Below are 57,671 nucleotides of genomic sequence, written 5' to 3' on the forward strand. Positions count from 1 at the left end.
GCTGCACACGCTGAACCGCTGCGGCCGGCTCGAGGTGATCGACGGATCGCGTATTCAGCCCAAGACCCGGGCCTTCGCGAGCAAATTTCCATCGGTCGTCTTGTCGCCGCGAACCAGTCCTCACACCGCCTGCTAGCGCGTGGCACAACGGACGGCGTGGATCACAACGCCGCCCGTCATCTCGTGCTTCGGCCGCTCCCGCAGCAGGCGGCGTTCTATTGAGAACGATCCGAGGTCCAGCCCTTGTACTCGGCGACGTTGTCCCGGGTCACGAGCTTCGAGGGCAGGAGCTCGACGGTCGAGGCCGGCTTCTGGCCATTGAGAATGCCGACGCCCACCTGCACCGCGCGCCGCGCCATGAAGAACGGGTCCTGCGACGCGGACGCCTGGATCTGCGGCGCCGCCGGATCCTTCAGCGCGGCCTCGATGTCGGGCGCGCCATCGACCGCGGTGATGACAATGCCGCTGCGGCTTTGCTGGCGCGCCGCGAGATCGGTGCCGATCGCCTGCGGATCGTTGATGGCGAAGATGGCGTCGATCTTGGAAAAGCGCGTCAGATAGCCCTGCGCGACGGTGAGACCGCCTTCACGCGAGCCTTTGCCGTCCTGGTCGCTGGACAACACCTTGATCCCGGGATTCTTCGAGAGAACGTTCTTGCAGCCGACGACGCGGTCGATCACGGCCGAGACCTGCGGCCCGTTCTCGATGATGACGTCGCCCTTGCCCCCCAGCTTGTCGACGATGTACTGGCATGAGATCTCGCCGGCCTGCACGTTGTTCGTGGTTATGGTGGCGTCGGCGCCTTCGGCCGCGGTGTCGACCGCGACGACCACGATGCCCGCCGCCTGCGCCTTCTTGATCGCCGGCCCGATCGCCTTGGGATCGCCGGGGTTCAACAGGATCAGGTCGACGCCGGCGGCAATGAAATTGTCGATCTGGGTGACCTGCTTGCCGAGGTCGTATTCGAAACCGACCGTCGTGATCTTCACATTGGGATTGGTCTTCCTGGCCTCGAACTCGGCGCCCTTCGACAGCGCGACGAAGAACGGATTGCCCATCGAACCCAGCGAGACGCCGATCGACTTGAGTTCCTTGGCGAAGGATGGCGCGGTGCTTAGGGCAAGCGCCATCGCGGCGCCGGCGAGCGTGATCGTCTTCAACATTGGCTTCCTCCCTGGTCTGTATTCTTATCCGGCACGGCAGACCAGTTGCCGCAGCGGAACCTCGCATCACGCCTGCGCACTCAGGTGCGCGCCGAACCCTTTCAGGTTCTGGCGGAGCCTTTCACGTTCTGGCGGAGCCCTGCAGCCGGTAGCGGTCCAGCGCCACGGCGCCGATGATCACCAGGCCCTTGATCACATATTGCCAGATGTCCGAGACGCCGACGAGGATCAGACCGTTCGACAGGACGGCGATGATCAGCGCGCCGACCAGCGTGCCCCAGATCGAGCCGATGCCGCCGACGAACGACGTGCCGCCGAGGATCACGGCGGTGATCGCATCGAGCTCGTAGGACTGACCGAGCTGGAGACCGTTGGCCGCATATAGCCGCGCCGCCTGCATGGCGCCGCCGAGCCCGGCGAAGAGTCCCGAGATGCCGTAGACGAAGATCAGCACAGCCCAGACCTTGATGCCGGCAAGCCGCGCCGCGCTTTCATTGCCGCCCACCGCATAGATGTGCACGCCGAGGACGGTCCGGCGCAGCACCAGCCACGAGACGAGGATGACGAGCAAGGCGATCACCGAGAGCCACGGGATCGACGCGACGCCGGGAACGAGCGTCAGCGAGCCGTTGCCGATGAAGGCATAGGGAATGGAAGGATTGAAGACGGTGGTGTCGGCCCCGAGCAGTCGCGCCAGGCCGCGTACGGCGGTGAGAGAGCCGAGCGTGACGATGAAAGGCGGCAGGCGAAGGAGTGCAATCAGTGCGCCGTTGATGACGCCGAAGCCGAGGCCCGTGAGCAGCGCGGCCGGCAGCCACAGCATCCCGAGCTCCGGCAGCTTGGAGAGCGTCAACCCGGCCATCGCGGACGCCGCCAGGATCGAACCGACCGAGAGGTCGATGCCGCCGGTGAGAATGACGAAGGTCATGCCTGCGGCGAGCACGGTGTTCACTGCGGCCTGCTGCAACACGATGCCGAGATTTTGTCCGGTGAAGAAGCGGCCCTCCGACAGAAAATGGAAGCCGCCGCACAAGATCAACAACACCGGCAGCATGCCGGCGGCGCGGATCAGAAGCCGTATGCGCTGACGCTTCGTCTCTTGCGCGGCCGCGAGGCCCGCGGCGGCGGCGATGTCCGTCTTTGGAGAGCCGTCATGCATCGAGTTGCTCCATCCCCGTGGCGAGCGCCATGATGTCTTCCTGGTTCAGGGGCGACGTCGCGCCACGCTCGATTTCACCGGCGATATGCCCTGCCCGCATGACGACGACGCGGTCGCAGATGCCGATGATCTCGGGCAGATCGGACGAGATGACGAGGATCGCAGTGCCGGATTTGGCAAGATTGTCGATGATCGAATAGATCTCGGACTTGGCGCCGACATCCACGCCGCGCGTCGGCTCATCGAGGATCAGGACCTTTGGCGTGGTCGCAAGCAGGCGCGACAGCAGCACCTTCTGCTGATTGCCGCCGGACAATGCGCCGACGGTGACGTTGATATCGGCGGCACGAATGCCGAGCGCCGCGAACGCCCTGTTGGCGCGGTCGCGGGCCTTGTCGCGATCGAGGATGTAACCGATCCGGGCATCCCGGCCGAGCACCGCGAGGTTGATGTTGTCCAGGCACGACATGTCCAGAAACAGGCCGAGCGCCTTGCGATCCTCGGTCAGATAGGCGACGCCGATGTCGAGCGCCTCACCCGGCGTGCGGATATCGACCGGGCGTCCTTCCAGCTCGACACGGCCGGAGGTCCTGGGCGCCGCGCCAATGATGAGATGCGCAAGCTCGGTGCGGCCCGCGCCGATCAGGCCGGCGAGGCCGACCACCTCGCCCGCATGCACGGTCAGGGAGCAGCCCTTGACGCGCCGGCCATCGGCCATGTCGATCGCTGCGAGCACGGGATGCCCCCGCCCCGCCTCCGGATCATGATCCTTCTTGTAGAACGAGGAGACGTCACGCCCGACCATCAGCCGAACGATGGTGTCGGCGCGGATCTCCTGCTTGTCGAGCGCCCCGACCAGCCGGCCGTCGCGCAGCACGGTGACGCGGTCGCCGAGCGCATAGACCTCGTCCATACGATGCGAGATGTAGATGATGGCAAGCCCCTCGGCGCGAAGCTGACGGATCAACGCGAACAGCCGCGCGCTCTCGCCGGCCGACAACGCCGTGGTCGGCTCATCCATGATCAGGATTTTTGATCTGACGTGCAGCGCACGCGCGATCTCGACCAGTTGCCGCTGGCCCATGGAGAGGTGCGCCACCAGCGTCGACGGCAGGAAGTCCGCGCCCAGCCGTTTCAGGATGGGGCCGACGCCCTCGCGCATGGCACCGCGTGCCAGCAAGCCTGCTCGCGATAGCTCCCGGCCGAGATAGATATTCTCGGCAACACTGAGATTGGGAGCCAACGACAGCTCCTGGTAGATGATGGAGATGCCCGCCGCGCGGCCGCCGAGCGGACCTTCGATCCGTACCGGGCTTCCTTCGATGCGGATCTCGCCGCCGGGATCGGGCCTGTAGGCGCCGGACAAGATCTTCATCAGCGTCGACTTTCCGGCGCCGTTCTCACCCATCAGGGCATGAATTTCGCCGGCATAGACGGTGAGATCGACGGAACGCAGCGCCTTGATGCCAAAGAAGGATTTTGAGACCCCACGCATCTCCAGGATCGGATCGTTCATCGTGCCTCCCGACGCACAATGCGTTTCCTACCCGCGTCTCAATGATTTCGTCAGCGCGGTTCACGCATTAAACAAAAGGCCGCGGCACAGAGCAATACCGAACACACGGGAATGCAACGTCGAGGCGATGCTAGTGGCGCGGCCGATACAGTGCACGCCACGCGGGAAGCCGCTCGGCATAGGCATCGACCAGTCTTGCGTCGGGTTCGAACGTCTCGATCCGCTGCGGCCGCGTGCATACGGCGGCGATCGCCTCACCGGTGACAGCAAGCCGCCCCAATCTCGCCGCACCGAACGCCGCGCCGGTCTCGCCTCCGGCAAAGCGATGAATCGGAACATTCAGCACGTTTGCCAGCACCGAGAGCCAGAACCCGGACCGTGAACCACCGCCAATGGCGTCGGCTTCCGTCATCGCAATGCCGGCATCCGCGAGCGCGTCGCGGCAATCGGCAAGCGCGAAGGCAACGCCCTCGAGCACCGCCTGCACGATCGACCCGAGATCGGTGCCATGGCTCAAACCATCCAGCATGCCGCGCACGGCGGGATCATCGTGCGGTGTCCGCTCACCCGCCAGATAAGGCAGGAAGCTCACAGGCGACGGCGCCTGCGGGCGCAATCCAAGCGGCGCCAGCAATTCGGCCTCGGCGGCTCCGAACAGGCGCGCGATCCAGGCCAGGCAGGAGGCGGCCGAGAGGATCGCGCCGGCCTGAATCCACATGTCGGGAATGGCATGGCAGAACGTGTGCACCGCGCGGTCCGGGTTGGCAGCGATTCTGCTGGTCGGTGCCAGCAAGGCACCCGAGGTTCCCAGAGACACGAACGCGGTTCCCGGCCGGATCGCGCCGATGCCGACGGCGCCTGCCGGATTGTCGCCGGCACCGCCCGCGATCACCGGCTGTCCGGTCATGCCCCAACGCCGCGCCAGCTCGCCGCGCAGCGTGGTCGCGGGCGCACATCCCTCGACCAGACGCGGCATGTGATCGCGCGACAGGCCGGTCGCTGCCAGCGCTGCGTCCGACCAGTCCCGGCGCGCGGCGTCGAGCCACAGCGATCCCGATGCATCCGAGACGTCCTCGATGGCCTCGCCGCTCAGCACCAGGCGCAGATAGGCCTTTGGCAGCAGCACGAGTTTCGTCGCCGCAAAGATTTCGGGCTCATGCGTCGCGATCCAGAGCAGCTTCGGCGCGGTGAATCCCGGCATCGCCTTGTTGCCCGACGTCGTACGCAAAGCGGGCCAGCGTCGTTCCAGGACGCGACACTCGGCGGCGGAGCGCCCGTCGTTCCAGAGGATGCAGGGCCGCAACGGTCTCGCGCTCGCATCGAGCAGCGTGGCGCCATGCATCTGCCCGGACAGTCCAATGCCTTCGACGGCCGCCAGCTCGCCGGCATGCGTCACCTTCAAGGCATCGAGCGTGGCGAAGGTTGCATCGATCCACTGCGCGGGATCCTGCTCGAAATAGCCTGATAGCGGCGACGTCGTCGTCAACGGCCGGCTCTCGCTCGCAATCACGCGCTGGGCGCCGTCGACGAGAACGGTCTTGACCGCCGAGGTGCCGAGATCGATGCCGAGATACATGGCTGCTACCCGCTCACTTCGTCGCGTCCATCCAGATGCCCGGCTCCGAATGCTCGCGGATATGGGTGACGAGGAAGTCAGAAAAGGCCCTGATCTTGGCGGGCAGCCCGGCACGGTTCTGGTAGGCGATGTTCATGGTGAGCAGCGGCAGCTCCCAATCCACCAGCACCGGGACGAGGCGACCCGCCGCGATGTCGCTTTGAACGATGTAGAGCGGCTGGATCAGGATGCCGAGCCCTGCCAGCGCCGCGCCACGAATGACCTGGCCGTCATTGCTGTCGAGCGTCGGCGTGATGCGGACGGTCTGCGCGCCATGGCTCTTGCGCAGGCGCAGCGAATAGGGATCGTTCGCGAGATTGTAGACCAGCATGTTGTGGCGCGCGAGATCGGCGGGCTGCTCCGGCTCGCCCGCGCTTGCGAGATAGGAGGGCGCGGCGGCAAGCACGCGCCGCATCTGGCCGATGCGGCGGACGATGATGTTCGAATCCGGCTCCTGCTCGCGCGTCCGGATCGCGACGTCGATGCCGGCCTCGATGAAATCGGGATAGCGGTTGGCGGTCGTGATCTGCATGTTGAGCTTCGGATAGCGCGCGCGGAAGGCCGGCAGCATCGGCGCCAGATAGATCACCGCAAAGGACAGCGAGCTCGTGACCCGCAGCGTGCCCTGCGGCGACAGCGCGCGATCACTGACGATGTCCTCGGCCTCCGCCAATTCGCTCAGGACCCGGCTGGAGCGCTCCAGCAGCTCCTGCCCCGCCTCCGTCAACCACAGCCTGCGTGTGTTGCGCTCGATCAGCCTGACCGCAAGGCGCTCCTCGAGCGCGCTGAGATGACGGCTCGCCGCCGCATTCGACATGCGCAAGGCCTCGGCGGCTTTTGACAGGCTGCCGAGCTCGGCCGTCTTGGAGAACACCTCCAATTGCAGCAGGCGATCCATTTTTCCACTTTTAGAAAAAGAGACTTACAAATATTGACCTTTATTTCCACATCCCGCAAGTCAAAATGGCCAGAACACAAGCAAGATAGCAGGCGAGGAAACTGGGAAATGTCGGGCCCGATCAGGCACATCGTGATGTGGCGGCTGCGCGGGGAGACCCCCGCGGAGCGCTCTGCGGCCCGTTCCAAGGTCAAGACCCTGTTTGAGGGACTGCGGGGCCGGATTGAGGGCCTCACCCACATCGAGGTCGGCGTCGACGTCAGCGATGTCGATTACGCCTGCGACGTGGTGCTGTTCTCCGAATTTGCCGACCAGGCCGCACTCGCCGCCTATGCCACCCACCCCGAACATTTGCGCGTCCGCGAGGCGCTGGGCGACTTGCGGATCGGGCGCTTCCAGGTCGATTATCCCATCAAAGAGACCGGCGCATGATCGGTTCGTTCACCTTTGAAAACCTGCCCTGCCGCGTCGTGTTCGGCAGCGGAACGCTGGCCTCCGCCAAAGCCGAGGTCGAGCGGCTCGGCGGCCAGCGCGCGCTGGTGCTGACGACGCCGCAGCAGGAGGCGCAAGGCAAGAGCCTGGGGGCCGCCCTCGGCCCGCTCTATGCCGGCATCTTTCCCGGCGCGACCATGCATACCCCGGTCGAGGTCACGGAGCGCGCGCTCGCGGCGATGAAGGCATGCGAGGCCGACTGCGTCGTCTCGCTCGGCGGCGGATCGACCACCGGCCTTGGCAAGGCGCTGGCCTTGCGCACCGGAATCAACCAGCTCTGCATTCCCACCACCTATGCTGGCTCGGAGATGACGCCGATCGTCGGCCAGACCGAGAACGGCCTGAAGACCACGGTGCGCGACGCAGCGATACTGCCGGAGACCGTGATCTACGATGTCGACCTCACCCTGACGCTGCCGGCAAGCCTCGCCGCAACATCCGGCGTCAACGCGATCGCGCATGCCGTTGAAGCGCTCTATGCGCGCGACACCAATCCCGTGACCTCGCTGATGGCGGAGGAAGGCATCCGCGCGCTGGCTCGCGCCCTGCCCGCGATTGCAGCCAAAAGCGATGACCGCGAGGCTCGCACCGAGGCACTCTATGGCGCCTGGCTGTGCGGCGTCTGCCTCGGCACCGTCGGCATGGCGCTGCATCACAAGCTCTGCCACACGCTCGGCGGTACCTTCGATCTGCCGCACGCCGAGACCCACACCATCGTGCTGCCGCATGCGCTCGCCTACAACGCACCGGCGGTGCCCGATGCCATGGCGCGCATCTCGCGCGCGATCGGCGCGGCCGATGCGTCCCAGGGGCTCTACGACCTCGCGAAGCGGCTGGGCGCGAAGCTGGCGTTGCGCGACATCGGCATGCCCGAAAGCGGCATCGACAAGGCCGCCGATCTCGCCGTCACCAACGCCTACTGGAACCCGCGCCCGCTCGAGCGCAATGCCATCCGCGAGCTGATCGCCCGCGCCTGGGCCGGCGAGCCGCCTGTTACCATCAAAGCGGCGGCCTGAAGCGATGCGGCGCACGCTGATCAAATCCGCTGTCGTCATCAGCATGGATGACGCGATTGGCGACCTCAACACCGGCGATGTGCTGGTCGAGGGCAGCCGCATCGTCGATGTGCGCCCATCGATCGACCTCGGCAGCGGCGCTTCCGAAACCGAGATCGTGGACGGCAACGGCCGCATCGTCATCCCCGGCCTGATCAACGCGCATATGCACACCTGGCAGACCGCGTTGCGCGGCTATGCCGCGAACTGGACGCTGCTGGAATATTTCCGTCGCATGCATGCCGGGCTCGCGACCGTGTTCCGGCCCGACGACATCTACATTGCGACCCTCGTCGGTGCGCTGAACCAGATCAATTGCGGCACCACAACGCTGGTCGACTGGTGCCACAACAATCCGACGCCTGACCATACTGATGCCGCCGTGCGCGGCCTGATCGAGAGCGGCATCCGTGCCGCCTTCTTCCACGGCTCGCCCAAGCCAGAGCCGAAGCCCGGCGAGCCGCATTTCTCCGAGATTCCGCATCCGCGCCGCGAGGTCGAGCGGCTGCTGGCTGGTCCCCTCGCCGACCGCGATGGCCTCGTTACGCTCGGGCTTGCCATTCTCGGCCCGCATTATTCGACGCTCGACGTCGCGATGCACGACTTCCGCCTGGCGCGCGAGCTGAAGCTGATCGCATCCATGCATCAAGGCGGCGGTCCGGCCAAGACGCCCGACGGCTGGGAGAAGCTGATCGAAGCGGGTCTCGTCGGCGCCGGCATCAACATCGTTCATGGCAATGATCTCCCGGACAGTCTTCTCGACAGGATGGTCGACCTCGGCGTCTCCTTCTCGGTGACGCCGGAGAACGAGATGATCCAGGGCCACGGTTTTCCGATCACCGGTAGGCTGCTCAAGCGCGGCGTGCGCCCGACCATCGGGATCGACCTGGAATCCGTGCTGGCCGGCGATCTCTTCTCCGTCGCCCGCATCGCGCTGTCGATGCAGCGGGCACTCGACAATGCGAAGTCGCGTCAGGTGAGCGGCACCATTCCGGCGACGACCACGGTCCCCGTGCGCGAGGCGCTGCGCTGGATCACGACCGAAGGCGCCCGCATGCTCGGCCGCGAGGGCCAGATCGGCTCGCTGACGCCGGGTAAGCTCGCTGACCTCGTCATCATCAACGCATCCGATCTCAATCTCTTCCCGGTGCACGATCCCGTCGCGACGGTCGTGATGCAGACGAGCCTCGCCAATATCGAGGCAGTCATGATCGGCGGCGCCTGGAAGAAGCGCGACGGCCGGCTGTTGGTTGACGGGCTGGACGCGAAGAAAGAGCTGCTGGCCCAATCCGGCCGGCGGCTGGTGCAGGACATCGAACGACAGGGACGCGCCGCCTGAAGGCGCCAATGGATGAGATCAATGACCGACACTTCAAGGAATGTCGCTTTCATCGGGATCGGCAAGATGGGCCTGCCGATGTCGGCGCTCGTCGCCAAGGCCGGCTATACCGTGACCGCATTCGATCAGAGCGCAGCCCGGATCAACGAGGCGCGTGCGCAAGGCATTTCGATTGCGGCTTCGCCGGCCGAGGCCGTGAGCGGCAAGGCCGCGATCATCACATCCCTGCCCGATGACGCAGCCTTGCGCGGCGCGTTGCTCGGCCCCGCTGGTCTGATCGCCGCGATGGCTGCTGGATCTGTTCTGATCGAGACCAGCACCGTGAGCGTCGAGGCCTCCACCGAAGTTGCGGCCGCTGCACAAGCGCGCGGCATTGCCTATCTGCGTTCGCCGGTATCCGGCAATGCCAGCATCGTTCATACCGGTGCCCTGACCTGCTTCGTATCAGGGCCGAAGGACGCCTTCGACAACGCAAAGCCGCTGTTCGCCGCCTTCACCCGCGTCCAGACCTATCTCGGGCCGGCCGAGGAAGCCCGCTACGCAAAGCTCTCGGTCAATCTGATGATCGCGGTCTCGGCGGCGATGATGGCCGAGAGCCTGGCGCTGGCGCGCAAGGGCGGCATCGCCTGGCAGGACATTTTGAAGGTGCTCGACGATAGCGCAGTCGCCTCGCCGATGGTGAAGTACAAGACCGCACCGCTGCGGACGCGCGATTTCGAGTCGACTTTCTCGTGCAAGCAGATGGCCAAGGATCTCGATCTCATCCTCGGCGCCGGCCACGCCGTGGGCGTGCCGCTGCAGCTCGCAGCCCAAGTGCGTGAAACCTATGGCTCGCTGGTCGCGCAGGGCGACGGCGACACCGACTTCATCGCGACCGTCAAGCACCTGGAACGTCTGTCCGGGCTTGGCGAGCCGAAACTCTGATCGCGGAGACACCGATGCGTAACTTCAACGAGACCACGATCACGGACGCGGTGCTGGAGCGGATCAAGGATGCGACCGATCCACGCATCAAAGAGGTCAGCGAAGCGCTGGTGCGCCACCTTCATGCCTTCGTCCGCGAGGTCCGGCCGACCCAGAAGGAATGGGAATACGGCATCGATTTCCTGACCCGCACCGGACACATGTGCGACGACAAGCGGCAGGAGTTCATCCTGCTGTCGGATACGCTCGGCGTCTCCATGCTGGTCGATGCGATCAACCATCCCGTGCCGGAAGGCGCGACCGAGACCACGGTGCTCGGCCCGTTCTTCGTCCAGGCCGCGCCGGAAAAGGACAGCGGCGCGGATATCTCGGGGCCGATGGAAGGCGATCCCATGCTGGTCACCGGCTCGGTCTCGACCGTCGACGGCAAGCCGCTTGTGGGAGCGACAGTAGACGTCTGGCATTCCGACGACGACGGTTATTACGACGTGCAGCAGCTCGACGACATCGGCGATCTCGCGATGCGCGCGCGCTTCCATACCGACGCCAACGGCCGTTTCCATTTCTGGTCGATCAAGCCGGCCGCCTATCCGATCCCGCATGACGGCCCGGTCGGCGAGATGCTGGAGGTGCAGGGCCGCCATCCCTGGCGCCCCGCGCACGTGCATTTCATGATCTCGGCGCCCGGTTTCGAGCAGCTGGTGACCCATGTGTTCGTCGCCGGTGACAAATATCTCGACTCTGACGTGGTGTTCGGCGTCAAGGACAGCCTGATCCGCGAATTCACTGGCCACCCTGCCGGCCGTGCGCCGGATGGTCGCATGGTGGAGCGCGACTATTTCCACCTCAATTACGATTTCGGCCTGAAGCAGGTCGCGAGTAACGCGAGAGCCGCCTAGGCTAAACCAAGGACCAACAAGAGTCCGGCAACAGGGAGCAGACGGGAGCTAAGGATGGGACCGCGGGTCAGCACGAGCATATTGGCCGATCGCCTCACCGGCATGATCGGCCCGCGCGCGAGCGTTGCGCGCGGCGTGCTCGATCAGCACGGACAGAGCGAATCGCACTATCGCAATTTGCCGCCCGACATCGTCGTCTTTCCGGAAACCACGCAGGAGGTCGCGGAGATCGTGAAGCTCTGCGCCAGCGCGGGCATGCCGATCGTTCCGTTCGGCGCGGGCACCTCGCTCGAAGGCAATGCGGCTTCGGTCGCGGGTGGCGTCTGCTTCGACTTCGCCCGGATGAACAAGGTGCTGACGGTGCACGACAGCGACATGGACGTCGTGGTGCAGCCCGGCATCACGCGCAAGCAGCTCAATGCCGAGCTGCGCGGCACCGGGCTTTTCTTCCCGATCGACCCCGGCGCCGACGCCTCGATCGGCGGCATGACCTCCACGCGCGCGTCCGGCACCATGGCGGTACGCTACGGCACCATGAAGGACAATGTCATGGCGCTGGAGGTCGTGCTGGCCGACGGACGCGTGATCCGCACCGCCAGGCGCGCGCGCAAATCGGCCGCCGGCTATGACCTGACGCGGATGTTCGTCGGTGCGGAAGGCACGCTTGGCGTCATCACCGAAGTCACTTTGAAGGTGCATCCCGTTCCGCAGGCGATCTCGGCCGCCGTCTGCAGCTTCGACACCCTGCACGATGCCGTGGACACCGCGATCTCCGTGATCCAGTCCGCGATCCCCGTGGCCCGCATCGAGCTGCTCGACGACGTCATGATGCGCGGCATCAACGCCTACGCAAAGCTCGGCTATCGCGAGGCCCCCACTTTGTTCTTCGAATTCCATGGCTCGGAGAGCTCCGTCGCCGAACAGGCCGAGGCCGCGCAGGCGATCGCGGCCGACCATGGCGGCCATGGTTTTGCCTGGGCGAAGGCGCAGGAAGACCGCAGCCGGCTCTGGCACGCCCGCGACAACACGCTCTATGCGGGCCTGGGCTTGCGGCCCGGCGCACGCGCCGTGATCACCGATGTCTGTGTGCCGATCTCGCGGCTGGCGGAATGCCTGACCGAGACCAGGCGCGACGCGGACGAGCACGGTTTTACCGCCCCGATCGTCGGCCATGTCGGCGACGGCAATTTCCACATGCTGATCCTGATCGACCCGGCGAAGCCGGATGAGGCCGAAGGCGCCAAGGCGCTTCAGGCCCGCATGGTCGCCCGCGCCATCGCGATGGACGGCACCTGCACCGGCGAGCACGGCATCGGGCTCGGCAAGATCGATTATCTCACCGATGAGCTCGGCGAGGCCGTCGACGTGATGAAGTCGATCAAGACCGCGCTCGATCCTGATGGACTGATGAATCCCGGAAAGATTTTTGCGAGCGGAGTGCACGCATGAGCAGCGCCGCATCGGCCATCGAGCCCGCCTCCCCCACGCCGCTGCTGGAGCTGCGCGGCATCAGCAAGGAATTTCCCGGCGTCAAGGCGCTGGATGATGTTTCCTTTGCCGTCTACCCCGGCGAGGTCCACATGCTGCTGGGGGAGAACGGCGCCGGCAAGTCAAGCCTGATGAAGGTGCTGTGCGGCGCCTACCGTGCCGATGCCGGCGAGTTCTATTACAAGGGCGACAAGGTCGCGATCTCTTCGACCGCGGATGCGCAGAAGCTCGGCATCGCCGTGATCTTCCAGGAATTCTCGCTGGTCCCCCATCTCGATATCGCCCAGAACATCTTCCTTGGCCGCGAGCCGAAGGGCCGCATTCCCGGCACCATCGACCGCCGCAAGATCCTGGCCGACGCCAGGCGCGTGCTCGGCACGATCGGGTTTGAGATCGATCCCTCCACCACCGTCGACAAGTTAGGGGTGGCGCAGCAGCAGATGGTCGAGATCGCGAAGGCGATCAGCCAGGACGCGCGCATCCTGGTCATGGACGAGCCGACGGCGGCGCTGTCCGACCGCGAGACCGAGCTGCTGTTCGCGTTGATCGCGCGGCTGAAGGCCGACGGCGTCTCCATCGTCTATATCTCGCACCGCATGGCCGAGGTGTTCGCGCTCGGCGACCGCATCACGGTGATGCGCGACGGCCGCCGCATCGACGGCGTTCGCCCCGCAGACGTCACGCCGGACCAGCTCGTCCGCATGATGGTTGGCCGCAACGTCGACATGACCTATCCGCGCAATTTTGCCGAGAAGCCCGGTGAGCTGCTGCTCGAGGTCAAGGGCTTGAGCTCCTCGACCGGCATCTCCGACATCAACATCGAGGTGCGCCGGGGCGAGATCGTCGGCCTGTGCGGCCTGGTCGGTTCCGGCCGCAGCGAGGTCGCCCGCGCCATCTTCGGCGCCGATGCCGTGACGTCGGGCGAGATCATTTTCGACGGCAAGGCCATCTCCGGCGAGCCTGACCTTGCCGCCCGCCGTGGCATCGCGCTGATCCCGGAGAGCCGCAAGAGCGAGGGCCTCGCCCTGCTGCGGTCGGTGAGCGACAATCTGGTGGTGTCGGCGCTGCGAAAACTGTTCCCGAGCGGCCTGTTCGACCAGCGCAGCGCGCAGCGCACGTCCGACGGCCTGATCCGGCAGTTGCGCATCGCAACCCCGAGCGCGCGCCAGACCGTCGGCCTGCTCTCGGGTGGCAACCAGCAGAAGGTCGTGATCGGCAAGTGGCTGGCGGCCGGCTCTAAGCTCTTCATCTTCGACGAGCCGACGCGCGGCATCGACATCGGCGCCAAGTCCGAGATCTTTGCGCTGATCGACCGGCTGGTCGCCGAAGGCGCGGCGGCCTTGATGATCTCGTCCGAGCAGGTCGAGATCTGCCATGTCTGCGACCGCGCCTATGTGATGCGCGAGGGTCGCATCGCCGGACACCTGACCCGCAGCGAACTGACCGAGGAGAACATCGTGCGACTGGGGATGCATCATGCGTGAAGCCGCAGTCGTCTCTCAACCCAATCCGCTGCAGCGCATTCCCGGCGTTGCCATCGTGCTGGTGCTGCTGATCGCCCTGTTCAGCACCATCGCGCCCGGCTTCCTGTCGGTCGCCAACCTCTCCAACGTGCTGGTGCAGTCGACCATCCTGACCATGCTCGCGCTGCCGATGACCTTGATCATCATGACCGAGGGGCTGGATTTGTCGATGGGCGCGGTGCTGACGCTGACCTCGCTCTGCGTCGCCATCGTGTCGCTTGCGACCAAATCGATGCTGCTGGGCCTGGGCGCCGGGCTTCTCGTCGGCGCAGCCTTCGGCTTCGCCAACGGCTGGCTGGTCGCCATCATCGGCATTCCGCCCTTCGTCGCGACGCTCGGCACGCTCGGCATGGCGCAGGGCCTGTCGCTGATCGTCAGCGACGGCCAGAGCGTGGTCGGCATCCCCCACAGCGTGCGCGACATCTATTCGGCGACGCTTCTCGGCGTGCCCGTGCCCATCGTGATGGCGCTGGTGACTTATGCGGCCTTCCACGGACTGCTCTACCACACCCGTTTCGGCACCTACATCTTCGCGCTCGGCGGTAACCGCGAGGCGCTGCGCTATGCCGGCCTCTCGCCGAACAAGCTGCTGATCGCGGTCTACGCGATCGGCGGCGCCATGGCCGGTATTGCGGGCCTGCTGATGACCGCGCGCATGAATTCCGGCCACCCGACTGCGGGCCTCGGCCTCGAATTCGACGCCATCGCCGCAGTCGCGGTCGGCGGCACCTCGTTCGAGCGCGGCAATGGCTGGCTGCTCGGCACCGTGCTCGGCGTGATCGCGGTCGGCGTGCTTCGCAATGGGCTCAACCTGATCTCGATGCCCTCCTCGGTGCAGGTCGCAAGCGTCGGCGTCCTCGTCATCGTCGCTCTGTTCCTCGACGGCCTCCGGAGCCGCGCATGACCGACATCTCCAAAGAGGCCATCGCGCCACCCCGCTCGTTCCTGTCGCAGGACGCGATCCAGGTCTTCTATCGCCTGCTCGCGGCGCTGCTGATCTGTGCGGTGCTCGCCGTGCTCAGCGACTCCTTCCTGAGCCTCGGCAACATCCTCAACGTGCTGAGACAAGCGAGCCTGACCTTCTTCATCGCGTCGGGCCTGACGCTGGTGGTGCTCACCGCCGGCCTGGATCTCTCCGTCGGCGCCAATGTCGCGCTGTCCGCCTGCATCGCCGGAACGGTGATCCACAAGACCGGCTCGCCGGCGCTCGGCATCCTCACCGGGCTCGCCTGCGGCGGCATCGTTGGCCTGCTCAACGGCATCATGGTCACCGCGCTGCGCATCCCCTCCTTCATCGCCACCTACGGCATGCTCTGGGTGCTGAACGGCCTCACCTACTGGTACATGGCGGGCGAGACGCTGCACGGCTTCCCGGCAGGCTTCCGCCAGATCGGCAGCGGCTATCTGTTCGGCCTGCCTATCCCGGTCTACCTGCTGCTGGTGTTCCTTGGGATCGGAACGCTGTTTGCGCAGCGCACGATCTGGGGCCAGGAAATCTATGCGATCGGCGCCAATCCGGTCGCCGCCCGCCTCTCCGGCATTCCCGTCGCGCGGCGCCTGCTGCTGGTCTATGCGGTATCAGGCACCATGGCGGGACTGGCCTCGATCATCTTCCTGTCGCGACTCAATTCGGCCGAAGCCGACATCGGCGAAAGCCTGACCTTGCCCGCGATCGCAGCCGTGCTGATCGGCGGCACCTCGCTGTTTGGCGGTGTCGGCACCGTGTTCGGCACCTTCATCGGCGCGTTGATCCTGACGCTGGTGCTGAACGGCATGAACCTGTTGTCGGTCAGCGCCAACTGGCAGCCGCTGGTCACCGGCATCATCGTCATTCTCGCGGTCTGGCTCGACATGAAGACCCGCCGCCGCGCGCAATGAGCTCTTAGAAATCCAACAAGCAAAATGAGGGATGGAGGCTACATGAAACAGAAAATGGGTTATTTGGCGCTGCCGCTGCTGATGGCGGCTGCGTTCACGACACAGGCGCGCGCCGACGGCGAGACCATCGCCGTGTTCACCAAGAACCAGACCAATCCGTTCTTCCAGACGGTGCGGGTCGGTGCCGACAACATGGCGAAAGCGCTGAACGCGAAGACGCTGCAGTACATCCCGACCAAGCCGGACTCGATCCCCGAGCAGCTCAGCCAGATCGAGGACGTCGTGGTGAAGAAGCCGAGCGCGATCGTCTTCACGCCGGTCGACTACAAGGCGATGGTGCCGGGCGTCGAGAAGATCAACGAGGCCAAGATCCCCGTCGTCAACATCACTGACCGCTCCGCCGGCGGCAAGTTCCTCTCCTTCGTCGGCGCCGACGATTACAGCCTTGGCCTCGAAACCGCGCGCTTCCTGCTCAAGACCTTGGGCGGCAAGGGCAACATCGTCATCATCGAGGGTGTCAAGGGCTCGCTGACCAATGTCGACCGCGTCCGCGGCTTCAACGACGCGCTGAAGGAGAATTCGGGCGCCAAGCTGCTGGCGTCTCAGCCCGGCAACTACCAGCGGCTGCAGGCGCTCCAGGTCATGGAAAACCTGATGCAGTCGAACGCGCAGATCGACGGCGTGCTCGCCGCCAACGACGCCATGGCGGTCGGCGCGATCGAGGCGCTCGACGGCGCCAATCGCAAAGCCCAGGTGATCGGCATCAACGGCACCAAGGAGGCAATCGACGCGATCAAGTCCGGCAAGCTGCTTGCCAGCGGCGACTACAACGGATTTGCCCAAGGGTGCCTCGGCACCATGATGGCGATCCGCAGCCTGCGCAACCAGCCGGTCATCGCCGAGATCGTTCTGAAGCCGACCGTCATCACCAAGGACAATTACCAGCCGTTCGACGTACCGCTGGAGCAACGGACCTGCCCGACCTTCGAGGACGCCGGCAAGCTCGGCGCCAAGTAACCCAAGCGATCATCACAAGCGCGGACGGCCGCCTCCGCGGCCGTCCCAAGAAACGTCCCAAGAAAATGGACACGTCAACGGAGACATCATGCTGTTCGCCATTCACGCCATCGACCGCACCGGCGCGCTGCCGACCCGGCTCGCCAACTACGACGCCCACAAGGCGTTCCTGAGCGACACGTCGCGCTTCGGCGTCAAGATCGTGATGTCGGGGCCGCTGGTCTCCGACGACGGCGCGACCATGATCGGCAGCCTGTTCCTGATCGAGGCGCCCGGCCGGACCGAGGTCGAAGCCTTCAACCATGCCGATCCCTTTGCCGCAGCCGGCATCTGGGAGAAGGTCACAATCACGGGCTTCCTGCGCCGCCAGGGCTGAAGGGCCTACGGCGCCTCTTCGAGGTGACAGGCCACCCATTGCTCGGGGCCGGTCGAACGCAGCGTCGGCTCCTCCGTCCGGCAGCGGTCGAAGACGTATGGGCAACGGGTGTGGAAGCGGCACCCGCTTGGCGGGTTGATCGGGCTCGGCACGTCCCCCTTGAGGATGATCGGATTGCGCTGGGCGCCGGGCTCGGGCAGCGGGACCGCGGAGAGCAATGCCTTGGTATAGGGATGCCTTGGCGCGGCAAAGATCTCGCGGCGCGGCGCCACCTCGACGATCTTGCCGAGATACATCACCGCGACGCGGTGGGTCATGTGCTCGACGATGGCGAGGTCATGGCTGATGAACAGCAGCGCCAGGCCGAACTCGCGCTGAAGGTCCTGCAAGAGATTGACGATCTGCGCCTTGACCGAGACGTCGAGCGCGGAGACCGCCTCGTCGCAGACGATCAGCTCGGGCTCGGCTGCGAGCGCCCGCGCGATACCGATGCGCTGGCGCTGGCCGCCGGAGAATTCGTGCGGCCTGCGGTTGAGCGCCTCGCGCGGTAGCCGCACGGTGTCCATCAGCGCCGTCACGCGGGTTTCGAGATCGGTGGCGGACTTGGCGAGGCCGAAATTGCGGATCGGCTCGGCCAGGATGTCGCGCACGCGCATGCGCGGATTGAGGCTCGAGAACGGATCCTGGAACACCACCTGCACGCGGCGGCGCAGCTGGCGCATCGTGCTTGGATGGGCGTCGTCGATGCGCTGACCGTCGAGGATCACCTGGCCCGCGGTGATGTCGAACAGCCGCAGGATGGCGCGGCCGACCGTCGACTTGCCGCAGCCGGACTCGCCGACCAGCGACAGCGTCTCGCCCTTCGCGATTTCGAACGAGACACCGTCGACGGCATAGACATATTCGGACTTGCGGCCGAACAGGCCCTTTTTGACCGGAAAATGCTTCTTGAGGTCGTTGACCTGGAGCAGCGGAGGGCTCATGCCGCGATGGCCCCCTTGGCGGCGTAGTGGCAGGCGGCGACATGGCGAGGCGCCTTCTCTTCAAGTCCAGGCGCATATTGGCGGCAAAGATCGGTCGCGAGCGCGCAGCGGCCGGCGAAGACGCAGCCAATGATGGGCTTGCGCAGATCAGGCACCTGCCCCGGGATTTCAGCCAGACGCCGCGCGGTGCCTGTTAGCGAGGAGCCGAGCCGCGGCACGGCGCCGAGCAGGCCCTGCGTATAGGGATGGCGCGGCGAGCGGAACAGCTCCGCAACGGGCGCCTCCTCGACCTTGCGGCCGGCATACATCACCATGACGCGCTCGGCGATCTCGGCGACGACGCCGAGATCGTGGGTGATCAGGATGATCGCCGCACCGACCCGGCGCTTGAGATCAAGCATCAGCTTCAGGATCTGCGCCTGGATGGTCACGTCGAGCGCGGTGGTCGGCTCGTCCGCGATCAGGAGCTTTGGATTGCAGGCCAAGGCGATCGCGATCATCACGCGCTGGCGCATGCCGCCGGAAAGCTGATGCGGATATTCGCGCACGCGCCGCTTCGGCTCGGGAATGCCAACCAGCGTCAGCATCTCGATCGCATGCGCCTCGGCCGCCTGCTTGTCGAGACCCTGATGGATCATCAGCGTCTCGCGGATCTGGCGCCCGACCGTCAGAACCGGGTTGAGGCTCGTCATCGGCTCCTGAAAGATCATCGAGATGTCGTTGCCGCGGATCGCGCGCATCTCGCGATCGGACAGCTGCAGCAGGTCCCTGCCCGCGAAGCGGACGGCACCCGCGATCCTGCCCGGCGGCTCCGGAATCAGCCGCATCAGCGACATCGAGGTCACCGACTTGCCGCAGCCGGATTCGCCGACGATGGCGAGCGTCTCGCCTTCGTTGACATGAAAGGACACGCCGTCGACCGCGCGGTTGATGCCGCCGGGCGTGCGAAAGTGGGTCTGGAGGTTCTCGACTTCGAGCAAGGCCATCGCGATCAACCCCTCGACATCACAGGCTCTTGGCCATGCGCGGATCGAGCGCATCGCGAAGGCCGTCGCCGAGCAGGTTCACCGCGAGCACGGTGACGGAGAGGAACGCCGCCGGGAAGAACACGATGTAGGGCTTGACCTGCCACAGCGCGCGCCCTTCGGCCATGATGTTGCCCCAGGACGGAATGGTGGGCGGCGTGCCCGCCCCGATGAAGGACAGGATCGCCTCGGTGATCATGGCGCCGGCGCAGATGTAAGTCGCCTGGACCAGCATCGGCGCCAGCGTGTTGGGCAGGATGTGGCGCAGGATGATCATCGGCGTGCGCGTGCCGCAGGCGACCGCGGCGTCCACATAGGGCTGCTCGCGCAGCGACAGCACCACACTACGGACAAGACGGGAAACCCGCGGGATCTCGGCGATGGTGATGGCCAGGATGACGTTGCCGACGCTGCCGCGCGTCAGCGCCATCAGCGCGATCGCGAGCAGGATCGGCGGGATCGACATCAGGCCGTCCATGAAGCGCATCAAGATGCCGTCGGCCCAGCGGACGAAACCGGAGACCATGCCGATGGCGAGACCCGCCACGGAGGCGAAGATCGCAACTGACAGGCCGACCGTGAGCGAGACCCGCGCACCGAATAGCACGCGCGAATAGATGTCGCGGCCAAGCACATCGGTGCCGAACCAGTAGAGTGCCGACGGAGCCCGCGTGCGCTTGGCGGGCGCGAGCGCAGTCGGGTCGACTGTCCAGAGGTACGGCGCGAAGATCGCGATGAAGACGAGTGCCAGCAGCAGTGCGCCGCCGATCGCGACGGTCGGATGGCCGCGCAAGAATCCCAGGAAACCGCGCCGGATCGTGACCGGCCGCAGGATTTCAGGCAGTTGCGGAGCAAGAACGAAGCCGGCCGGCAGCGCTTGCGGATTGACGGTCGTGTCGGTCAATAGCGGATCCTCGGGTCAACGAGCGTATAGACGACGTCGATCATCAGATTGACGAGGACGTAGACGAAACTGAACAGAAGCACGATGCCCTGGATGACGGGATAGTCGCGGCGCAGGATCGCGTCGATCGTGAGCCGGCCGAGGCCGGGAATCGCGAACACGCTTTCTGTGACGACCGCCCCGCCGATCAGGAGCGCGATGCCGATCCCGATCACGGTCACGATCGGGACCGCGGCATTCTTCAGCGCGTGAACGAAGAGGATGCCGCCCTGCCCGAGGCCCTTGGCGCGCGCGGTGCGGATATAGTCCTGCTGCAAGACTTCAAGCATCGTGGCGCGCGTGATCCGCGCGATCAGCGCGATGTAGACGCAGCCCAGCGCGATCGACGGCAGGATCAGGTTTTGCAGCCACGGCCAGAAGCCCTCCGTGAGCGGCGTGTAGCCCTGCACGGGAAGCCATTCGAGCTCCAGCGCGAAGATGTAGGCAAGGACATAGCCGACGACGAACACGGGCAGCGAGAAGCCGAACACGGCGAACGCCATGATGGCGCGGTCGATGAAGCTGCCGGCCTTCCATGCCGCCACCACGCCGAGCGGCACGGCGACCACGATGGTGAGCAGCAACGTGACGGTCATCAGCGACAGCGTCGGTCCGAGACGCTGTCCGATCATCGCGGAGACCGGAAGGTTGGTGAAGATCGAGGTGCCGAGATCGCCGTGCAGGATGCGCCAGACCCAGCTTCCGAACTGGATCAGGAAGGGACGGTCGAGGCCGAGGCCCTGGCGAATGCGCTCCACATCCTCCGGGCTCGCCTGGTCGCCCGCGATCACCACGGCGGGATCACCCGGCGCGATGTAGAGCAGGCTGAACACGAACAGCGCGACGATTGCCATCACCGGCAAGGTCGAGACGATGCGACGGAGGATGTAAGAGAGCATCTGGCTTCAGCGTACCATCATGCGGATTTCGATACGTTCCAGAAGAACGGCAGCGGCCCCTTGGTGATGCCGGAGACGTTCTTGCGCCATGCCGTGTAGGTCAGGAAGAAGCCGGTCGGCGCGTAGACGACATCCTCGAGCGCCGCCTTGTTGACCTGCCCGATCGCGGCCTTCTCCTCCTCGAGATTCTTGGCGTCGAACCAGGCCGTGATCTCCTTCTCGGTGTTCGGGCTGTTGGGCCAGCCGAACCAGGCCTTGTCGCCATTGGCGCGGATGGCGGTGTAGGCGGCCGGATTGATGCAATCGGCGCCGGCGTGCCAGCTGTGGAACATATTCCAGCCGCCCTGCCCCGGAGGTGTCTTCATCGCGCGGCGCGCGCCCACCGTGCCCCAATCGGTCGCGACGAAATCGACGTTCATGCCGAGCTTCTTGAGCAGATCCGCGGTGACGTCGCCCTGCGCCTTCGTGATCGACTGGTCCTGCGCGACCACGCATGTGACCGGCTGGCCGGAATAGCCGCTCTCGGCGAGCAGCTTCTTGGCCGCATCGAAATCGCGCTTTCCTTTCAGGATCTCGCCGCCCAACTCGGTGTAGAGCGGTGTGTCCGGCGTAAAAAAGCCCGGCAGCGGCTTCCACAACGTATCGTCGTCGCCGACCAGCGCACGCATATAGTCTTCCTGGCTCAACGCCATCAGCACCGCGCGCCGCGCCTTCACATTGTTGAAGGGGGGTGCAGATGGTTCATGCGGAAGGAGCCAATATTGCCGAGGGGATCGCCGATATCGACGCTGATGTTCTTGTTCTTCTTCAGCACGGGTACGAGATCGGAGATCGGGTTCTCCCACCAGTCGACCTCACCGTTCTGCAAGGCGGCCGCAGCGGTGGCCGGATCCGGCATCACCAGCCACTCGACGCGATCGACCAGGATGTTCTTGCCGCCGGCAAGCCACGACGCCTTCTCCTGGCGCGGCACGTAATCGGTGAACTTCTCGAACACCGACTTGGCGCCGGGCACCCATTCGCTCTTGGCGAACTTCATCGGACCCGAGCCGACATATTCGGTGATCTGCTTGAACGGATCGGTCTTCGCGATGCGCTCGGGCATGATGAAGGAGCACGGCGCGTTGTTCTTGGCCAGCGCGTACAGCATTTTCGGGAAAGGCTGCTTCAGGACCCATTTGAAGGTGCGGTCGTCGACCGCAGTCAATTCCTGCTGGATAGAGAGGATCATCAGACCCATTGGATCGCGCGCGGCCCAGCGCGACAGGCTCGCGACGACGTCCTTGCTCAGCACCGGCTCGCCGTCATGGAACTTGAGACCCGGGCGCAGCTTGAAGGTCCAGGTCTTGCCGTCGTCGGTGGTCTCCTCGGACTCGACCATCTGACGCTGCGGCTGGAGCTTGGCATCGACGCCGTAAAGCGTGTCCCAGACCAGCGCCGCCGCGTTGCGCACGACATATTGCGTGCCCCAGATGGGATCGAAATTGGCGAGGTTGGCTTGCGGCACGAAGCGCAGGGTGCGCGCAGAGGCGCCTTGTGCGATCGCCGGGGCCGAGAGGCCGGTCAATGCCAGACCGCCCGCGCCGGCCAGTCCCTTCAATACGGTCCTGCGATCCATGAAATCCTCCCAGTAGTGCCGTGATGCCGGCCATCGTTGGCCAAAGGCAGGTGAAACCAGAACCCATTGGCGTGCAAATGGTATGCCACTAACCGGGCCTTCGCCAGCGGCATCTCGTCGGGATTTCGACCGGGTCAGGCGTCAAAGCGCGGCCGCCAGTGCCGGCCCGGTCTCGATATGCGGAATCGCCTCGACCAGCTTGCGCGTGTAGTCGGTCTTGGGATTGTCGAACAGCGCCCGGCTCTCCCCCTGCTCCACGATGCCGCCATTGCGCAGCACGATGGTGCGGTCGCAGAGCATGCGCACGACATTGAGATCGTGGCTGACGAACAGCAGCGCAATGTCGTTCTCGCGCCTGAGACGGTCGAGCAATTGCAGCACCACCGCCTGCACCGAGACGTCGAGCGCGGCGGTCGGCTCGTCCAACACCAGCAGCCGCGGCCGGCAGGCAATGGCGCGGGCAATGCCGACGCGGGCTTTCTGGCCGCCGGAGAGTTGGTGCGGAAAGCGCGGCAGCAGATCGAGCGGCAAGCCCACCCGCTCCGCGCATTCCTCCACCCGCTTGCGCAACGTATCGCCGGCACGCATGCCGTCGAGCCGCATCAGGGGATGGGCGATGCAGTCGAACGCCGCGAAGCGCGGGTTGAGGCTCTCGTTCGGGTCCTGGAAGACCATCTGGATGTCTTTGCGCAAGGGCGAACGGTGAAAGTCGCGCGACGCGACATGGCCGATCGACTGCCCGTCGAACACGATATCGCCTTCGCTCGGGTCGATCAGGCGGCAGATCATCCGTGACGTCGTGCTCTTGCCGGAGCCGGACTCGCCGACCAGCCCGACGCTCTCGCCGCCGGCCATCGTCATCGAGAAATCCGCGACCGCAGCGGAGCCCTGGTCAAAACGCTTGGCGAGCTTGCGCACCTCGAGGAGTGGCGGCGTCCCGTGCGGAATCTCCTGCCTTGGCTTGCTGACGATCGTCGCGTGCCGCTCCCGCTCCTCCTCCGTCACGAGATCCTCGATCCGCGACGTCGCGGTCGGCGATGCCGCCACCAGTCGGCGGGTATAGGCGTGTTGCGGTGCGCTGAAGAGCTTTTTGGGGCTCGCTTCCTCGACGATGCGGCCGCGCTCCATCACGGCGATGCGGCGGCAATAGCGCGCCGCGAGACCGAGATCGTGCGTGATCAGGATCGTCGCCATGCCGCGCGCGGCGGCAATGTCTGCGAGCAGATCCATTACCACCTTCTGGGTCGTGACGTCGAGGCCGGTGGTCGGCTCGTCGGCGATCAGCAGCGCGGGATTGCAGGAGATCGCGATCGCGATCATGACGCGCTGGCACATGCCGCCGGAGAGCTCGTGCGGATAGGCGTTCATCCGCGTCTCGGGGTCGCGGATCTGGACCGCGCGCAGCAGCTCGAGCGCCTCGGCGCGCGCGGCGTCCTTCGATATCTTCTTGTGCGTGAGGATCGCGTCCGCGATCTGCAAGCCGATCGCGCGGATCGGGTTGAGCGCCGCCCGCGGATTCTGGAAGATCATCGACATCGCGGCGCCCTGGAGCTGACGGAGATCATCGCCCCTGAGTTTTGTGACGTCCTGCCCGCGAAACAGGATCTTGCCGCCGGTGACGCGCCCGGCCGCATCGAGCAGCCGCGTGGTCGCGAAGCCGGTGACCGACTTGCCCGAGCCGCTCTCGCCGACGAGGCCGAGCATCTCGCCTTTGGCGACCGTGAGGGTCACGCCGCGCACGGCCTCGACCATGCCGCGCCGCGTCGAGAACGAGACGTGGAGGTCGTTGATCCCGAGCAGCTCCACGCTCATGTGCGCATCCGCGGGTCGAGAATGTCCCGCATCCCGTCACCGAGGAGATTGAAGCACAGCACGGCCATCATCAGCGCAAGACCCGGAAAGGCCACCAGCCACCACCGCCCGGTCGAGATGAAGCGCGCCCCCTCCGCGACCATGATGCCCCATTCCGGCGTCGGCGGCTTGACGCCGAGGCCGATGAAGGACAGTCCGGCCGCGTTGAGAATGGCCCAGCCGAGATTGAGCGAGATCTGGACCGCCATCGCCGGCAGGATATTCGGCAGCAGGAAGCGCAGCACCACCGAGAAATGGCTCTCGCCGCAGGCACGCGCGGCCTCCACCCAGCCGACATTGCGGCGGACGTTGACCTCGGCGCGCGCGAAGCGGATGTAGAACGGAAGATTGATGATCGCGGTCGCGATCACGATGTTCTCGATCCGGTTACCCAGGGCGGCAACCATCGCCATCGCCAGCACGAACAGCGGAAAGGCCATCATCACATCGACGAAGCGGCCGACGCCGCGATCGAGCTTGCCCCCGGCATAGCCGCAGAACGCGCCGACGACGGCGCCGATCACGAAGGAGATGCCGACCGCGGAAACCGCAATGGCAAGATCGAGGCGCGCAGCGATGATGAGGCGGCTGAACACATCGCGTCCGAGCTGGTCGGTGCCGGCGAGATGCGCCGCGCTCGGCGGCAAAAGCGCCTCCGAGACATTGGAGACCACGGGATCATAGGGCACGATCCACGGCCCGAAGATCGCAATCAGGACGAACAGCGCAACGCCGGCCGCGGCAACGGCCGTGAGCGGATTGCCGCGCAGAATCCAGACCGAATGGCGAAGAGTTGCGCTGGTCATTCGATCGACACCCTGGGATCGGCAATGCCGTAGCAGATGTCGACCACGAGATTGACCAGCACGAACAGGCTGGCCATCAGCAGCACGAAACCCTGCACCGGCGCATAGTCGGAGGATAAGAGCGCATCGAGCGCGTAGGAAGCGACGCCCGGCCAGGAGAACACTTTCTCCACCAGGACATTGGCGCCCAGCATGGTCGAGAACACGATGCCGGCGATGGTGATGACGGGCAGGATCGCGTTCCGCAGCGCATAAGTGACGACCACCTTGTGCCAGGACAATCCGACCGAGCGCGCAGTGCGCACGAAATCGCTGCCGAGCGAGACCAGCATCGAGGCCCGCGTGATCCGCGCCAGCGGCGCGATCACGAACAGGGCCATGCTCACCGCCGGCAGGATCAACTGCTTGCAGGCCGCCCACCAGCCCTCGATATCTCCAGCGAGCAGGAAATCGATCGACAGGAACCCGGTCCGCTGCGGCGGCAGCGAGGTGAAGACATCGATCCGCCCGGTCGGATCAGGCGCGAGCCCGAGCAGGTAGTAGAAGACATAGATCAGCAGCAGGCCCGAGACGAAGGTCGGCACGCAGACGCCGAGCGCGCAGAACAGCCGCACGCCGTGATCGACGATCGAGCCGGGCTTCAGGGCCGCGACCACGCCAAGCGGCACCGCCGCGATCAGCGCGATCAGGAGCGCCGTGAAGGTGAGCTCCAGCGAGGCCGGCAGCCGCTCGCGCAGGTCCTTCAGCACCGGCTGTCCCGTCATCATGGAGCGGCCGAGATTGCCGTGGCCGATGTCGGACAGATAGAACACGAGCTGCTCAGGCACCGACCTGTCGAGCCCCATCTGCTTGCGGATCTGCTCGATCTCCTCCTTGCCGGCATTGGGCCCCGAGGCGAAGAACACCGCGGGGTCACCGGGCAGCACGCGCATCAGGAGAAAGGTGAAGACCAGCACACCGAACAGCGCCGGCAGCGACGACAGAAGTCGCCTGCCCGCCCGCACGATGGTTGCACCAAGACCGGTCGTCACCTCTGAGAGCTCCTCTCGTTGTCCGATGTCACTTGCGGCTGACGTCGCGATAGTCGACTTGGCGGTGGAACTCATAGGTGTAGCCTTCGACCGACGACGCCATCACCGCATCCTGGTTCGGCTGCCACAGCATGATCTGCGGCATCAGATCGACATGCATCGCGTTGAGCTTGCGGCCGGCGTCCTCATACTTCGCCTTGTCCGGCTCGAAACGTGCCTCCTGCGCGATTGCGGCAAGATCCGGGTTGTTGATCGAGCTGTAATTCCAGCGCTGATTGCCGGTGTAGAAGTTGCGGTAGAAGTAATCGGTCGACGGCAGCCAGGCTACGATGCCCTCGGTGTAGAAGGGAAGCTTCTTCTCGTTGATCTGCGTCGACATCTGTGCATCCGGCAGCTTCTGAATGTCGACCTTGATCCCGATCTTGCCGAGCGATTCCTTCACCAGCGCGGCCATCGGCTCCGCGGTCGAGGACTGGCCGACGTTGAAGCTGAAGGTGGTCGAGAAACCCTCGGGGAGCCCAGCCGCTTTGAGATATTCCCTGGCCTTGTCGAGGTCGAGCTTCACCGGCTGCTGGAACGGATAGATGCCGTTCAGCGGCTTGCCGTCCGGCCAGCTCGCGCCGAACAGCGGCGCGCCGCGGCCGAACAGAGCGGCCTTGAACATGTCGTCATAGGGCAGCGCGTAAGCGATGGCGCGGCGGACATTGACGTTGTCGAATGGCGGCATCTGGTTGTTCATCGAGACATAGGTGATCGCATTGTACTGCGGGGTCGAGACCACCTTGAGCTTGCCCTTGGCCTCGAGCGACTGCACGTCGCTGGCCTGGAGATCGACGACGAGGTCGGCATCGCCGCGCTCGACGAGGTTGGCGCGGGTGGCCGGCTCCGGCACCGACTGAATGATCACACGCTTGAAGAATGCGGGCTTGTTGGCCGAACCGCGATCCCAGGTCTCGTCGCGCTTGAGCAAGACCTGCTCACCCGGCTTGAAAGTCTCGACCACATAGGCGCCGCTACCGGCGGTGTGCTCCTTCAACCAAGCGGTCGCCCAGGGATCATCCGCGGTCGCGTGCTCCTTTGCGACCTTCGAATTGATGATCATGGGATAGACGGTCGCCAAATTCGGCAGCGCGAGCTTGTCGGGCTTCGGTAGCGTCACCTCAATGGTGAGGGGATCGATCACCTTGAACTGGTCCGCCGACGTCAATGATCCCGTCAGGAGCTGGGCCTTGCCGAGGATCGGCGCGGTGACGCAGCGATCGAGCGACCATTTCACGTCTTCCGCCGTGACAGGCGAGCCATCCTGGAACTTGGCGTCCTTGCGCAGGCGGAAGGTCAGCTTCAGCCCATCGGGGCTGACGTCGTAGGATTCAGCGAGCTCGCCGGTGATCGTGTCGAGGTCGAACACCCATTTGCCGTTGAGCTGCTTGCGGCCGAACGCCACCAGCCGATCATAGGTGCTCATGCTCAGCGCGAAGGATTCGCGCGTCGACCCGGGGATGTTGGGATCGAGCGTGTTGACCGCTGATCCCGTGACATAGCGCAACGTCTCCGCCCTGGTCTGTGCCTGCGACGGCGCGGTGGCAATGAGCAACAGCGCGGTGGTGGCGAGGACTGAGGCCGCGGGCCTGAAAGACACAAAACGCATTCGTTTTCCCCAAAATTTCGGCAAGAACGCCAGCAAGGCAGGTCAAGAAAGAAGCAAGTTGCGCGCCAATCCCGCAGAGGCGCTTCGGCGCGGCGGTGCATGGATGATCATCGCGATTCCTCCATTGTTCGCGCGGGCCGCGCAACCACGGCCTGCGGCACGTCGTAGGCGCTGAGCGAAGCCCAGTGGCGTTCAACATCGGCGCGAAACAGGCCGTGCGTCAGGCCATTGACCAGCTTGGGAATGGCCGTCGTCATCGCATTGATCGACGATCCCGACGGACCAAAACTCATGGTGGAGGCGATGGCGAAGAGATGGATGTCGGAGATCCACGGCGTCTCGCCCGGCACGCGCTCGGTGAAGGCGTAATCGTCGGCAAGATAGGGAAAGCGGCCGAGCCGCGCGTTGTGCTCGCTCGAAGGCGGCTGATAGCGATCGGCCCAGGTCGCGATATTGCCGGCAAAGCGGCGCAGCTCGCCGCGGCCGGCAAAGTTCATGTCGATGCCGGTGCCGCAAATGACGAGATCCGCGGTGATGGCCCCGCGTGGCGTGTGCAATTCGACACCGCCATCGGTCTGCCTGGTGCCCTCAACTGGCGCGCCCTCGTGCAGTGTGAAATTGGCATGACGAGCGCAGCGGTCGTAGGTCGGCTGCGGAAAGCCTTCGCGCATCTCGAGGATCTTGCGCATGAAGCGCCAGCGCCAGGCATCGTCGAGATCGCTGAGATGGCGCAGGAAGCCGCGAAAGGTGAGCCAGCGATAGGGCTGGATCACCTGGATCTGCGCACGGCGGCAGAGCAGATGCACTTCGGCGGCACCCGCTTCCAATGCAGTCGCCGCATTGTCAAAGGCGGACGCGCCGGCGCCGATCACCGCGACGCGCTTGCCGCGGAGGCTTGCGAAGTCGATGTCATCGGCAACGGTTGCGACCGAGCTCTCCGGCAGATCGCGCAGCGGCTCGGGGATCATCCAGTCGCCCATGCCCTCCTGCCCCGTCGCCAGCACGATCTTGCGGGCATAGAGCGTCTCGACGCCATCGGCGCGTCTCACGCGCGCGGCGAGCAGACCGTCTGACGCAGGCGCGATCTCCAGAAGCTCGCAGCCATTGCGCACCGGCAGTCCGATCGTGCGCCGCAACCACAGCAGATACTCCGCCCAATGCTCCCTCAGGATCAGGTACAGTGTCTGCCAGCTCTCCTTGCCGAAACGGGCCTCGTGCCAGGACTGATAGGTCAGGCTCGGAATATCGAGGTCAGGTCCCGTATAGTCCTTTGGGCTGCGCAGCGTCGGCATGCGGGCATAGGTGAGCCACGGGCCCTCCTTCCCTTCCTCTGCCTTGTCGAGCAGCAGGATGTTGCTGACGCGCGAGCGCATCAGGCCGAATCCGATCGCGATACCGGACTGGCCGGCGCCGATGATCAGCACGTCGAGCGCGGGCTTGCCGTCCGGTCCGATCTTCGGTTCGAGCCATGCGGCGCCGGGATGCGCGATCCTGGCGAGATCGGCGCGAACGCCCGCTTCGAGCTCTGTCAGCGCGTCGCTCATGCCGCCAGCCAGCCTCCGTCGACCACCATCACGGTGCCGGTCGTGAACGAGGACGCATCGCTGGCAAGATGCAGCGCGGTCTGTGCGATCTCGTCGGCCTGGCCGAACCGCTTCATGGCGTGGCGATTGCGGGAGGCTTCGCGCACCTCCTCCGAATTGGCGTGACGGGCGAAGCTGCGGCGCAGCATCGGAGTATCGATCGCGCCGGGTGCAATCGCGTTGACGCGAATGCCGTCGGTCGCGAAATCCACCGCCATGGTGCGCGTCAGGCTGACGATCGCGCCCTTGGCGGCGATATAGGCGCTATTGCCCTTGCCGCCGGCGATGGCGAGCTGCGACGCCAGCGTAATGATCGAGCCGCCCTTCTGCCGCTGCATCTGCGGTATAGCAGCTCGCGCCCACAGCCAGGTGCCGCCGACATTGGCGCGGAACACCGCGTCCCAGTCTTCCAGGCTCGTCGTCAGCACCGTGCCGCCGCAGGAGAAGCCTGCCGCGGTCATGAGGATATCGAGACGGCCGTACCGTGCCACGGCGGCGCCGACGACAGCCTCGGCGAAACCGGCATCGCCGACGTCGCCGACATGCGTCGTTGCCTCACCCACAACGCTCAAAGTCTCCTGAAGGCCGGCGGCATCGCGATCGACCAAAGCAAGCTGCGCGCCTTCCTCTGCAAACAGCTTTGCACTGGCGCGGCCAATGCCCGAAGCTGCTCCCGTGATGATGGCCGTGCGCCCCTGCAGCCGCATCTCAGATCCACTCCTTGTGCTGGGTCAACCAGGCGCTCATCGCCGCGGCGGACTCGGCACAGCCAAACCGTGCGCGCCAGCCGAATTCGTCCGCCATCCGGTTCACCGCGAGCGGCGCGCGAGCCGGCCCGTGCAGCTTTATGGCGGTCTTTTCTCCGGGTGCCGCGAGCCGGCACTCCAGGCCGGGATGCAACGCCGCGAACGCCTCGCCCCATTGCAATGCGGGCCACGCTCCGCCGTTCGAAATGTTGTACAGCCGGTGACGAGGGCGCTCGGCTTCGACCAGAATCGCGACCGCTTCGGCAGCGTCCGGCGCGTAGGTCCAGTCTCGCATACCCGGCCCCGGCATGATCGCCGGCTCACCGCGAGCGAATGCGGCCAGGATCTGATACTGGAGGCTCGGTGTATCGCGCACTGAACCGGGTCGCTCCCACGGCCCGAACACCGCAGTCAACCGCACGCTCAGGAAATCGCCGCCAAAGAGCTCGGCATGGCGGGCGACGGACCGCTCCGAGGTGAACTTGCTGATGGCGTAGAACGAGACGGGATCACAGGGCGTTTCCTCGTCCAGAATCTCGACCCGCGCACCCGCGGCGCCATAGGCCGACGCCGACGACAGATTGACGACACGGCGCACACCATGACGGATCGCCGCGAGCAGGATGGGGATTTGCGCCATCACGTTGATCTCGAGGACGCGCGCGGTCGACGCTCGCTCGAGTTCATCGCCGGCCGTCACCGCGGCGCCCAGCACGATCGCATCGCAGCCCGCGGCAATGAGAGCGTCGATGGCGTCTGCGTCGGAGATATCGCCCTGCACGGCGTTGAGCCGTGCGCCGTAGTCAGCAAGCGATCGCCGCGCGGATGGCGGCAACTCTGCGCGGTCATACAGCGTGACGTCATGCCCGCGCGCGAGCAGCACCTCGGCAAGATTGAGGCCGACAAAGCCGGTGCCGCCGAAGATGACGATCTTCATCGCGCGCGATCCGCCGTCACAGCAGCTTCGCCCCGAAATTCCGCTCGGGATCCATGTCGGCGACGAGCCGCCCCGTCGGCTTTGCCGCCTCGCCGCCGCTGCGCGCCAGGAATTTTCCGCTGCCGGCAGTCGCGAGACACTTGTTGCCATCGACGATGACGCGGCCGCGAGAGAGCACCGACACCGGCCAGCCCTTCAGCTTGCGGCCCGCGAACGGCGTGTAGCCGGCGAGATCGTGCATCATCTCGTCCGCGATCGTCGTCTCACGATTGGGGTCCCAGATCGCGATATCGGCATCGGCGCCGACCGCGATCGAGCCCTTGCGCGGATGCAGATTGTAGATTTTTGCCGGCGCGGTCGAAGTCAATTCCACGAACTTTTCCAGGCCGAGCCGGCCCTTCGACACCATCGCGTCGAACAGCAGCGGCAGCCGCAGCTCCAGCCCCGGCAGTCCGTTCGCAACCTGCTTGAAGTTCGGATTGGGTCCGGCGCGCAGCTTGCCGGTCTCGTCGTAGCGATAGGGCGCATGATCCGACGAGATGGTCTGGAGATCGCCGAGCGACAGCGCCTGCCACAGCGCTTCCTGGTCGGAATGCGTGCGCGGCGGCGGGCTGCACATCCACTTGGCGCCCTCGGTGCCCGGCTTGTCGAGATCGTTTGCCGTGAGGAACAGATATTGCGGACAGGTCTCGGCGAAGACCTTCAACCCCTGCCCGCGCGAATCGCGGATGACTTTCGCGCCTTCGGCCGTGGACACATGGAAGATCATGATGGGCTGGTCGATCAGCGCCGCCATGCCGATCAGTCGCGTAAAGGCTTCCGCCTCCGACACGCGGGCATGACTGACGGCGTGATATTTCGGCATCGTGTAGCCGCGCGCAAGCAGGCGCTTCACCATCCAGGCGATGATGCCGTGATTTTCGGCATGGGCGCACAACATCGCGCCGGACTGGCGCGCGGCCAAGAGAATGTCGAGCAGCGGCTCGTCGTCGACCTTGAGCCGGTCATAGGTCATGAAGATCTTGATCGAGCCATGGCCCTGCTTCACCAGCGCCGGAATGTGCTCCTCGACCGTCTCCTTGGTCGCGTCGGCAATGATCATGTGGAAGGCGTAGTCGATCACGGCGCCCTTCTTGGCCAGCGCGTGATAATCCTCGACCACCTGCGGCAGCTTCATGCCGACATGCTGGGCGGCGAACGGGATTACCGTGGTGGTGCCGCCGAAAGCGGCAGAGACGGTCGCGCTCTCGAAGGTGTCGGCATTCATGATGCCGGCCGCGGACAGCTGCTCGATATGCGCGTGGCTGTCGACGCCGCCGGGCAGCACCAGCTTGCCGCGCGCATCGATCTCGCGTTTCGCCGCCGGAAGCCCGCGGCCGATCGCTGCGATGGTCTCACCGGAGATCGCGACATCGGCCTCGAACACATCGGTCGTGGTGGCGACGCGGCCGCCGCGGATGATCAGGTCGTATGTGGGTTCAGTCATGAGGCACTCCATGATATGCCTGAGCTACGTGATCGCCATTTCAAGGGAAGCCCAACATGCCCCGGCCGCGCATTCTCGTCATCAATCCGAATTCCAACCCTGCGGTCACGCAAGGGCTGGAGGACGCCTTGAAGCCGCTCGGTTTCGAGGGTGGGCCGGAACTGGTCTGCCAGTCGCTGGCCGAGGGTCCGTTCGGCATCGAAAGCCAGGCCGATGTCGATGGCGTTGCCATGCCGCTGCGAAAACTGGTCGAGGGCGACAACAGCTCGGCCGCGTTTGTCATCGCCTGCTACAGCGATCCCGGGCTTCAGGTCTGCCGCGAGGGCACCAACCGGCCGGTGTTCGGCATCGCCGAGTGCGGCGTGCTGACGGCACTGGCGCGTGCCGAGACCTTCGGCGTCATCGCGATTGCCCAGCGCTCGATCCCGCGCCACATGCGCTATCTCAGGCAGATGGGCCTGACCGAGCGCCTCGCAGGCGAACGGCCGCTCAACATGAGCGTTGCCGAAACCGCCTCGGGCGAAGGAACGCTGGCGAAGATGATCGATGTCGGCCGCGCGCTGCGTGACGAGGACGGCGCCCGCGCCATCGTGATGGGCTGCGCCGGCATGGCGCGCCATCGCCGTCCGCTGGAAGACGCGCTTGGCATTGCCGTGATCGACCCGACACAGGCGGCCGTCACCATGGCACTGGGTACGGTGCAGTTCTCGGCTCACTAGGCGTCCTTCAGCTCTTTGGCGTCCTGCCGCGCGAGCCATTGCGCGTGGCTCTCGCGCGTCAAGGAAAACGTATCCCGCTGCGTGGTGTAGAGATTGCCGAACATGCGGCCGATCGGCCGGTAAGCATCGAGATCGACATACATGTTGGCCTCGTCGACGAGGCCCTCCCGGGCATGAACCCTGAGCACCTCACCGACCAGCAGTTCGCGATCGGGCGAGAAATTCAGCACGACGTGACGGCGGCATTCGAGAGCAAATGGTGCAGCCGCAAGGCGCGGCACCTTCACGTCAACTGAGGGAAACGTCGCAAGCCCGGTCGCCGCGACCTCGCTGTCGCCAGAGGGAAAATCGACCGCGCAATCATTCATCGTGGCAGACAGCGCCTCGTCCACCATGTGAACCACGAACTCGCCGTCACGATGGATGTTGCGGGTCGTATCCTTCGGGCTGTGATCCGGCTTGTGCTGGAGCCCGAGCACGATCAGCGCCGGGCTTTCGGAGAAGACATTGAAGAAGCTGAAGGGCGCGGCGTTCACCGCTCCGTTCGCGTCCAGCGTCGTTACCAGCGCAATCGGCCGCGGCACGACCACGCCGCAAAGCAGCTTGTAGCGGTCGCGCGGATCGAGCTCGCGCAAGGAAATGCCGGATGTGCCCTTGTCCGCCATCGGCGTCACTTCTCCGGCGGCGGCACCGCGCCGGTCTGACTGGTGATCAGGCCGTAATGCTCGATGCGGCGGTGCTGGGCAAAATTGAAGATCGTGGTCTTGCCGAACGTCGTGGCGTCGAGGTCGCAGGCATGAACCAGGACCTCGTCGCCCTCCGTCTTGGCCTCGGCGACGATCTCGCCATCGGGATCGACGATCAGGCTGCCGCCGAACAGCGGATGGCCGTCCTCGACACCCGCCTTGGCCACCGCGACGACCCAGGTCGCGTTCTGATAGGCGCCGGCCTGCACCGAGAGACGGTTGTGGAACAGCCGCTTCTCGACGCCCTCCTCGCTCTTCTCCGCATTCACCGACGGCGTGTTGTAGCCGATCAGCACCATCTCGACGCCCTGCAGGCCCATGACGCGATAGGTCTCGGGCCAGCGCCGGTCGTTGCAGATGGCCATGCCGATGATGCCACCCAGCTCGCGCCAGACATTGAAGCCGAGATCGCCCGGCTCGAAATAGCGCTTCTCCAGATGCTGGTGCGACCGCTTGGTGTCGTAGTCCACATGGCCCGGCAGATGGACCTTGCGATATTTGCCGACGATCTTGCCGGACTTGTCGGTCAGGATCGCGGTGTTGAAGTGGTGGCCATCAGGCGTCAGCTCGGCATAGCCGAAATTCATCGCCATCTGATGCTGCGCCGCACGCTCGAACAGCGGCTTGGTCGCCGCATTCGGCATCTCGCGCTCGAACCAGATGTCGGCCTCCGCCCGGTCCTCCGAATACCAGCGCGGGAAGAACGTCGTCAGCGCCAGTTCCGGATAGACGATCAGGTCGGCGCCTTTTGCTTTCGCCTCGTCCATCAGCGCGATCATGCGCCTGACCACGGCCTCGCGGCTGTCGGCCTTCTGGATCGGGCCCATCTGGGCGGCGGCAACAGTGACGATACGCATCAGCGAGTTCCTGATTTCCTGGTGAGGCTGGGGATCATAGCTTGAGGGGCGTGCCGGCGCGCGCAGCATAACGCGGTCTTGCGCCGTTTTTCCAGCCAAGCAGCTTTCATGCCGTCCGCCCCCATTCGGCATCCTGCAAGAGCCGCCAGTTGATCTTGTTGCTGGCGGTGCGCGGCAGCTCATCGACGAAGACGACGGCGCGCGGCGCCTTATAGCTGGCCATCGCGCTGCGAGCCCAACCGACGATGTCGTCCGCAGACGTCGTCGGGCGCGCGGCTTCATCGAGAACCACCAGCGCCTTGACGGTCTCGCCGCGGTAGTCGTCGGGGGTCGAGACGATGCAGCATTCGCGAATGGCGCGGTTCTGGTACATCGCGGCTTCCACTTCGGCCGGCCACACCTTGAAGCCGCTGACATTGATCATTCGCTTCAGGCGGTCGACCGCGAAGAAATAGCCTTGGGCGTCGCGATAGCCGAGATCGCCCGTGCGCAGGAACCGCTTGCCGGACAGTTCGGTGAAGGACTCAGCGTCGGCCTGCGGCCTGTTCCAGTAGCCTTGCAGCACCTGCGGCCCGTGCACGACGATCTCGCCGGTGACATTGTCGTCGAGCTCGATCAGGGTCTCGGGATCGACGACCCTCGCATCGGTCTCGTGCACGGCAATGCCGAGACACTGGCGCTTCGGCGCAGCCATCGGATTGAGATGGGTCGGCGACATCGTCTCGGTCATGCCGTAGCCCTCGACGAAATCGAGGCCGAAGCGGCCTTTGAGCCGTTCGGCCACCGCGGTGGGCATCGCCGCGCCGCCGCCGGTCAGCACCTTGAGTTTTGCAAAGCACCGGTCTCGGAACCGGGCGCTTGCGAGCACGTCCACGATCATGGTCGGCGCCGCGTTCCAGAACGTGACGCCGTAGGTCTCGAACAGATCCGGCAGCAGATCCTTGTCCCAGCGCGCCATCAACAGCAGCGTGGCGCCTGTCACCACAGCGGCATTCATCGAGCCCTGCATGCCCGCGACGTGGAACAGCGGCATGAAGCCGGTCATCACGTCGCTGCCGTCGAGTCCATACCAGCGTGCCTGCAGGACGGCCGTGAACAGCGCGCTGCGATGCGTATGCATGCAGGCCTTGGGCTTGCCTGTCGTCCCCGACGTGTAGGGCAGGATCATGAGATCGTCCGGCCCCGTGGTCATCGGATCAGGTTGCAAGCCTTTCGTGATCGCAGATGACCAGGAATGCCAACCCGGCGACGGCGGCACCTCCGACGGCGCTTCAGTCACGCAGGACGGCAACGTGTAGGGCGTCGCGTCCGGGATCTCGTCGCGATACTGCGCGACGATCGTATGCGTGATAGCTTCGCCCGCCAGCGGCGTAAATATGTCGTTGAGCTCGCTTCCGATGATCGCGACCTTGGCGCCGCTGTCTTCGGAGAGGTACGCGATCTCAGCCGTCTTGTTCATGGGATTGATGGGCACGATCACGGCGTCCGCCCGCATCACCGCGTAGTAGGCGATGACATATTGCGGCGAGTTCTGCAGCGCGATCATGACGCGATCGCCGCGCTTCACGCCGCAAGCGTTCTGCAGGAAGCCGGCCAAGGCATCGACCCGCGCGCGTAGCTCGGCATAGCTCAGGCTTGCACCATAAAACACCGTCGCCGGATGCGATGGGCGATCCAGCGCGGCCTGAACAAGCGCGTCGTACAGCGCCCCCTCCGGCATCGCGAGATGCCAGGGCTCGTCCGCCGGCCAGGCCGGCGAGCGATGAGGTGTTGCGGGGTCTGCGCTCACCCGTGCTCCTCGTCTGCGATGTCGAGGCCGTGATCGAGCGCATCCAGAAGCAATTCGGCCTCATGCTCGGAGATGACCAGCGGCGGCGCCAGGAACAGCGAGGTCTGCTCGCCGCTGGTGCCGATCACCGCGCCGGCTTCCAGCGCCCGCTCCGCCACGCGCGAGGCGATCGGCACTTCCGTGGTGTCGGCATGCCAGGAGCGCCAATCCGGACCGTGCAGCTCCACCGTCCAGTGCAGCCCCTGCCCCGCCACGCGCTGCACGCTCGGATGCTTCTGCGCGATCGCGAGCAGGCGCCGGATGAACAGCTTTTCCAGGCTCGCTACGCGCTCCAGGATTTTTTCTTCGCTGACGACCTTCAGGTACGCGCTGACGGCGGCCATGCTGATGGGATGGCCGCGCAGCGTGCCGTAATTCTGCCAGCTCGTGCCCTTGAGCCGCTCGACGATGTCTTTCGACACCACGACGGCAGCAACGGCTGCGGCACCGCCGCCGAGCGATTTCCCCAGCGTCACGATATCGGGCCGGCTTTCAGCGCCCTGGAACGCGAACCAGCGTCCTGCGCGGCCTGCGCCGGTGACGACCTCGTCCGCGATCCAGTACGAGCCAGCCTGCCGCGCGCAGCGGGCTACCTCGTCCTGATAGGCACCGTCGTAATAGATGCCGCCCTGGGTGTAGTCGATGATCGTCGCGGCCGTGTCCGAGAGCAGCCGCGTGGCATCGGCCAGATATTCGCTGGGCGGCGTATTGTTGGCCGGCGCGCCATAGATGGCGCCATCGGGCGCCGGGAGAATCCGCACCGGTGCCATCGGCGCCGGCAGCTTCGAGCCGCCTGCGTGCACCGCGAGGCCGCCATGCCACTGCGGCTGCACCGTCATGCTGCGCGACAGGCCGGTGATGCCATGATAGGCGCGCTCGCGCGTCGCCAGCGCCGGTCGCTGCGTCAGCGCCTGGCAGAGCGACAGCGCCATGTCGTTGGCCTCGCTGCCGCTGATGCAGAAGCGCACCGCGCCGACCCAGTCGTCTTCGCCCTTGAATGCGGTGACCATCAGATCGTCGGCCGCCTGCTCGCGGCCAACCCAGGTCCAGCCTTCGTTCACGACGGGCGTATCGGCCGCGCGGCGGATCGCCTCCACCATCGCGGGATGGCGATGGCCGAGTCCGCCGCCGGTGTTGCTGCCGTCGATCAACTTGCGGCCGTCCGACAGGTGAAAATAGACGCCCTCGCCGCCGACGACGGCCATCGGCGCGGCTTCGCCTGCATTCAACCCGGTTCGCAACAATCTGCTCATCGCAATCCCCTCACTCTGCGGACACGGCGCCATAGCCGCCGCCGCCGCACATCTCGATCGTGACGAGATCGTCTTGCTGCAACACCAGGTTCGACTTGCCGTCGATCGCGACGTTTTCGCCCTTCCGCACCAGCGAGATGCGGCAGGCCTTGCCGGCTTCGCCGCCCTGTATGCCCCAAGGTGCAATCACCATGCGCTCGATGCAGGTGGTCAGGTGCATCGAGGGTGCCAGGATGCGATAGGTGCGAACGGAGCCGTCACCGCCGCGATGCGCGCCCGCGCCGCCGGACTGCCGGCGAATGGCCTGCTGCTCGAGGCGGATTGCGTAGCTTGCCTCGATCACCTCGACCGGCGTGTTCGACGTGTTGGACAGATGCACGCGCGTCGCCGACATGCCGGCCCGATCATGCCGCGCGCCCTCACCACCGCCGTGAACCTCGTAGAGCATCTTCCACGAGCCGTTCTGCCGCGGCTCGGCAAAAAACAGCACGCCCGCCGTGGTCGCCCCGCCCGCCGACAGACGCTCAGGGATGGTGTCCTGCATCGCGCGAAAAATCGCATCGACGATGCGCATGGACGTTTCGTGGTTGCCGGCGGCAACGGACGCCATCCAGCCCGGCTCCAGGATCGAGCCCGGGCGCGTGACGATGGTCAAAGGCCGCAGCGCACCCGCATTCTGATGCATGTCGCGTCCGCTCATGATGCGCGCGGCATAGGCGACCGCCGAGCGCGCCATGAACGGCGTCGTGTTGCAGAAGTTGGAGACGCGATCGCAGCTTCCGGAAAGGTCGAAGGTCGCCTCGTCGCCGCGAATGGTGATTTTCACATGGATGCGCGCAGGTGCATTGTTGACGCTGCCGTCGTCGAGAAAGTCCTCGCCCTCGTAGACGCCGTCCGGCAGGTCGCGGAGCGCCTCCCGCATCTCGATTTCGGAGAGATCGTGCAGGCGCGACTGCGTCGCCGTGAACACCGCCTTGCCGTGCTCGCGGCAAAGCTCGACGATGCGCTTCTCGCCGGCCTTGGTCGCCGCGATCTGCGCGAGCAGATCGCCCTCGCAGGACTCAGGATCGCGGACGTTGGCCTTGAGCAGTTGCACGATCGGCGTGTTGACGCCGGCTGACGTGGCGATCAGCACCGGCGGAATCCGCATCGCCTCCTGGAACGTGTCGATCGCCTTGGCAAAATAGCTGCCGGGCCAGGTGCCGCCGATGTCGGGCCAGTGCGCGAGGCTCACCGCGAACGCCACGATCTCGCCGTCGACAAAGACGGGACGCACGACCTTGACGTCGTTGAGGTGATTGCCGCCGAGCGCGCCGACATTGTAGATCAGCACGTCGCCGTCATTCAGGGTCTCGACCGGCACGACCTTCAGGAGTTCCGGGATCGTGTAGGCCATCGCGCCGAGATGGATCGGGATGTCGCGGCCCTGCCCGACCAGGCCGCCGCGGCCATCCGTGATTGCTGATGAGAGATCGCCGGCCTCGCGCAGCAGCGGCGAGCGCGCCGAGCGCGTCATCACCAGGCTCATTTCCTCGGCCGCGGCCGAGAGCCCGTGCCTGATAACCTCGACGACGAACGGATCGAGCTTCATGCTGCCCTCCGCGTCAGGAAGAGGTTCCCGGCGGCATCGGGTTTAGCTTGCCAACCCGGCGGGACCACGACCGTTGACCATGCGTCCTCGATGATCGCGGGGCCGCTGATGACATCGGTCAATTTGGCGCGATCGATGATCGCGGTCGGGATATTGTGGAGGCCGTCGAATGAGCAGGCCCGCCTGCCTGACGACACCGCCCTCACCGCAGTCGCTGGCCGGCTCACCACGGTCGTCGACGGGCGCCGCGCCTGCACGCGCACGGATTCGATGACGCAGGGCTCGCTCGTCGCATAGCCGAACAGCTCGTGATGTCGCGTCAAAAAGTCCTTCTTCAGTCTGGTCACGTCGAGCGGCAACGTAAACGGCACCGGAATGGCATCATTCTGCGCCGCGTAGCGCATCAGCGCCACGAGCTCGACCTGAATCTCCGCCACGGCGACACCGTTGGCGATAAGCGGCGCCGAAGCATCGTCCATCAACGTCCCGATCCGCTCCGACACCCGCGCGAGATCGATGCCGTCGAGGGCGGCACGTAGCGTCTGCTGCTGGAGGAAGCTGAAATCGGCGGTGAGACAGCCAAGCGCCGAGAACGCGCTCGAGGCGCTGGGCACGACAACCTCGGCGATTCCGTAGAGATCGGCAAGGCCTGCGGCATGCATCGGGCCGCCACCGCCGAAGGCGAGCAGCGTGCAGTCGCGGCCGTCGATGCCGCGCTCGACCGTGACGCGGCGAAGCGCACGAGCCATCGTCGCGTTGGCGACCTTGATGATGCCGAGCGCGGTTTCGGTCAGGCTCAGCCCCAGGGCGCGCGCGATCGGGTTGATGACGCGTTCCGCGGCCTTGATGTCGATGCCGATGCGGTCGCCAAGCTTGGTCTCGGGATTGAGATAGCCGAGCACGGCATTGGCGTCGGTGATGGTCGGCTCAAGGCCGCCGCGGCCATAGCAGGCCGGCCCGGGCTCGGAGCCGGCGCTCTCCGGCCCGACCGTCAGGCCGCCGGGACCATTTCGTACGATCGATCCGCCGCCGGCCCCGATGGAATGGACCGCAAGCATCGGCTGACGCAGCGGCTTGTCGCCGAGCATGCGGCCATCGGTCATCTCGGCCTGACCGTCGACGATCAGGCAGACGTCCGTCGTGGTGCCGCCCATGTCGAAGGTGAGCATGCGCGATGTGCCGAGCTGGCGCGCGATGCTGACCGATGCGGAGACGCCGGCCGCCGGCCCCGACATCGCCATCACCAGCGGCCGCCGCTTCACGGCCGAGATCGGGACCATGGCTCCGGCCGAATGAAACACCTGCAAGCCGGCGCCGATCGGCAACCGCTGCTCCAGCTCGCTGAGATATTCCACCGCGATCGGCATCGCGGCCGCGTTGAACACGGTCGCCGACGTCCGTTCGTATTCGCGCGCCTCGGGATTGACCTCATGCGACAGCGAGACGTGGGCGACGACGCCCTTGAGCCGTTCGCCGAGCATCTTTTCGTGGACGGGATTGGCATAGGCGTGAAGCAGTGCGACCGCGACGCTCTGCACGCCAGTCTGCTTCAGCCAAGCCACAAGGCGCTCGATCTCGGTCTCATCCAGCGCCTTCAGCACCCTGCCCTCGTGATCGAGGCGCTCGGCGAGCCCAAAACATCGTTCGGGCGGCACCAGCGGCGGCGATTTCGGCGGAATGTCGAGACGACAGAGATCGCGGCGGCGATAGCGCGCGATCTCCAGCACATCGGCGAACCCTTCGGTCGCGACCAGCGCGACCTTCGGCAGCCGGTTCTCGACGATGGCGTTGGTGACGCGCGTGGTGCCGTGGACGAAGCGCTTGACCTCGCTCTTGCGCAGCCCCACCGCCTCGATCGCCTCCAGCATCGCCTGAACCGGCGCGTCGGGGCGCGACGGCACCTTTGCGATACGCGCCTCCGCGGAGTCACGCCTGATGGCGATGATGTCGGTGAAGGTGCCGCCGATATCGGTGCCGACTTCCCAGTGATTTTCGGAGGAGCTCATGTGCGGGGTCAGTTACGGATGACGTCCGAACCGGACGCCGGGTGCTTGCCGTCCATCGCAGCGTCCAATGCCAAACCGAGAGCGCTCATCATCATCCCCTGTCATGCCACCGCCTGCGAGCGTGCGACAGAGCGATGGGCTCGGGATAGGGCCAGAGTTGTCGCAAACCACTAGACCAGCGCATGGACCGGCATCACGCGGTGCAACACCGGCTGCACGTTTTGGTGCAGCACTGCACGCGCAGAGAGCACACCAACGCGAACCGTTCCGCGCGACAAACGTGCAGTGCACCACGGATTTCTCCGTGCAAATCGTGACGCCCGCTGCACTGCAATCGGAGCACTCAAAAACGTCTGTCTAATTTGCAGGCGATTGAACGGCGATGCGGGATAGCCGCATGCCTACGAGCTATGCACGACGGTCGGCTCAGCTTCTCTTTATTGTACGAACAGTAAGAGAGGATATTGCCGGGTCGAACGGTGCGTTGCGGCGACCGCTGCCGATGCAAGCCGCGATTCTCGCAAGCAGCGGCCCGGCATCCTCGACCCGCAGCCGGCCGTAGCCGAACACCAGGCCCTGCCGCGTCGGCTGCTCCAGAAAGTTTTGCGAGAGCGGCTGGACGTGGATGCCGGCCTGCTTCAGGACCGCGGCCGCTTCTCGGTCGCTCATCCGTGCCTGCATCGCGTCGGTGAACAGCGCCACCAGATGCAATCCGGTGACGGCGGAGGATACGGTGAGATCGTCAGGCATCAGCGCTGCGATGGCATCGATCAGTGCCTTCCGGCGCGCGGCGTAGATCCGCCGCATCCCGCGCAGATGCCGCAGCAGGTGCCCTTCCCGCATGAACTCGGCCAGTGCGAGCTGACCTATGCCGGAGGTATGCACGTCGATCCGCGCGCGGCCCTTGGAAAAGCCCTCGATGAAATGCCTGTTGGCGACGATGTAGCCGAGCCGCAAATTCGGCATCATGATCTTTGAGAAGGTGCCGAAATAGATCACCCGCCCCTCGCGATCGAGCGAGCGCAACGAGGCGATCATGCTGTCCTGGTGCCTGAACTCCGAATTGTAATCGTCCTCGATCACCCAGACGTCGTTCTTGTTGGCCCAGTCGAGCAGCTCGAGCCGCCGCTCCAGCCCCATGCTGACGCCGAGCGGATATTGATGCGACGGCGTGACCACGATCAGCTTCGCACCCGGTGCGCGCCTGACACCTTCGGAGACGACGAGGCCCTTGTCGTCGACCGGAATGGGGACGAGCTTCGCGCCCGCAGCCGTAAGTGCCCAGCGAGCCTCGACGAAGCCGGGCTCCTCGACCCAGACCTCGTCGCCGGGATCGAGGATCATCCGGCTGCAGAAATCAAGCGCGCCCGATGTGCCGGAGGTAACCACAACCTCTTCCGGCGAGCAGACGAGCCCGCGCACCGAACCGAGGAAGTTCGCAATCTCGCTCCGCAAGCGCGGATGGCCTTCCGCGGGAAGATCGAGACACTCCTGCTCTCTTGGATTTTGCCAGGTCTGGCGCAGCAGGCGCGACCAGTCCTTGAATGGGAAGGTCGAGATGTCAGGCGCGCCCGGGCTGAATTCCGAGGGCCAGTTGGTCTCGTAGTCGAAGGCAAGCAGCGAGCGCCAGCGCTCCGACATGTGGGCGGGCTTGGCCGCAGACGAGGTCGCGGACGCAGGCGCGGCATGTAGGGTCGCAACTGACGCCACCATGACACTGCCGCGCGGCATCGATTCAAGATAGCCCTCGGCGTAGAGCAGATCCCAGGCGGTCAACACCACCGTGCGCGAACAGCCCAGTTCGCGCGCGATCTCGCGCGAGCCGAGAAACTGCGTTCCGGCCGGAAAGACGCCGCGCAAAATGCCGTCGCGGATGTGCGCCGCGATCTGCAGATGCAGCGGCACGGCCGACGTCCGGTCGATATGCATCCCGGCAAGGGACGCGCGCTTGCTCGGGTGACGGCTGTTGTCCATGTCTCGCCCGTCAGGCAAGGAATTGTAACCCGCATGGAGCGAAGCGAAATGCGGGGGCACCGTCCCGGATTGCGCTTCGCTCCATCCGGGCTACACGGCCCCACATACAAGTGCGTGGGGTGGGTCAGCGCAAGCCTAACCCACCCCACGAGATCTCGCTTACGCGCTCGCCTGGGTGACGAACTTCGTGTTCAGGTAACCCTCGATCGCCTCGAGGCCGCCCTCGGAGCCGTAGCCGGAGTCCTTGATGCCGCCGAACGGCACTTCCGGCAGCGCGAGGCCGTGATGGTTGATCGACACCATGCCGCTCTCGATGTCGGAGCCGATCGCCTGCATCGTCTTGGTCGAGGTCGTGTAGGCATAGGCCGCAAGGCCGTATGGCAGGCGGTTCGCCTCGGCCACCACCTCGTCATAGCTGCGGAACGAGGTGATCGGCGCAAGCGGGCCGAACGGCTCCTCATTCATGATGCGGGCATCGCGCGGCACGTCGGTGATGACAGTCGGCTCGAAGAAGAAGCCTTCGTTGCCGATGCGCTTGCCGCCGGCTTGTACCTTGGCACCGCGCTGCACGGCGTCGGAGACCAGACCTTCCATGGCGTCGACGCGGCGCGGGTTCGCCAGCGGACCCATGCGGGTGTCCTTGTCGAGACCATTGCCGACCTTCAGGCTCTTGGCCGTCGCCACGAACTTGTCGACGAAGGGCTGATAGACGCTCTCATGCACCAGGAAGCGCGTCGGCGAGACGCAGACCTGGCCGGCGTTACGGAACTTGTTGGCCGAGAGGATCTTGGCGGCGTTGTCGAGGTCGGCATCCGCAAACACGATCGCCGGCGCGTGGCCGCCGAGCTCCATGGTGACACGCTTCATGTGCAGGCCCGCGAGTGCAGCCAGATGCTTGCCGACCGCGGTCGAGCCCGTAAAGCTGATCTTGCGGATGATCGGGTGCGGAATGAGATATTCCGACACTTCCGACGGCACGCCAAACACCAGCTGGACGACACCGGCCGGAATGCCCGCGTCGGCATAGGCGCGCACCAGCTCCATGCAGCTTGCAGGCGTCTCTTCCGGGCCCTTGACGATGATCGAGCAGCCGGCGGCGAGCGCGGCCGAGATCTTGCGGACCGCCTGGTTGATCGGGAAATTCCAGGGCGTGAAGGCTGCAACCGGGCCGACCGGCTCCTTGGTCACGAGCTGGGAGACGTTGCCCATCCGCGGCGGCACGATGCGGCCATAGGCGCGGCGGGCTTCTTCCGAGAACCAGTCGATGAGGTCGCCCGCGAGCATGGTCTCGCCCTGCGCTTCCACGACCGGTTTGCCCTGCTCCATGGTCATCACGGGTGCGATCTCGGCGGCGCGCGAGCGGATGATGTCGGCGGCCTTGCGCATCAGCTTGTAGCGGTCGAACGGCGAGGTCTTGCGCCAGATCTCGAAGCCGGCCTTGGCGGCCTCCAGCGCGCGGTCGAGGTCCTGGCGCGAGGCGTGCGGGGTCTTGCCGATCGGCTGGCCGGTGGCGGGGTTGAGGATGTCCTCCGACTTGCCGGAGGTGCCGTCGGTCCACTCGCCGGCGATGAACATCTGAACTTTCGGGTACATCCCTGGTGTCTCCTGCATGATTTCGGCGGCAATCAGCATTGGCGCGCGGCCGCCTCATAAGTGGGCGCAGAGCTACACCGAAAGGCGGCCGGCGAAAAGAGATCAATGATGCCGCAGCAGCGCGAGGATGGTATGCGCAACAGACGACATGGCGTCGTCCCGATACGATTATTCTTCCGTCACACCAGGCTCGACTTGCCGCGGCTGAGCACCTCGCCCGCACCCTTGTCGCCGACGATCCTGCCCTGCTCGTACACCACGCGGCCCCGCGCGATGGTGGTAACGGGCCAGCCGGTGACGTCAAAGCCTTCCCACGGCGTATAGTCCGCGCCATGGTGCAAATCGGCCTGTTGAATCGTCTTTGTCAGCTTCGGGTCCCACAGCGCGATATCGGCATCGAAGCCGACGCCGATCGAGCCCTTGCGCGGGTAGAGCCCGTAGATGCGCGCATGATTGGTCGCGGTCAGCTCGACGAATTTCTGCAAGCTGATGCGTCCCTTCGAGACGCCCTCCGAGAACAGGATCGGCAGCCGGGTCTCGACGCCGGGGATGCCGTTCGGCACCCAGCGGAACGAGGTGCGGGAATTCGGCGTCAGCTTGCCCTTGGGATCGTCGTAGCGGAACGGGCAGTGATCGGACGAGAAGGTCTGGAACACACCGGTGGTGATGCCTTCCCAGATCGCCTGCTGGCTTTCGGCATCGCGCGGCGGCGGCGAGCAGACATACTTTGCGCCTGACATGTCCATGTTCAGGCCTTTCATGTCGTCGGCCGTCAGCGTGATGTATTGCGGACAGGTCTCGGCATGCACCGGCAATCCGCGCTGCTGGGCCCAGCGCACCTGCTCCATCGCCTCGCGGCCGGAGACGTGGACGATCATGATGGGGACGCCGATCACCTCGGCATGGCTGATGGCGCGATGCGTCGCCTCGCGCTCGACGGCCTGCGGCCGCGAGGTGCCGTGATAATAAGGCGCGATATGGCCATCGCGTTCGAGCTTGGCGGTGAGGAAACGGATCGCGTCGTAACCCTCGCAATGGACCATGACGAGCGCCTCCTCGCGGCGCGCGACATCGAACACTTCCAGCAGCTGCTTGTCGCTGAGCACGAGGTCGTCATAGGTCATGAACACCTTGAACGAGGTGTAGCCATCCTTGACGAGGGCCGGCAGCTCCTGCCCGAGCACGACCGCGGTGGGGTCGGAGATGATGAGGTGGAAAGCGGTGTCGATGTAGCACTCGCCCTCGGCGAGCTTGCGGTAGTTCTCGACGCAGGTGCGCAGCGACGTCCCCTTCTCCTGGAGCGCGAAGGGCAGCACCATGGTGTTGCCGCCGGCCGCTGCCGCGCGCGTTGCCGAAGCAAAATCATCGGCCATCACGACGTCGGGGCCGGAGGCCTGGGAGATGTGGACGTGGCTGTCGATCCCGCCCGGCAGCGCCAGCAGACCTGTCGCGTCGATCTCGCGCGCCGCACCTTCAATGCGGTCGGCGATGCTGACGATGCGTCCGTCGCGAATGCCGATATCGGCGCGAAACTCGTCGCTGGCCGTCACGATGGTGCTGCCGCGAATGGCGAGATCGAGCTGCGTCACAGGTGTCTCCGTCTGATGATCGCTGATGTCTGGAAGATCCGGCCCCACGCCGCAAGGGCCGCGATGTCGCCACCGGCGAGTTCGAGCGTCCGCCACAGCGTGACCGCGACCGAGTCCAGCACGGCGATGCCCAACTCCCGTTCGAGTGCTGCAGCCAGCGCGGCGCCGTCGAGATTGGTGCAGAGAATGACCACGGCATCGGCGCCGTCCGCCGCGACCGCGCGGATCATGTCGGCGATCGTCGCGGGCGTGACCTCACCGAAGGAAAAATTATCGCGCAGGCCGAGATGCCGCTCGGCGTGAGGGGCGATCCCCTCCTCGGCCCAGACTTCGCCGATCCGCCGTTGCACGTCGTCCGTATAGGGTGAGACCAGGCCGACGCGTCCGGCGCCGAGCGCGCGGACGGCGTCGATGCAGGCAAGCGTGGAGGTCGTCGCCGGGATATCGGTCCGCGCCGCGATCGCTTCGCACAGGCTCCGGTCGCGGCCGATACCGAGCCAGCTTGCCGACGTGCCGTTCCAGGCAATGGCATCGACCTTGGCGTCCGCCAGCAGATCCGCCGCCGGCAGCATCACCGAGGCATCGAACTGGTTCAGCGCCGCGGCATCGAGCGCGATCTCGGTAACGCGGAAGCGCGAGAAATGAGCGGTGACGCCGGCCACGCCATGCAGCATGGAACTGGTGACGGGCTCCAGCACCGAGTTGGACGATGGGGTCATCATGCCGAGGCGCTTGCGCTGAATTGACATCGATCACGATCGCCCCATTGAGAGAGCGCACCGCTGCGTCCCCTCGGGCGATCATCCGCGCCTGCCATCGCCCGCGCAACCCGCAATTTGGATGGCGCATATGATTTGTTCGATACGCAGCTCAAGCCGCGAAGGTCGACCGCAAACGCCGCCAGCCGATCACGATGCCGGTGACGGAAAATGCCAGCCCGAGCAAGCAGAGCCCGACGACCAGGATATCGCGCACACGCGGATGCGCCATGAGAACGGGAAAATCGAGCGTGTGAAGCGCGCCATAGAACCAGCGATAGGCCCGCCGCGAGGCATCCAGTCTTTGCAGCACGCGGCCGTCAGCAGCGTCGATGTCGAACCAGAGGTCGCCGCATCGGGAGCGATAGACGGGCGCTCCGGCGACAGCGGAGTGCGCGGGATAGTCGTCATTGTCGGCAAGAACGGACGGGACGCCACAGCCCAGCGCAAGGCGCGTCGTCAGGTCATGGACATCCTTCTCGCCGAGGAATGCCACCGGCCCGCTGCGGCTCGCCTCCGCCGTTTTGGTCAAGGCCTGACTGGCAGGGCCGGTCCGGTCGCGCCGGTAGACAGCACCATTGACGGCGAACCATTCGACGTCGCGAGCCGATGGCTGACCGACCGGTGGGGCCGTCGTCCAGTCCGGCGCGGCATACACCACGCCCGCTTCGGTCCGGGTCAGCTCCCCGCGCGAGAACAGCCGGCCGTGATCCATCGAGAGCCAGCCACTAAAACTCCAGGTCAGCACGAAGACGGTCGCGACGAGACCAATGATGTGATGCAGTGCGTGCCAGCCGCGATAAGGCGACGAGACCCCGCGCCTTCGAATCCTGATCCTGATAATTCCGAGCACCGCGCCGAGCGTCGCCGCGATAAAAGCCACCAGCGACAATGTCGAGACCACCTGATCCCAAAGCGACCAATTGCTCCTCAGGACCGTCGGATAGATCCAGTGCAGGACGCTGCCGGCCCAATTCCAGCCGCGTTCGCTGCGGGTCGTATCCAGCACGACTTCGCCGGTGCGCGAGGAGACATAGACCTCGGTTCCGGCCGCATCGCCAAGAGCGACGCGCAACAGAGGCCGGTGTCGATCAAAGCCATTGGGGACGCTCCATTGATCATAATCCGCGACCGCCATCATCGCCGCCCGCGCGGCATCGAGCCCGCGTTGCCGGGCATGATCCCGCGCGATACCGACCGCGACGTCGGCGGACGTCACCGATGCATCCCGTCCGTCGGAGGCATGGACCGCGCGCACACGCGACGGGTCCGACACGACATAGACCGGCCCGTCGCTCCGCTGGACCAGGCGAACGCGCGTGGCGTCCGCGACCCCGCTCGCGGCGACGGCCTCCGCGACCGCAATCCTCACCTCTCCGCCAGCCACCGGCGCGAGCCCGGCAAAACGTTCCGCTTCCGTCAATGACGGAAACGGGACGAAGTGCATCACGATTCCGCTCGCGAACCACATCGCGAACAGCAGGCAGAACGCGATCCCGAGCCAGCGATGCAGCAGGACGATCGCGTTCATCATGTGGTCAGCACCCTACCATTTGAACGCGGCCGAGAGCTCATAGGTCCTGGGCGCGCCGAGCAGGATCTGGTCGGGATAGAACGGATCGCCCCAGATCGCGTAGCGCTTATCAGTGATGTTGCGCACGCGGAAGCCCAGACGGGCCTGGTCGACCGCGTTGAACACCGTCTTCGGGATGTCGACGAAGGCGTAGACGTCGGCGACGGTGTAGGCCTTCATCGTCACGACGTTGGCATCGGTGTTGTAGCGGTCGCCGACATAGCGGCCCGTGATGCCGAGCTCCACCGGCCAGGGCGTGAAGAACCGGTACGACGCACCGGCATTGGCCACGACACGCGGCACGTTCGGCGGCGTGTTGCCGGAGAACGGACCACCGGCAAAATTGTAGTCGGCATAGCGTGCGTCGACATAGGCGATGTTGCCCCAGAGCCGCAAAGGCTCAATCGGCCGGATGGCCGCCGCAAGCTCCACGCCCTTCGATTCCTGCCGCCCGGCAATGTTGAGCTGCATGCCTCCGGCTGCGGCATAGACGTTCTTGCGCTCGATATCGTAGGCCGAGAACGACCATTCCGCCCTGTTGTTCCACAACAGATGCTTGACGCCCGTCTCATAGGTGCGCGAGGTCGTCAGGTCGAGCGGCTGGGCTGGCCCAAGCAGGAAGATGTTGTTGGCGGAGACGTCGGCGCCGGTGGCGTACTGGCTGAAGAAGGTCACGCCGGGAACGGCGTCCCAGGTGTAGCCGATGCGCCCCGTCGTCGGGACCCAGGACTTCGAGAACGGGAAGTTCGCCTTTTCCAGCCCGGCGGAGTCGGTCGAGTTGCGGTCAAGCCCGATATGCTCGACGCGCAGGCCGCCGACAAGCGCGAAGGTTCGCGTGAGCTTCACCCGGTCCTCGAACGACAGCGCCTCGTTGTCGATGCGCGCGGTCTGCTGCTGCGTCGTGAGCAGGCCGTAAAGGCCACGATCGGGATTGACGAGCGAGACGTAATCGTCCGGGAAGTTGGCGGCGCCTGGCCTGACGAAATCGAGATAGCTGGACGAAAGTGTCGTGACCAGGCGGTTGTCGAAGCCTGCGATATTAGCGTTCCAAATCAGGTCGGTAATGTTGCCGACAAGGCGTTGGCTATGTGCAACGTAGAAGCGCTCGCGATCGACCATGTTCGAGTTGGGCAGGCCCGTACTGGCATTGAAAGCCTCGATCTCGTTGTTGAACCAGGTACGCTCCGCGCCATAGGCATAGGCTTGGCTCTTCAGCGTCAGGTCAGGCGCCAGCTTCAGTTCGAAGCCGCCGCGCAGCCACACCTCTTGTGCCACGTTGCGGTTGTCGAGAACGTTGTAGTTGGTGTTGAAGGTACGATCGTCGATCGTGATCGCACCGAGATTCGTTTTGTTGAAGTTCGAGACGTAATTGCCGGAGACAATGCCGCTCGTCGCATGCGAGCCGCTGAAGGCGACCGGTACCAGCGGTGCGCCCCAATAGGCCTTCGAGCGATCTTCCCGGTACTCGATCGCGCCCCAGATCTTGAGGCTGTCGGAGATGCGGTAATTGAGCTGGCCAGACACATCGAGCGTCTTGGTATTGGTGTCATCGGCAAAGCCATTGAGCGAGGCGCGGCTGATGTCGAAGCGGTAGTCGAGCCCCTGCAAATTGGTGCTGCCGCCCGAGCCGTAATGGACGCCGAACGAGTTGAGCGAATCCCAGGAAAAGTCAGCTTCATTCCGGATCGGCCCGGTGTGTGGCTGCTTCGTGATCAAGTTGATTGCGCCACCGGCGGCACCTTCGCCCGACATCAGCGAGGCCGGACCTTTCAAGAATTCCACGGCTGCGAGATTGGCCGTATCCGTGATCCGCGAGGTCATGTTCTGCGGACCGATCTTGATGCCGTTGTAGAGCATGTTGATCTGGCTGTTGGTGAAGCCACGCATGGAGAAAGCCGCGGGCTCGGCCGGATTGTCGCCGGAGGTGACACCGACCGCGCCCTGCGCAACCTCCGACACGGTGCGATAGCCCTGCTCCCGCATGGTCTCGGCCGAGATGACTTCGACGGTCGCGGGTGTCTCCTGCACGGTCAAGCCGAGGCGCGAGGCGCTCTCGGCAATCACATTGGTGTTGAGCGGCGTCTGCGCCGCCGCGGTCGGCACGACGGGCTTGGCCGCGGCCGATGCGGCCGCTGGCCTGCGCGATGCTGCGCGGCGTGGGCTCTGCGCGTCCCGGGCCGCCGGCTTTGCCGGTTTGCGGGATTGGGCGGGCGACACCTCGACCGGCGGCAGCGGCTCGCGGGCCTGCTGCGCCATGGCGGCAGGCAGATCGAGGGCGGCAAAGGATGTGAGCGCAGCGGAGGCGAGCAGGAAGCAACGCGGTCGTACAAGACGAATGGAAGACACAGTTCGGAACCTCGGTGTGACGTCAGTGGCACGTCACAGCGAACCAAGGTCCCATCTTCCGGCTTATAAGCCTTCCGATGAAGCCGAATGTCTGTACTCCCCGACCGACATCTTCGCGTGTGACCACGGCTGACGGCAGGTCTCCTGGCTCGCGGGTCAGTACCTTGCATCGCCTTCCCGGGACCGAGATACCCAGTGGCTCGTGACGCAAGATTCGCCGCTTACAGTTGCGGGGGCAGCCGCGGCATTGGGGACAAAATCCCCGCACCGCATTCCCTTTTCATCCCCACTCGGGGAAACCGTCAAAGCCATCTAGGATTACCGACAAGACAGAGTCAATGTGCCGGTGCGACGTTATTACCACAGCGACCAACTTCCTTGGAGATAGGCATGGAAGGCGAGACCTTCCTCTGGCTGATACGGCATGCGCCCGTCGACGGCGCCAAAGGGACGATCCACGCAGCCGACGCGCCCGCCGATCTCGGCGATCGCGTGCAGCTGGAGGCGTTGCGGCGGAGGCTTCCGCCAGATGCTGCGAGCTTTGCGAGCCCAGCGCGACGTACGGTTGAGACGGCGCGCGCGCTGGGACTCGAACCCGCGTTGGTGCCCGAATTCAGTGAACAGGATTTTGGCGACTGGACCCGCCGGCGGCATGACGAGCTCGCGGCGACCGGCGGGGAGGCCTATGCGCAGTTCTGGAGCGATCCGGCGCACGGACGGCCGCCGGGCGGCGAAAGTTTCGAGGATCAGGTCGCGCGCGTCCGGCTGGGTCTCGCGCAAATCGGCGCCGGCTCGGCAACGCTCGTCGTGCACTCCGGCACGATCCGCGCGGCACTCTGCATTGCGCTGGATCTGACACCACAAGCGGCCCTGCGCTTCGTGATCGATCCGTTGTCACTGACCCGGATCGACCGGCTCGCCACCGGTTGGCGCGTCGTCGCGGTCAATCAGCGCGCGGCTTGAGCCGGGTCAGCCCGGGCGATCCGGCACATTGGCCTGCGCGAAGGTCGCCATGCCGTTGTGAAGGCTGCACGCGAGCCGCACCAGCGGCAGCGCGATGGCGGCACCCGATCCTTCGCCGAGCCTGAGATCGAGGCTGATCAACGGCTGCACGTTCAGCGCGCGCAGCACCAGCCGATGCCCCTGCTCCGCCGATTGATGCGACGGCAGCAGGAATGGCTGGCACGACGGGTTCAGCCGCACCGCCGCCAGCGCTGCCACCGATACGATGAAGCCATCGATCAACACGGGAATGCGGGCTTGCGCAGCCGCAATGATGGCACCGCAGATCGCCGCGATTTCGAGGCCGCCGACCGCGCACTGGATCTGTTCCGGCGAAGCGCCCGCAACGCCATGCCGCGCGATCGCAGCGTCGATCACGCGCGCCTTGTGCGCGTGGCCGGCCGCGTCGACGCCGGTACCGCTGCCCGCGATCTCCTCGGCACTGATGCCAAGCAGGCTCGCCGCAATCGCCGCCGACGTCGTGGTATTGCCGATGCCCATCTCGCCGAAGATCAGGAGATCGGGCCTGCCGGCTGCTTCGCGCGCGACTGCGCGCTGACCGGCTTCGAAGGCGAATGCCAGCTCCGTGGGGGTGAGCGCTGCTTCCACGCTGAAGTCGCGCGTGCCCTGGCGCGGCTTGTCGGTGACGACGCCCGCGATCGCCTCCTGCGCCAGCGTACCGGCGTCCACGACCTCAAGGCTTGAGCCAAGCTCACGCGCCAGCACCGAGATCGCGGCACCACCCGAGGCGAAATTCGCCATCATCGCGATGGTCACTCCTTGCGGATAGGCCGACACGCCCTGCGCGACGATGCCGTGATCGCCGGCGAAGATAATGATCGGCACCCGCGCGGCGCGCGGCTGCTCGGTCGCCTGCAGGCCCGCAAGCTCCACCGCAAGCTGCTCCAGCCGGCCGAGCGCGCCGGCCGGTTTTGTGAGTTGCGCCTGACGCGCGAGCGCCGCCTCGCGATGGACAGCGGAGACATCGGGGCATTTCCGGGTGATCCAATCGGGGGGCATGCTGCCTCGCTTACGGCCTACGCTTGAGAATGTAGCTGTCCATGATCCAGCCATGCCGCTCGCGCGCATCCTGTCGCGCGGCGACGATGCGCGGGGCGATCTCGGCAAGAACGCCCGACATGGCGATCTGATCGGGCATGCCGAGATAGGCGCCCCACCAGATGTGCAGCCCGGCTGGATCGAGCGACTGGAACGCCGTGGCGCCGTCGAGCATCACCACCACGGTATCGACGCCTTGCGGCCAGCCGCCCTCGCGCAAGCGGCGCCCCGTCGTGACCAGGAAGGGTTCGCCGATGTCGTTGAGCGGGAGCGCATGCGCCGCGCACAGTGCCTGGATCGAGGTGATGCCGGGCACGACCTCGATATCAGGCAAGGGATCGAGCCGCCGCGCAATGCGCAGCGAGGAATCGTACAGCGAGGGATCGCCCCAGATCAGCAGCGCGACCTTGCCTTCACCTTCGAGATGGCTCGCGATCGTCCGCGACCACGCCGCGGCCACGGCATCGTGCCAATCGTCGACGCCCTTGTGATAGTCCGCTTCACCGGCATCGCGCACGGGAAGGTCGAACTCGGCAATGCGCGTCGTTGGACTGGTGAGCACATCGGCGCAGATCGTCCGCCTGAGATCTGCGAGATCTGATTTCGCCGTCCCCTTGCGCGGGATCAGGATGAGATCGGCCGCGTTGATGGCTTGAACGGCGGCGCGCGTGAGCTGCCCGGGATCGCCGCAACCGATGCCTATCAGGGATAGCGTGAGCATCGCGCGTGTGGGGGCGGCCATCGCGGCCGCCCCTTGTCTCTTAAGCCGCGTTGTGGAGGCGCGGCGTGACGAGGCCGGGCGCGGTGACGCCGCGCAGCGATTTTGCCAGTGCCAGCACGGCGAGATCGGCGAGCGGCTCGATCACGATGACGAGCGCATAGGAGGCCGCGAAGGTCGCGATGTTGACGAGGTTGGTGGCACCGAAGCCGGAGCCATAGAGCGCCCAGAACGCGACCCAGGCGATGACGCCGGCCTGATACGTGGTCGAAAGCGCCAGCGCCTGGCGATACCTGAGATCGACATAGGCGGTGTTGCGGGGAATGATCCGCGCGGCGATCGCCTGGATCCCGAACAGCGGCACCAGCAGCGTGGTGACGTTCATGCCGAATTGCGGCAGATCGGGCGGCTCGAAGAAGATGCCCTGGAACAACAGTCCGAACGCAAGGCCGAAGGCCGCGGGCGCCGCCCCAAACAGCAGGAACAGGGTCGAGCCGAGGATGAAGTGCACCTCGGAGACGCCGACCGGGAAGTGCGGCAGGATCTCGAAGAAGACGAACACGAGGCCCGTGGTGGCGAGCGTCCGCGCCGCGAACGACGTGATGCCCTGCTCGCGCACGGTCTCGACCGCGAGCTTCAGCGCAACGCCGCCGACGGCGATGCCGGTTGCGTAACTCAACACGAGCTTGGCGCCCGATACGACTCCGGGTTCGATATGCATGGTTCAGTTCCTTCCTGCCGTCACACCCGACGGCCTTGGCCACAAGACATGCACGGCCGGTCTCCTGGCTCGCGGTTCACTGGGGTTCTCCGGCCTTCCCGAGCCTTGCGGCCCAGTGGCGGTTCGGAGCCCCTCACCGCTTACAGTCGCGGGGGCGGCTGGGGTTTTGGGCGGCGCAACCGTCCGCCCACCCCCATTCCCGATTATGCTCCGGCGGTTTGCGCCGCCTCGAGCACCATGCATCTCCTGTGTGCCCCTTTCGCCAGCCGGGCGTCAAGGGGCGAAGGGCGGCCGGGACGGTCATGACGGATAATCGCCCGCCAGCGCGCCAAACAGGATCACCGCCGCCGTCGAGGCCGCGCCGCCCCGCGCAAGCTGTTCCGCCAGCTCGGCAATGGTGGTGCGGACCAGCCGCTCGTCGGGACGACCGAGGGATTCGGCGAACAGCGCCGGGGTATCAGGCGCGAGGCCGTGCTCGATCAATTTTGCGACAAGCGCCGGAAAGGTGCGGCGGCCCATATAGACCACGGTGGTCGCTTCGGGATCCGCCAGCGCCGCCCAGTTCAAATTCTGCGGCAGCTCGCCGGTGACATCGGCCCCGGTCACGAACTGCACCCGGCGCGAGGTGTGGCGCCGGGTCAGGGGAATGCCGGCTTGCGCGGCGGCGACACAGGCCGAGGTGATTCCGGGAATGATCTCGTAGCCGATGCCGGCTTCGCGCAGCGCCTCCAGCTCCTCCTCGAGCCGGCCAAAGATACCGGCATCGCCCGATTTCAGCCGCACCACGCGGACGCCCGCCGCGGCGTAGTCGATCAGCAGGCGGTTGACGTGGTGCTGCTTGGTCGAGGGCCGCCCTGCCCGCTTCCCCACCGCGACGAGGTTGGCGCCGGGCCGGGCCAGATCGAGGATCGCGCCCGAGGCGAGGTCGTCATAGAGCACCACGTCGGCATCGCGCAGCCGCGCCGCGCCTTTGAGCGCGAGGAGCTCGGGGTCGCCGGGGCCGGCCGAGATGAAAGTGACAAAACCGCTCACCGATCCTCCGCGATCAGATGGAAGAACGTGCCGGTGGCATGACCGCGGTGCGAGCCGGTCTCGGCGATGACCGCGCCTGTTGCATCGTGCACGACTGCCAGCGGCGTATCCGGCTGCGCGATAATCGTCGAATAGTGGAACTCATGACCGCGCAGGCGCGCGCCGACCTGATGGCCCGGCATCGGCGCGGCGAGCGCAGCGAGACGATAGCCGAGATGCATGCGGCGCTTGGCAAAGCTTGTCTCCAGTCCGAGCAGGCCCGTCATCTCATGACGGATGCCGTCGGCGTCGGTCAGAGCGGTTCCCAGCACCATATAGCCTCCGCATTCGCCGTGCACCGGCCGTGTATCAGCGAACGCGCGCAAGCCGCTGCGAAAGCGCGCATTGGCCGCGATCGTGCCGGCATGGAGTTCGGGATAGCCGCCGGGTAGCCAGCAGACATCGGCGCTCGCGTCAGGCGCTTCATCGGCAAGCGGCGAGAATGTCGAGATCTCGGCGCCGGCCGCGCGCCAGGCCTCCAGCATGTGTGGATAGATGAAGGAGAACGCGGCATCGCGGGCCAACGCAATGCGCTGTCCGGGCGGCGTCACATTGATGCCGCTTGCCGCTGGTTGCGGCGACCAGCTCGCTGCCGATCGCAGCACCGCGTCGAGATCCACATGCTCGGCGACGAAGCGCGCGGCTTCGTCGATCAGCTTGCCGATCTCGGCTTGCTCCTCGGCCTGCACCAGGCCGAGATGCCGTTTCGGCAGGCTGATCTCGGCATGACGCGGCAGCGCGCCGAACACGGCGATGCCGGCGTCGTTCAATGCACGCCGCACGAGATCTTCATGCCGCGGGCTGGCGACGCGATTGAGCACCACGCCGGCAAGCCGCACGCCGGCACGATAGTCGCGAAGGCCTGCGGCGATCGCCGCCGCCGTCTGCGCCTGTCCGGAGGGATCGATCACCAGCAGCACCGGCCAGCCCAGCATCTCGGCAATGTCGGCGGTGGCGCCGGTGCCGGAGACGCCGCGCGCGGCGACGCCGTCGAACAGGCCCATCGAGCCCTCGGCAAGCACGACATCGGCGTCAGTGCCGCGACCGACGAGATGAGCAATCGTCCCGCGATCCATCGCCCAGCTATCGACGTTGACGGAAGCGCGCCCCGTCGCAGCGGCATGGAAGGCGGGATCGATATAATCGGGCCCGCTCTTGAAGCACTGCACGTTCAATCCGCGATTGCGCCAGGCACGCGCCAGCGCCAGCGTCAGCGTGGTCTTGCCGACGCCGGAGGCCGGCGCGGAGATGACGAGCCCTGCCGGCATCACGATGCCTCCGGAAAGCGCGGGTCGGCGCCGACCGGCCGATAGCGGCGGTCGTAGTCGGCGGCATAGAGACGGCTCTCGTCAAAATCCGCAGCGCCAAG

The 57,671-nt window shown here is 65.6% G+C and carries 50 protein-coding genes, 1 pseudogene and 2 riboswitches (2 of these 53 cut by a window edge); of the genes and pseudogenes, 14 read left to right on the forward strand and 37 right to left on the reverse strand.

Going from position 1 to position 57,671, the window contains the following annotated elements:
* Positions 1 to 136, forward strand: the final stretch of a protein-coding gene (locus QJT78_RS00490; protein WP_038941759.1) for a hypothetical protein. Its footprint begins 1,400 nt before the window's first position; 136 of the gene's 1,536 nt are visible here — the last part of the coding sequence; the start codon falls outside the window, past its left edge; it ends in the stop codon at positions 134 to 136.
* A 79-nt stretch (positions 137 to 215) separates the two neighbouring features.
* On the opposite strand, the gene QJT78_RS00495 is transcribed toward QJT78_RS00490, so the two are convergent.
* The 5 genes from QJT78_RS00495 to QJT78_RS00515 all read right to left on the reverse strand — a co-directional run bounded on the left by QJT78_RS00495 (position 216) and on the right by QJT78_RS00515 (position 6,351).
* Entirely contained in the window at positions 216 to 1,163 is a 948-nt protein-coding gene (locus QJT78_RS00495) for an ABC transporter substrate-binding protein (protein ID WP_028155726.1), read from the reverse strand.
* A gap of 121 nt (positions 1,164 to 1,284) precedes the next feature.
* The gene (locus QJT78_RS00500; protein ID WP_038941760.1) at positions 1,285 to 2,322 is read right to left on the reverse strand and encodes a ribose ABC transporter permease; all 1,038 of its coding nucleotides are present in this window, start codon (positions 2,320 to 2,322) and stop codon (positions 1,285 to 1,287) included.
* On the reverse strand, positions 2,315 to 3,838 hold the full coding sequence (locus tag QJT78_RS00505) for a sugar ABC transporter ATP-binding protein (RefSeq protein ID WP_028147174.1): 1,524 nt from the start codon (positions 3,836 to 3,838) through the stop codon (positions 2,315 to 2,317). Before QJT78_RS00505 ends, QJT78_RS00500 begins: the two co-directional genes overlap by 8 nt.
* Before the next feature lie 130 nt (positions 3,839 to 3,968).
* Positions 3,969 to 5,414 (reverse strand): xylulokinase, encoded by a 1,446-nt coding sequence (gene xylB / locus QJT78_RS00510; protein WP_028147173.1) that lies wholly within the window; start codon positions 5,412 to 5,414, stop codon positions 3,969 to 3,971.
* 13 nt (positions 5,415 to 5,427) lie between these two features.
* Positions 5,428 to 6,351: a LysR family transcriptional regulator gene (locus QJT78_RS00515; protein WP_028147172.1), complete on the reverse strand. Its 924-nt coding sequence runs from the start codon at positions 6,349 to 6,351 to the stop codon at positions 5,428 to 5,430.
* A gap of 108 nt (positions 6,352 to 6,459) precedes the next feature.
* Between QJT78_RS00515 and QJT78_RS00520 the strand changes: the two genes are divergently transcribed.
* From QJT78_RS00520 to QJT78_RS00570, 11 genes are all read left to right on the forward strand, one after another.
* A complete protein-coding gene (locus tag QJT78_RS00520) occupies positions 6,460 to 6,783 on the forward strand; it encodes a Dabb family protein (protein ID WP_028147171.1) in 324 nt (107 codons plus the stop codon).
* Complete coding sequence (locus QJT78_RS00525) at positions 6,780 to 7,859, forward strand: maleylacetate reductase (protein ID WP_028147170.1); 1,080 nt, start codon at positions 6,780 to 6,782, stop codon at positions 7,857 to 7,859. Before QJT78_RS00520 ends, QJT78_RS00525 begins: the two co-directional genes overlap by 4 nt.
* Positions 7,860 to 7,863: 4 nt before the next feature.
* Positions 7,864 to 9,237 carry an amidohydrolase family protein gene (locus QJT78_RS00530; protein WP_028147169.1) on the forward strand — a complete coding sequence of 458 codons (1,374 nt, stop codon included), beginning with the start codon at positions 7,864 to 7,866 and terminating at the stop codon, positions 9,235 to 9,237.
* A gap of 21 nt (positions 9,238 to 9,258) precedes the next feature.
* On the forward strand, positions 9,259 to 10,161 hold the full coding sequence (locus QJT78_RS00535) for an NAD(P)-dependent oxidoreductase (RefSeq protein ID WP_028148427.1): 903 nt from the start codon (positions 9,259 to 9,261) through the stop codon (positions 10,159 to 10,161).
* 14 nt (positions 10,162 to 10,175) lie between these two features.
* Positions 10,176 to 11,060 (forward strand): intradiol ring-cleavage dioxygenase, encoded by an 885-nt coding sequence (locus QJT78_RS00540; RefSeq protein WP_028148428.1) that lies wholly within the window; start codon positions 10,176 to 10,178, stop codon positions 11,058 to 11,060.
* A 54-nt stretch (positions 11,061 to 11,114) separates the two neighbouring features.
* Positions 11,115 to 12,509 carry an FAD-linked oxidase C-terminal domain-containing protein gene (locus QJT78_RS00545; RefSeq protein WP_028148429.1) on the forward strand — a complete coding sequence of 465 codons (1,395 nt, stop codon included), beginning with the start codon at positions 11,115 to 11,117 and terminating at the stop codon, positions 12,507 to 12,509.
* Positions 12,506 to 14,032 carry a sugar ABC transporter ATP-binding protein gene (locus tag QJT78_RS00550; protein WP_038941762.1) on the forward strand — a complete coding sequence of 509 codons (1,527 nt, stop codon included), beginning with the start codon at positions 12,506 to 12,508 and terminating at the stop codon, positions 14,030 to 14,032. Before QJT78_RS00545 ends, QJT78_RS00550 begins: the two co-directional genes overlap by 4 nt.
* The gene (locus QJT78_RS00555) at positions 14,025 to 14,975 is read left to right on the forward strand and encodes an ABC transporter permease (RefSeq protein WP_028148431.1); all 951 of its coding nucleotides are present in this window, start codon (positions 14,025 to 14,027) and stop codon (positions 14,973 to 14,975) included. The genes QJT78_RS00550 and QJT78_RS00555 overlap by 8 nt, the downstream gene beginning before the upstream one ends.
* On the forward strand, positions 14,972 to 15,949 hold the full coding sequence (locus tag QJT78_RS00560) for an ABC transporter permease (protein ID WP_028148432.1): 978 nt from the start codon (positions 14,972 to 14,974) through the stop codon (positions 15,947 to 15,949). The genes QJT78_RS00555 and QJT78_RS00560 overlap by 4 nt, the downstream gene beginning before the upstream one ends.
* A gap of 42 nt (positions 15,950 to 15,991) precedes the next feature.
* Positions 15,992 to 16,966, forward strand: a complete 975-nt coding sequence (locus QJT78_RS00565) for a sugar ABC transporter substrate-binding protein (protein ID WP_028148433.1) — start codon at positions 15,992 to 15,994, stop codon at positions 16,964 to 16,966.
* Between the two features lie 88 nt (positions 16,967 to 17,054).
* Positions 17,055 to 17,342, forward strand: coding sequence for a YciI family protein (locus QJT78_RS00570; protein ID WP_028148434.1), 288 nt, complete (start codon positions 17,055 to 17,057; stop codon positions 17,340 to 17,342).
* A 5-nt stretch (positions 17,343 to 17,347) separates the two neighbouring features.
* On the opposite strand, the gene QJT78_RS00575 is transcribed toward QJT78_RS00570, so the two are convergent.
* From QJT78_RS00575 to hydA (QJT78_RS00635), 14 genes and pseudogenes are all read right to left on the reverse strand, one after another.
* The gene (locus QJT78_RS00575) at positions 17,348 to 18,325 is read right to left on the reverse strand and encodes a dipeptide ABC transporter ATP-binding protein (protein WP_038941763.1); all 978 of its coding nucleotides are present in this window, start codon (positions 18,323 to 18,325) and stop codon (positions 17,348 to 17,350) included.
* Positions 18,322 to 19,311, reverse strand: a complete 990-nt coding sequence (locus tag QJT78_RS00580; protein ID WP_028148435.1) for an ABC transporter ATP-binding protein — start codon at positions 19,309 to 19,311, stop codon at positions 18,322 to 18,324. Before QJT78_RS00580 ends, QJT78_RS00575 begins: the two co-directional genes overlap by 4 nt.
* 19 nt (positions 19,312 to 19,330) lie before the next feature.
* Positions 19,331 to 20,254, reverse strand: coding sequence for an ABC transporter permease (locus tag QJT78_RS00585; protein ID WP_028148436.1), 924 nt, complete (start codon positions 20,252 to 20,254; stop codon positions 19,331 to 19,333).
* Positions 20,251 to 21,192: an ABC transporter permease gene (locus QJT78_RS00590; RefSeq protein ID WP_028148437.1), complete on the reverse strand. Its 942-nt coding sequence runs from the start codon at positions 21,190 to 21,192 to the stop codon at positions 20,251 to 20,253. Before QJT78_RS00590 ends, QJT78_RS00585 begins: the two co-directional genes overlap by 4 nt.
* A gap of 17 nt (positions 21,193 to 21,209) precedes the next feature.
* Positions 21,210 to 22,037 (reverse strand): ABC transporter substrate-binding protein, encoded by an 828-nt coding sequence (locus QJT78_RS53095; protein WP_335337526.1) that lies wholly within the window; start codon positions 22,035 to 22,037, stop codon positions 21,210 to 21,212.
* Positions 21,977 to 22,810, reverse strand: a pseudogene (locus QJT78_RS53100) (ABC transporter substrate-binding protein); the annotation flags it as partial. The pseudogene QJT78_RS53100 and the gene QJT78_RS53095, both read right to left, overlap by 61 nt.
* Before the next feature lie 141 nt (positions 22,811 to 22,951).
* The gene (locus QJT78_RS00600; protein WP_038941764.1) at positions 22,952 to 24,622 is read right to left on the reverse strand and encodes an ABC transporter ATP-binding protein; all 1,671 of its coding nucleotides are present in this window, start codon (positions 24,620 to 24,622) and stop codon (positions 22,952 to 22,954) included.
* On the reverse strand, positions 24,619 to 25,467 hold the full coding sequence (locus tag QJT78_RS00605) for an ABC transporter permease (RefSeq protein ID WP_008131147.1): 849 nt from the start codon (positions 25,465 to 25,467) through the stop codon (positions 24,619 to 24,621). Before QJT78_RS00605 ends, QJT78_RS00600 begins: the two co-directional genes overlap by 4 nt.
* The gene (locus QJT78_RS00610; protein WP_028148439.1) at positions 25,464 to 26,498 is read right to left on the reverse strand and encodes an ABC transporter permease; all 1,035 of its coding nucleotides are present in this window, start codon (positions 26,496 to 26,498) and stop codon (positions 25,464 to 25,466) included. Before QJT78_RS00610 ends, QJT78_RS00605 begins: the two co-directional genes overlap by 4 nt.
* 28 nt (positions 26,499 to 26,526) lie before the next feature.
* Positions 26,527 to 28,146 (reverse strand): ABC transporter substrate-binding protein, encoded by a 1,620-nt coding sequence (locus QJT78_RS00615; protein WP_028148440.1) that lies wholly within the window; start codon positions 28,144 to 28,146, stop codon positions 26,527 to 26,529.
* Between the two features lie 107 nt (positions 28,147 to 28,253).
* Positions 28,254 to 29,690, reverse strand: coding sequence for an NAD(P)/FAD-dependent oxidoreductase (locus tag QJT78_RS00620; protein ID WP_038941767.1), 1,437 nt, complete (start codon positions 29,688 to 29,690; stop codon positions 28,254 to 28,256).
* Entirely contained in the window at positions 29,687 to 30,436 is a 750-nt protein-coding gene (locus QJT78_RS00625) for an SDR family oxidoreductase (RefSeq protein WP_038941769.1), read from the reverse strand. The genes QJT78_RS00620 and QJT78_RS00625 overlap by 4 nt, the downstream gene beginning before the upstream one ends.
* Before the next feature lies 1 nt (position 30,437).
* Positions 30,438 to 31,412: an NAD(P)-dependent oxidoreductase gene (locus QJT78_RS00630; protein WP_028148441.1), complete on the reverse strand. Its 975-nt coding sequence runs from the start codon at positions 31,410 to 31,412 to the stop codon at positions 30,438 to 30,440.
* Between the two features lie 16 nt (positions 31,413 to 31,428).
* Entirely contained in the window at positions 31,429 to 32,898 is a 1,470-nt protein-coding gene (hydA, locus tag QJT78_RS00635; RefSeq protein ID WP_028148442.1) for a dihydropyrimidinase, read from the reverse strand.
* Between the two features lie 56 nt (positions 32,899 to 32,954).
* On the opposite strand from hydA (QJT78_RS00635), the gene QJT78_RS00640 reads away from it, so the two are divergent.
* Complete coding sequence (locus tag QJT78_RS00640; RefSeq protein WP_028148443.1) at positions 32,955 to 33,617, forward strand: aspartate/glutamate racemase family protein; 663 nt, start codon at positions 32,955 to 32,957, stop codon at positions 33,615 to 33,617.
* On the opposite strand, the gene QJT78_RS00645 is transcribed toward QJT78_RS00640, so the two are convergent.
* The 12 genes from QJT78_RS00645 to QJT78_RS00700 all read right to left on the reverse strand — a co-directional run bounded on the left by QJT78_RS00645 (position 33,614) and on the right by QJT78_RS00700 (position 51,731).
* Positions 33,614 to 34,282: a flavin reductase family protein gene (locus tag QJT78_RS00645; protein ID WP_038952530.1), complete on the reverse strand. Its 669-nt coding sequence runs from the start codon at positions 34,280 to 34,282 to the stop codon at positions 33,614 to 33,616. The genes QJT78_RS00640 and QJT78_RS00645 overlap by 4 nt on opposite strands.
* Before the next feature lie 5 nt (positions 34,283 to 34,287).
* Complete coding sequence (locus QJT78_RS00650; protein WP_028148445.1) at positions 34,288 to 35,220, reverse strand: N-carbamoyl-D-amino-acid hydrolase; 933 nt, start codon at positions 35,218 to 35,220, stop codon at positions 34,288 to 34,290.
* A 106-nt stretch (positions 35,221 to 35,326) separates the two neighbouring features.
* A complete protein-coding gene (locus QJT78_RS00655) occupies positions 35,327 to 37,009 on the reverse strand; it encodes a long-chain-fatty-acid--CoA ligase (protein WP_028148446.1) in 1,683 nt (560 codons plus the stop codon).
* The gene (locus tag QJT78_RS00660) at positions 37,006 to 38,301 is read right to left on the reverse strand and encodes an aminotransferase class III-fold pyridoxal phosphate-dependent enzyme (protein WP_028148447.1); all 1,296 of its coding nucleotides are present in this window, start codon (positions 38,299 to 38,301) and stop codon (positions 37,006 to 37,008) included. The genes QJT78_RS00655 and QJT78_RS00660 overlap by 4 nt, the downstream gene beginning before the upstream one ends.
* 10 nt (positions 38,302 to 38,311) lie before the next feature.
* A complete protein-coding gene (locus QJT78_RS00665) occupies positions 38,312 to 39,892 on the reverse strand; it encodes a hydantoinase B/oxoprolinase family protein (protein WP_028148448.1) in 1,581 nt (526 codons plus the stop codon).
* A complete protein-coding gene (locus QJT78_RS00670) occupies positions 39,889 to 41,898 on the reverse strand; it encodes a hydantoinase/oxoprolinase family protein (protein WP_038941772.1) in 2,010 nt (669 codons plus the stop codon). The genes QJT78_RS00665 and QJT78_RS00670 overlap by 4 nt, the downstream gene beginning before the upstream one ends.
* Before the next feature lie 426 nt (positions 41,899 to 42,324).
* Entirely contained in the window at positions 42,325 to 43,872 is a 1,548-nt protein-coding gene (locus QJT78_RS00675) for a PLP-dependent aminotransferase family protein (RefSeq protein ID WP_038941773.1), read from the reverse strand.
* Positions 43,873 to 44,031: 159 nt separating this feature from the next.
* On the reverse strand, positions 44,032 to 45,465 hold the full coding sequence (locus tag QJT78_RS00680; RefSeq protein ID WP_028148451.1) for an NAD-dependent succinate-semialdehyde dehydrogenase: 1,434 nt from the start codon (positions 45,463 to 45,465) through the stop codon (positions 44,032 to 44,034).
* Between the two features lie 179 nt (positions 45,466 to 45,644).
* On the reverse strand, positions 45,645 to 47,054 hold the full coding sequence (gene hydA, locus QJT78_RS00685; RefSeq protein ID WP_028148452.1) for a dihydropyrimidinase: 1,410 nt from the start codon (positions 47,052 to 47,054) through the stop codon (positions 45,645 to 45,647).
* A complete protein-coding gene (locus tag QJT78_RS00690) occupies positions 47,051 to 47,803 on the reverse strand; it encodes an aspartate/glutamate racemase family protein (RefSeq protein WP_038941877.1) in 753 nt (250 codons plus the stop codon). Before QJT78_RS00690 ends, hydA (QJT78_RS00685) begins: the two co-directional genes overlap by 4 nt.
* 121 nt (positions 47,804 to 47,924) lie before the next feature.
* On the reverse strand, positions 47,925 to 49,346 hold the full coding sequence (locus QJT78_RS00695; RefSeq protein WP_028148453.1) for a PepSY domain-containing protein: 1,422 nt from the start codon (positions 49,344 to 49,346) through the stop codon (positions 47,925 to 47,927).
* Positions 49,347 to 49,358: 12 nt separating this feature from the next.
* Positions 49,359 to 51,731 (reverse strand): TonB-dependent receptor, encoded by a 2,373-nt coding sequence (locus tag QJT78_RS00700; protein ID WP_028148454.1) that lies wholly within the window; start codon positions 51,729 to 51,731, stop codon positions 49,359 to 49,361.
* Between the two features lie 116 nt (positions 51,732 to 51,847).
* Positions 51,848 to 52,050: riboswitch (cobalamin riboswitch) on the reverse strand.
* Positions 52,051 to 52,121: 71 nt separating this feature from the next.
* Between QJT78_RS00700 and QJT78_RS00705 the strand changes: the two genes are divergently transcribed.
* Positions 52,122 to 52,694, forward strand: a complete 573-nt coding sequence (locus QJT78_RS00705) for a histidine phosphatase family protein (protein ID WP_028148455.1) — start codon at positions 52,122 to 52,124, stop codon at positions 52,692 to 52,694.
* 6 nt (positions 52,695 to 52,700) lie between these two features.
* Here QJT78_RS00705 and cobT read toward each other — a convergent pair whose 3' ends face one another.
* The 6 genes from cobT to cobM all read right to left on the reverse strand — a co-directional run.
* A complete protein-coding gene (cobT, locus tag QJT78_RS00710) occupies positions 52,701 to 53,753 on the reverse strand; it encodes a nicotinate-nucleotide--dimethylbenzimidazole phosphoribosyltransferase (RefSeq protein WP_028148456.1) in 1,053 nt (350 codons plus the stop codon).
* Between the two features lie 10 nt (positions 53,754 to 53,763).
* Positions 53,764 to 54,513, reverse strand: a complete 750-nt coding sequence (gene cobF / locus QJT78_RS00715; RefSeq protein ID WP_028148457.1) for a precorrin-6A synthase (deacetylating) — start codon at positions 54,511 to 54,513, stop codon at positions 53,764 to 53,766.
* 40 nt (positions 54,514 to 54,553) lie between these two features.
* Positions 54,554 to 55,231, reverse strand: coding sequence for an energy-coupling factor ABC transporter permease (locus tag QJT78_RS00720; protein WP_028148458.1), 678 nt, complete (start codon positions 55,229 to 55,231; stop codon positions 54,554 to 54,556).
* Positions 55,232 to 55,267: 36 nt separating this feature from the next.
* Positions 55,268 to 55,486: riboswitch (cobalamin riboswitch) on the reverse strand.
* 45 nt (positions 55,487 to 55,531) lie between these two features.
* On the reverse strand, positions 55,532 to 56,263 hold the full coding sequence (gene cobA, locus QJT78_RS00725; RefSeq protein WP_038941880.1) for a uroporphyrinogen-III C-methyltransferase: 732 nt from the start codon (positions 56,261 to 56,263) through the stop codon (positions 55,532 to 55,534).
* Positions 56,260 to 57,570, reverse strand: a complete 1,311-nt coding sequence (locus QJT78_RS00730; RefSeq protein WP_038941881.1) for a cobyrinate a,c-diamide synthase — start codon at positions 57,568 to 57,570, stop codon at positions 56,260 to 56,262. Before QJT78_RS00730 ends, cobA begins: the two co-directional genes overlap by 4 nt.
* On the reverse strand, positions 57,570 to 57,671 hold the 3' end of the coding sequence (gene cobM / locus QJT78_RS00735; RefSeq protein WP_028148461.1) for a precorrin-4 C(11)-methyltransferase. It continues 681 nt past the right edge of the window; 102 of the gene's 783 nt are visible here — the last part of the coding sequence; the start codon falls outside the window, past its right edge; it ends in the stop codon at positions 57,570 to 57,572. The genes QJT78_RS00730 and cobM overlap by 1 nt, the downstream gene beginning before the upstream one ends.

It is taken from the genome of Bradyrhizobium sp. Mp27, from assembly GCF_029953005.1.
Classification (GTDB): domain Bacteria; phylum Pseudomonadota; class Alphaproteobacteria; order Rhizobiales; family Xanthobacteraceae; genus Bradyrhizobium; species Bradyrhizobium barranii.

Excerpts from the sequence above, each read along its gene's own strand:
- QJT78_RS00505 (WP_028147174.1), bottom strand. The coding sequence starts at position 3,838 with ATGAACGATCCGATCCTGGAGATGCGTGGGGTCTCAAAATCCTTCTTT.
- QJT78_RS00675 (WP_038941773.1), bottom strand. The coding sequence starts at position 43,872 with ATGGACAACAGCCGTCACCCGAGCAAGCGCGCGTCCCTTGCCGGGATG.
- QJT78_RS00705 (WP_028148455.1), top strand. The coding sequence starts at position 52,122 with ATGGAAGGCGAGACCTTCCTCTGGCTGATACGGCATGCGCCCGTCGAC.
- QJT78_RS00535 (WP_028148427.1), top strand. The coding sequence starts at position 9,259 with ATGACCGACACTTCAAGGAATGTCGCTTTCATCGGGATCGGCAAGATG.
- QJT78_RS00645 (WP_038952530.1), bottom strand. The coding sequence starts at position 34,282 with ATGGCGGACAAGGGCACATCCGGCATTTCCTTGCGCGAGCTCGATCCG.
- QJT78_RS00605 (WP_008131147.1), bottom strand. The coding sequence starts at position 25,467 with ATGACCAGCGCAACTCTTCGCCATTCGGTCTGGATTCTGCGCGGCAAT.
- QJT78_RS00565 (WP_028148433.1), top strand. The coding sequence starts at position 15,992 with ATGAAACAGAAAATGGGTTATTTGGCGCTGCCGCTGCTGATGGCGGCT.
- xylB (WP_028147173.1), bottom strand. The coding sequence starts at position 5,414 with ATGTATCTCGGCATCGATCTCGGCACCTCGGCGGTCAAGACCGTTCTC.
- QJT78_RS00670 (WP_038941772.1), bottom strand. The coding sequence starts at position 41,898 with ATGAGCTCCTCCGAAAATCACTGGGAAGTCGGCACCGATATCGGCGGC.
- QJT78_RS00625 (WP_038941769.1), bottom strand. The coding sequence starts at position 30,436 with ATGCGGCTGCAGGGGCGCACGGCCATCATCACGGGAGCAGCTTCGGGC.
- QJT78_RS00730 (WP_038941881.1), bottom strand. The coding sequence starts at position 57,570 with ATGCCGGCAGGGCTCGTCATCTCCGCGCCGGCCTCCGGCGTCGGCAAG.
- cobT (WP_028148456.1), bottom strand. The coding sequence starts at position 53,753 with ATGCCCCCCGATTGGATCACCCGGAAATGCCCCGATGTCTCCGCTGTC.
- QJT78_RS00630 (WP_028148441.1), bottom strand. The coding sequence starts at position 31,412 with ATGAAGATCGTCATCTTCGGCGGCACCGGCTTTGTCGGCCTCAATCTT.
- QJT78_RS00555 (WP_028148431.1), top strand. The coding sequence starts at position 14,025 with ATGCGTGAAGCCGCAGTCGTCTCTCAACCCAATCCGCTGCAGCGCATT.
- QJT78_RS00520 (WP_028147171.1), top strand. The coding sequence starts at position 6,460 with ATGTCGGGCCCGATCAGGCACATCGTGATGTGGCGGCTGCGCGGGGAG.
- QJT78_RS00640 (WP_028148443.1), top strand. The coding sequence starts at position 32,955 with ATGCCCCGGCCGCGCATTCTCGTCATCAATCCGAATTCCAACCCTGCG.
- QJT78_RS00500 (WP_038941760.1), bottom strand. The coding sequence starts at position 2,322 with ATGCATGACGGCTCTCCAAAGACGGACATCGCCGCCGCCGCGGGCCTC.
- QJT78_RS00540 (WP_028148428.1), top strand. The coding sequence starts at position 10,176 with ATGCGTAACTTCAACGAGACCACGATCACGGACGCGGTGCTGGAGCGG.
- QJT78_RS00600 (WP_038941764.1), bottom strand. The coding sequence starts at position 24,622 with ATGAGCGTGGAGCTGCTCGGGATCAACGACCTCCACGTCTCGTTCTCG.
- QJT78_RS00650 (WP_028148445.1), bottom strand. The coding sequence starts at position 35,220 with ATGCGTATCGTCACTGTTGCCGCCGCCCAGATGGGCCCGATCCAGAAG.
- QJT78_RS00690 (WP_038941877.1), bottom strand. The coding sequence starts at position 47,803 with ATGTCAATTCAGCGCAAGCGCCTCGGCATGATGACCCCATCGTCCAAC.
- QJT78_RS00550 (WP_038941762.1), top strand. The coding sequence starts at position 12,506 with ATGAGCAGCGCCGCATCGGCCATCGAGCCCGCCTCCCCCACGCCGCTG.
- QJT78_RS00515 (WP_028147172.1), bottom strand. The coding sequence starts at position 6,351 with ATGGATCGCCTGCTGCAATTGGAGGTGTTCTCCAAGACGGCCGAGCTC.
- QJT78_RS00560 (WP_028148432.1), top strand. The coding sequence starts at position 14,972 with ATGACCGACATCTCCAAAGAGGCCATCGCGCCACCCCGCTCGTTCCTG.
- QJT78_RS00680 (WP_028148451.1), bottom strand. The coding sequence starts at position 45,465 with ATGTACCCGAAAGTTCAGATGTTCATCGCCGGCGAGTGGACCGACGGC.
- hydA (WP_028148442.1), bottom strand. The coding sequence starts at position 32,898 with ATGACTGAACCCACATACGACCTGATCATCCGCGGCGGCCGCGTCGCC.
- QJT78_RS00660 (WP_028148447.1), bottom strand. The coding sequence starts at position 38,301 with ATGAGCAGATTGTTGCGAACCGGGTTGAATGCAGGCGAAGCCGCGCCG.
- QJT78_RS00525 (WP_028147170.1), top strand. The coding sequence starts at position 6,780 with ATGATCGGTTCGTTCACCTTTGAAAACCTGCCCTGCCGCGTCGTGTTC.
- QJT78_RS00720 (WP_028148458.1), bottom strand. The coding sequence starts at position 55,231 with ATGCATATCGAACCCGGAGTCGTATCGGGCGCCAAGCTCGTGTTGAGT.
- cobF (WP_028148457.1), bottom strand. The coding sequence starts at position 54,513 with ATGCTCACGCTATCCCTGATAGGCATCGGTTGCGGCGATCCCGGGCAG.
- QJT78_RS00530 (WP_028147169.1), top strand. The coding sequence starts at position 7,864 with ATGCGGCGCACGCTGATCAAATCCGCTGTCGTCATCAGCATGGATGAC.
- QJT78_RS00590 (WP_028148437.1), bottom strand. The coding sequence starts at position 21,192 with ATGCTCTCTTACATCCTCCGTCGCATCGTCTCGACCTTGCCGGTGATG.
- QJT78_RS00580 (WP_028148435.1), bottom strand. The coding sequence starts at position 19,311 with ATGGCCTTGCTCGAAGTCGAGAACCTCCAGACCCACTTTCGCACGCCC.
- QJT78_RS00695 (WP_028148453.1), bottom strand. The coding sequence starts at position 49,346 with ATGATGAACGCGATCGTCCTGCTGCATCGCTGGCTCGGGATCGCGTTC.
- QJT78_RS00620 (WP_038941767.1), bottom strand. The coding sequence starts at position 29,690 with ATGAGCGACGCGCTGACAGAGCTCGAAGCGGGCGTTCGCGCCGATCTC.
- QJT78_RS00545 (WP_028148429.1), top strand. The coding sequence starts at position 11,115 with ATGGGACCGCGGGTCAGCACGAGCATATTGGCCGATCGCCTCACCGGC.
- QJT78_RS00615 (WP_028148440.1), bottom strand. The coding sequence starts at position 28,146 with ATGCGTTTTGTGTCTTTCAGGCCCGCGGCCTCAGTCCTCGCCACCACC.
- QJT78_RS00495 (WP_028155726.1), bottom strand. The coding sequence starts at position 1,163 with ATGTTGAAGACGATCACGCTCGCCGGCGCCGCGATGGCGCTTGCCCTA.
- QJT78_RS00665 (WP_028148448.1), bottom strand. The coding sequence starts at position 39,892 with ATGAAGCTCGATCCGTTCGTCGTCGAGGTTATCAGGCACGGGCTCTCG.
- QJT78_RS00575 (WP_038941763.1), bottom strand. The coding sequence starts at position 18,325 with ATGAGCCCTCCGCTGCTCCAGGTCAACGACCTCAAGAAGCATTTTCCG.
- QJT78_RS00570 (WP_028148434.1), top strand. The coding sequence starts at position 17,055 with ATGCTGTTCGCCATTCACGCCATCGACCGCACCGGCGCGCTGCCGACC.